General features: G+C 72.4%; 50 protein-coding genes and 2 pseudogenes (1 of these 52 only partly in view). 29 read left to right on the top strand and 23 right to left on the bottom strand.

The features are described from left to right. From AC0682_RS09645 to AC0682_RS09635, 3 genes are all read left to right on the top strand, one after another. On the top strand, nt 1–297 hold the 3' end of the coding sequence (locus AC0682_RS09645; RefSeq protein WP_478531982.1) for a hypothetical protein. The gene continues 324 nt to the left of window position 1, outside the view; only the last 297 of its 621 coding nucleotides appear in the window; the start codon falls outside the window, past its left edge; the stop codon is at nt 295–297. Nucleotides 298–411: 114 nt separating this feature from the next. Beyond that, nucleotides 412–636: a hypothetical protein gene (locus tag AC0682_RS09640; RefSeq protein WP_018487766.1), complete on the top strand. Its 225-nt coding sequence runs from the start codon at nt 412–414 to the stop codon at nt 634–636. 74 nt (nt 637–710) lie between these two features. Continuing rightward, the gene (locus tag AC0682_RS09635) at nt 711–1,619 is read left to right on the top strand and encodes an aminoglycoside phosphotransferase family protein (protein ID WP_478531981.1); all 909 of its coding nucleotides are present in this window, start codon (nt 711–713) and stop codon (nt 1,617–1,619) included. Nucleotides 1,620–1,637: 18 nt separating this feature from the next. On the opposite strand, the gene AC0682_RS09630 is transcribed toward AC0682_RS09635, so the two are convergent. From AC0682_RS09630 to AC0682_RS09620, 3 genes are all read right to left on the bottom strand, one after another. Continuing rightward, nucleotides 1,638–3,314, bottom strand: coding sequence for an ABC-F family ATP-binding cassette domain-containing protein (locus tag AC0682_RS09630; protein WP_478531980.1), 1,677 nt, complete (start codon nt 3,312–3,314; stop codon nt 1,638–1,640). Between the two features lie 303 nt (nt 3,315–3,617). Beyond that, the gene (mptB, locus tag AC0682_RS09625) at nt 3,618–5,105 is read right to left on the bottom strand and encodes a polyprenol phosphomannose-dependent alpha 1,6 mannosyltransferase MptB (RefSeq protein WP_478531979.1); all 1,488 of its coding nucleotides are present in this window, start codon (nt 5,103–5,105) and stop codon (nt 3,618–3,620) included. A 91-nt stretch (nt 5,106–5,196) separates the two neighbouring features. Continuing rightward, nucleotides 5,197–5,466: a hypothetical protein gene (locus AC0682_RS09620; RefSeq protein WP_478531978.1), complete on the bottom strand. Its 270-nt coding sequence runs from the start codon at nt 5,464–5,466 to the stop codon at nt 5,197–5,199. Between the two features lie 137 nt (nt 5,467–5,603). On the opposite strand from AC0682_RS09620, the gene AC0682_RS09615 reads away from it, so the two are divergent. From AC0682_RS09615 to AC0682_RS09600, 4 genes are all read left to right on the top strand, one after another. Next, nucleotides 5,604–6,431, top strand: a complete 828-nt coding sequence (locus AC0682_RS09615; protein ID WP_478531977.1) for a PP2C family protein-serine/threonine phosphatase — start codon at nt 5,604–5,606, stop codon at nt 6,429–6,431. A 170-nt stretch (nt 6,432–6,601) separates the two neighbouring features. Then, nucleotides 6,602–7,597, top strand: coding sequence for an MASE1 domain-containing protein (locus AC0682_RS09610; RefSeq protein WP_478531976.1), 996 nt, complete (start codon nt 6,602–6,604; stop codon nt 7,595–7,597). Nucleotides 7,598–7,890: 293 nt separating this feature from the next. Next, nucleotides 7,891–8,085, top strand: a complete 195-nt coding sequence (locus tag AC0682_RS09605; protein WP_478531974.1) for an antitoxin — start codon at nt 7,891–7,893, stop codon at nt 8,083–8,085. 234 nt (nt 8,086–8,319) lie between these two features. After that, nucleotides 8,320–9,936, top strand: a complete 1,617-nt coding sequence (locus tag AC0682_RS09600) for a sigma-70 family RNA polymerase sigma factor (RefSeq protein WP_478531973.1) — start codon at nt 8,320–8,322, stop codon at nt 9,934–9,936. A 123-nt stretch (nt 9,937–10,059) separates the two neighbouring features. On the opposite strand, the gene AC0682_RS09595 is transcribed toward AC0682_RS09600, so the two are convergent. Next, nucleotides 10,060–10,401, bottom strand: a complete 342-nt coding sequence (locus AC0682_RS09595; protein ID WP_478531972.1) for a hypothetical protein — start codon at nt 10,399–10,401, stop codon at nt 10,060–10,062. A 44-nt stretch (nt 10,402–10,445) separates the two neighbouring features. Beyond that, nucleotides 10,446–12,176, bottom strand: a complete 1,731-nt coding sequence (gene ctaD / locus AC0682_RS09590; RefSeq protein WP_478531971.1) for an aa3-type cytochrome oxidase subunit I — start codon at nt 12,174–12,176, stop codon at nt 10,446–10,448. 202 nt (nt 12,177–12,378) lie between these two features. Here ctaD and AC0682_RS09585 point away from each other — a divergent pair, with 202 nt between their 5' ends. The 4 genes from AC0682_RS09585 (at nt 12,379) to AC0682_RS09570 (ending at nt 14,728) form a co-directional block, all read left to right on the top strand. Further along, nucleotides 12,379–13,092: an NADPH-dependent F420 reductase gene (locus AC0682_RS09585; protein ID WP_478531970.1), complete on the top strand. Its 714-nt coding sequence runs from the start codon at nt 12,379–12,381 to the stop codon at nt 13,090–13,092. Nucleotides 13,093–13,308: 216 nt separating this feature from the next. Next, nucleotides 13,309–13,824: an SRPBCC family protein gene (locus AC0682_RS09580; protein ID WP_478531969.1), complete on the top strand. Its 516-nt coding sequence runs from the start codon at nt 13,309–13,311 to the stop codon at nt 13,822–13,824. Nucleotides 13,825–13,935: 111 nt separating this feature from the next. After that, nucleotides 13,936–14,427 (top strand): hypothetical protein, encoded by a 492-nt coding sequence (locus AC0682_RS09575; protein WP_478531968.1) that lies wholly within the window; start codon nt 13,936–13,938, stop codon nt 14,425–14,427. 73 nt (nt 14,428–14,500) lie between these two features. Next, nucleotides 14,501–14,728: a hypothetical protein gene (locus AC0682_RS09570; RefSeq protein ID WP_478531967.1), complete on the top strand. Its 228-nt coding sequence runs from the start codon at nt 14,501–14,503 to the stop codon at nt 14,726–14,728. Between the two features lie 25 nt (nt 14,729–14,753). Here AC0682_RS09570 and AC0682_RS09565 read toward each other — a convergent pair whose 3' ends face one another. Next, entirely contained in the window at nt 14,754–15,845 is a 1,092-nt protein-coding gene (locus tag AC0682_RS09565; RefSeq protein WP_478531966.1) for an enoyl-CoA hydratase/isomerase family protein, read from the bottom strand. A gap of 348 nt (nt 15,846–16,193) precedes the next feature. Here AC0682_RS09565 and AC0682_RS09560 point away from each other — a divergent pair, with 348 nt between their 5' ends. Then, the gene (locus AC0682_RS09560) at nt 16,194–18,338 is read left to right on the top strand and encodes a SpoIIE family protein phosphatase (protein ID WP_478531965.1); all 2,145 of its coding nucleotides are present in this window, start codon (nt 16,194–16,196) and stop codon (nt 18,336–18,338) included. A gap of 31 nt (nt 18,339–18,369) precedes the next feature. Here the strand turns inward: AC0682_RS09560 and AC0682_RS09555 are convergent. The 4 genes and pseudogenes from AC0682_RS09555 to AC0682_RS09540 all read right to left on the bottom strand — a co-directional run. Next, nucleotides 18,370–18,627 (bottom strand): annotated as a pseudogene (locus tag AC0682_RS09555) (LAETG motif-containing sortase-dependent surface protein); the annotation flags it as partial. Between the two features lie 241 nt (nt 18,628–18,868). Beyond that, nucleotides 18,869–19,357 carry an N-acetyltransferase family protein gene (locus tag AC0682_RS09550; RefSeq protein WP_478531963.1) on the bottom strand — a complete coding sequence of 163 codons (489 nt, stop codon included), beginning with the start codon at nt 19,355–19,357 and terminating at the stop codon, nt 18,869–18,871. 70 nt (nt 19,358–19,427) lie between these two features. Continuing rightward, nucleotides 19,428–20,561, bottom strand: a complete 1,134-nt coding sequence (locus AC0682_RS09545; protein WP_478531962.1) for a DUF6397 family protein — start codon at nt 20,559–20,561, stop codon at nt 19,428–19,430. Between the two features lie 140 nt (nt 20,562–20,701). Then, a complete protein-coding gene (locus AC0682_RS09540) occupies nt 20,702–21,115 on the bottom strand; it encodes a roadblock/LC7 domain-containing protein (protein WP_478531960.1) in 414 nt (137 codons plus the stop codon). A 142-nt stretch (nt 21,116–21,257) separates the two neighbouring features. Between AC0682_RS09540 and AC0682_RS09535 the strand changes: the two genes are divergently transcribed. Beyond that, the gene (locus AC0682_RS09535) at nt 21,258–21,689 is read left to right on the top strand and encodes a PPOX class F420-dependent oxidoreductase (protein WP_478531959.1); all 432 of its coding nucleotides are present in this window, start codon (nt 21,258–21,260) and stop codon (nt 21,687–21,689) included. Between the two features lie 71 nt (nt 21,690–21,760). Here AC0682_RS09535 and AC0682_RS09530 read toward each other — a convergent pair whose 3' ends face one another. Beyond that, nucleotides 21,761–22,321 carry a GTP-binding protein gene (locus AC0682_RS09530; RefSeq protein WP_478532061.1) on the bottom strand — a complete coding sequence of 187 codons (561 nt, stop codon included), beginning with the start codon at nt 22,319–22,321 and terminating at the stop codon, nt 21,761–21,763. A gap of 314 nt (nt 22,322–22,635) precedes the next feature. Between AC0682_RS09530 and AC0682_RS09525 the strand changes: the two genes are divergently transcribed. From AC0682_RS09525 to AC0682_RS09505, 5 genes are all read left to right on the top strand, one after another. Further along, nucleotides 22,636–23,001 carry an ArsR/SmtB family transcription factor gene (locus tag AC0682_RS09525; protein WP_018487739.1) on the top strand — a complete coding sequence of 122 codons (366 nt, stop codon included), beginning with the start codon at nt 22,636–22,638 and terminating at the stop codon, nt 22,999–23,001. Next, nucleotides 22,985–25,858 (top strand): HAD-IC family P-type ATPase, encoded by a 2,874-nt coding sequence (locus tag AC0682_RS09520; RefSeq protein WP_478531958.1) that lies wholly within the window; start codon nt 22,985–22,987, stop codon nt 25,856–25,858. Before AC0682_RS09525 ends, AC0682_RS09520 begins: the two co-directional genes overlap by 17 nt. Before the next feature lie 101 nt (nt 25,859–25,959). Continuing rightward, nucleotides 25,960–26,124, top strand: a complete 165-nt coding sequence (tatA, locus tag AC0682_RS09515) for a Sec-independent protein translocase subunit TatA (RefSeq protein WP_478531957.1) — start codon at nt 25,960–25,962, stop codon at nt 26,122–26,124. A gap of 207 nt (nt 26,125–26,331) precedes the next feature. Beyond that, complete coding sequence (locus AC0682_RS09510) at nt 26,332–26,907, top strand: TerD family protein (RefSeq protein WP_018487736.1); 576 nt, start codon at nt 26,332–26,334, stop codon at nt 26,905–26,907. 403 nt (nt 26,908–27,310) lie between these two features. Then, complete coding sequence (locus AC0682_RS09505) at nt 27,311–27,913, top strand: class I SAM-dependent methyltransferase (protein WP_478531956.1); 603 nt, start codon at nt 27,311–27,313, stop codon at nt 27,911–27,913. An 87-nt stretch (nt 27,914–28,000) separates the two neighbouring features. Here AC0682_RS09505 and AC0682_RS09500 read toward each other — a convergent pair whose 3' ends face one another. Both AC0682_RS09500 and AC0682_RS09495 read right to left on the bottom strand, forming a co-directional pair. Beyond that, the gene (locus AC0682_RS09500; protein WP_478531954.1) at nt 28,001–28,798 is read right to left on the bottom strand and encodes an alpha/beta fold hydrolase; all 798 of its coding nucleotides are present in this window, start codon (nt 28,796–28,798) and stop codon (nt 28,001–28,003) included. Nucleotides 28,799–28,840: 42 nt separating this feature from the next. After that, on the bottom strand, nt 28,841–29,749 hold the full coding sequence (locus tag AC0682_RS09495; protein ID WP_478531953.1) for an oxygenase MpaB family protein: 909 nt from the start codon (nt 29,747–29,749) through the stop codon (nt 28,841–28,843). Nucleotides 29,750–29,986: 237 nt separating this feature from the next. Here AC0682_RS09495 and AC0682_RS09490 point away from each other — a divergent pair, with 237 nt between their 5' ends. Continuing rightward, nucleotides 29,987–30,850 (top strand): hypothetical protein, encoded by an 864-nt coding sequence (locus AC0682_RS09490; RefSeq protein WP_478531952.1) that lies wholly within the window; start codon nt 29,987–29,989, stop codon nt 30,848–30,850. Between the two features lie 114 nt (nt 30,851–30,964). Here AC0682_RS09490 and AC0682_RS09485 read toward each other — a convergent pair whose 3' ends face one another. Both AC0682_RS09485 and AC0682_RS09480 read right to left on the bottom strand, forming a co-directional pair. Continuing rightward, nucleotides 30,965–31,147 carry a hypothetical protein gene (locus AC0682_RS09485; RefSeq protein WP_018487732.1) on the bottom strand — a complete coding sequence of 61 codons (183 nt, stop codon included), beginning with the start codon at nt 31,145–31,147 and terminating at the stop codon, nt 30,965–30,967. A 102-nt stretch (nt 31,148–31,249) separates the two neighbouring features. Next, nucleotides 31,250–32,335, bottom strand: coding sequence for an acyl-CoA desaturase (locus tag AC0682_RS09480; protein ID WP_478531951.1), 1,086 nt, complete (start codon nt 32,333–32,335; stop codon nt 31,250–31,252). A 265-nt stretch (nt 32,336–32,600) separates the two neighbouring features. On the opposite strand from AC0682_RS09480, the gene AC0682_RS09475 reads away from it, so the two are divergent. From AC0682_RS09475 to AC0682_RS09460, 4 genes are all read left to right on the top strand, one after another. Then, the gene (locus AC0682_RS09475) at nt 32,601–35,531 is read left to right on the top strand and encodes a DEAD/DEAH box helicase (protein ID WP_478531949.1); all 2,931 of its coding nucleotides are present in this window, start codon (nt 32,601–32,603) and stop codon (nt 35,529–35,531) included. Further along, nucleotides 35,528–36,862, top strand: coding sequence for an SWIM zinc finger family protein (locus AC0682_RS09470; protein WP_478531948.1), 1,335 nt, complete (start codon nt 35,528–35,530; stop codon nt 36,860–36,862). Before AC0682_RS09475 ends, AC0682_RS09470 begins: the two co-directional genes overlap by 4 nt. Before the next feature lie 151 nt (nt 36,863–37,013). Continuing rightward, nucleotides 37,014–37,595 (top strand): N-acetylmuramoyl-L-alanine amidase, encoded by a 582-nt coding sequence (locus AC0682_RS09465; RefSeq protein WP_478531947.1) that lies wholly within the window; start codon nt 37,014–37,016, stop codon nt 37,593–37,595. A gap of 533 nt (nt 37,596–38,128) precedes the next feature. Then, the gene (locus AC0682_RS09460; protein WP_478532060.1) at nt 38,129–38,893 is read left to right on the top strand and encodes a GNAT family N-acetyltransferase; all 765 of its coding nucleotides are present in this window, start codon (nt 38,129–38,131) and stop codon (nt 38,891–38,893) included. Nucleotides 38,894–38,940: 47 nt separating this feature from the next. Here the strand turns inward: AC0682_RS09460 and AC0682_RS09455 are convergent. Then, nucleotides 38,941–39,384 (bottom strand): annotated as a pseudogene (locus AC0682_RS09455) (transposase); the annotation flags it as partial. A gap of 145 nt (nt 39,385–39,529) precedes the next feature. Between AC0682_RS09455 and AC0682_RS09450 the strand changes: the two are divergent. The 6 genes from AC0682_RS09450 (at nt 39,530) to AC0682_RS09425 (ending at nt 47,378) form a co-directional block, all read left to right on the top strand. Beyond that, nucleotides 39,530–40,072, top strand: coding sequence for an SRPBCC family protein (locus tag AC0682_RS09450; RefSeq protein ID WP_478531946.1), 543 nt, complete (start codon nt 39,530–39,532; stop codon nt 40,070–40,072). Nucleotides 40,073–40,309: 237 nt separating this feature from the next. After that, nucleotides 40,310–41,689 carry a nitrate/nitrite transporter gene (locus AC0682_RS09445; protein WP_478531945.1) on the top strand — a complete coding sequence of 460 codons (1,380 nt, stop codon included), beginning with the start codon at nt 40,310–40,312 and terminating at the stop codon, nt 41,687–41,689. After that, nucleotides 41,679–43,793 carry a molybdopterin oxidoreductase family protein gene (locus tag AC0682_RS09440; protein ID WP_478531944.1) on the top strand — a complete coding sequence of 705 codons (2,115 nt, stop codon included), beginning with the start codon at nt 41,679–41,681 and terminating at the stop codon, nt 43,791–43,793. The genes AC0682_RS09445 and AC0682_RS09440 overlap by 11 nt, the downstream gene beginning before the upstream one ends. Then, complete coding sequence (locus tag AC0682_RS09435) at nt 43,790–45,151, top strand: FAD-dependent oxidoreductase (protein ID WP_478531943.1); 1,362 nt, start codon at nt 43,790–43,792, stop codon at nt 45,149–45,151. The genes AC0682_RS09440 and AC0682_RS09435 overlap by 4 nt, the downstream gene beginning before the upstream one ends. A gap of 95 nt (nt 45,152–45,246) precedes the next feature. Next, nucleotides 45,247–46,464, top strand: coding sequence for an NAD(P)/FAD-dependent oxidoreductase (locus AC0682_RS09430; RefSeq protein WP_478531942.1), 1,218 nt, complete (start codon nt 45,247–45,249; stop codon nt 46,462–46,464). Nucleotides 46,465–46,628: 164 nt separating this feature from the next. Further along, nucleotides 46,629–47,378 (top strand): VOC family protein, encoded by a 750-nt coding sequence (locus AC0682_RS09425; RefSeq protein ID WP_478531940.1) that lies wholly within the window; start codon nt 46,629–46,631, stop codon nt 47,376–47,378. Between the two features lie 436 nt (nt 47,379–47,814). Here the strand turns inward: AC0682_RS09425 and AC0682_RS09420 are convergent, their stop codons facing one another. The 7 genes from AC0682_RS09420 to AC0682_RS09390 form a co-directional block, all read right to left on the bottom strand. After that, nucleotides 47,815–48,033, bottom strand: coding sequence for a hypothetical protein (locus tag AC0682_RS09420; protein ID WP_478531939.1), 219 nt, complete (start codon nt 48,031–48,033; stop codon nt 47,815–47,817). Between the two features lie 223 nt (nt 48,034–48,256). Beyond that, on the bottom strand, nt 48,257–49,183 hold the full coding sequence (locus AC0682_RS09415; protein ID WP_478531938.1) for a TIGR03620 family F420-dependent LLM class oxidoreductase: 927 nt from the start codon (nt 49,181–49,183) through the stop codon (nt 48,257–48,259). Nucleotides 49,184–49,335: 152 nt separating this feature from the next. Then, a complete protein-coding gene (locus AC0682_RS09410; protein ID WP_478532059.1) occupies nt 49,336–51,375 on the bottom strand; it encodes a glycoside hydrolase family 6 protein in 2,040 nt (679 codons plus the stop codon). A gap of 532 nt (nt 51,376–51,907) precedes the next feature. Further along, nucleotides 51,908–52,063, bottom strand: a complete 156-nt coding sequence (locus AC0682_RS09405; RefSeq protein ID WP_478531936.1) for a DUF6131 family protein — start codon at nt 52,061–52,063, stop codon at nt 51,908–51,910. A gap of 175 nt (nt 52,064–52,238) precedes the next feature. Continuing rightward, nucleotides 52,239–53,891, bottom strand: coding sequence for an FAD-dependent oxidoreductase (locus AC0682_RS09400; protein ID WP_478531935.1), 1,653 nt, complete (start codon nt 53,889–53,891; stop codon nt 52,239–52,241). Nucleotides 53,892–53,947: 56 nt separating this feature from the next. Then, on the bottom strand, nt 53,948–54,880 hold the full coding sequence (locus AC0682_RS09395) for an AurF N-oxygenase family protein (RefSeq protein WP_478531933.1): 933 nt from the start codon (nt 54,878–54,880) through the stop codon (nt 53,948–53,950). A gap of 362 nt (nt 54,881–55,242) precedes the next feature. Further along, complete coding sequence (locus AC0682_RS09390; protein ID WP_478531932.1) at nt 55,243–56,397, bottom strand: AI-2E family transporter; 1,155 nt, start codon at nt 56,395–56,397, stop codon at nt 55,243–55,245. Between the last annotated feature and the right edge of the window lie 180 nt (nt 56,398–56,577).

Genomic DNA, 56,577 nt, shown 5'->3' with positions numbered 1-56,577 from the left:
GCCGTGCCCGCACCGCTCGTCCGGAGCCCGCTCTGGGCGGCCCTGTGCGATGGGCCCGCCCGAATGCTGCTGCCCGGCGTGCGCACCCTGGGCCGGGCGGGTCCGGGGCGGCGGGAGTGGTACGGGGCGCGGGGGCTGCGGCCGGTCGTGGCGGCCGACGCCGTGCTGGACGGGGTGGAGCTGGGGCCGCTCGCCCCGCTCGATCCGCCCGTCGCCTTCGGGTTCGGCTCCGCCCCGCGCACCCCGTCCCTGGTGCGCGTCACCACAACGGTGGAACTCTGCACCGCCGCGCCGTGAGCGGCCCTCGGCCCCGGGGAGGGGGCGGGAGCCTTCTGCGGGCTGCGGTCGGCCCGTCGGCGGAGGGGTCCGGCCGGGGATGCGCGGGGACGGGGCACGTCGCAGGGTGGAGCCATGGCTAATCCCCCGATCGTCATCCACCGGCCGACCCCCTCGGGCGGCCGCCGGGTGACCGTGCACTACGAAGGCCGGGACGAGATACTCGGGCTGGCCCACAGCGACCACGACGTGATCGTGTTCCTGAGCGAGGCCGGCCTCGAAGAAGCGGACCGGCTCCTCGACAACCCGGTCTGGGTGGAGTGGCGGGGCGGACGGGCCCACCACTACGAAGCGGCCTGAGAGACCGCCCCCGGTGGGGCCCCGTGCCGGAGATCGCGTTGCCGCACCGGACGTCCCGCGCCGATGATCGGCGGATGACTCCGCAACCTCCTGACGGCCGCGCCGGAATCGACGCGGACCTGGTGAAGCGTCTGATCTCCGCCCAGTTCCCGCGGTGGAGCGCCCTGCCCGTCGCTCCCGTGGAGGTCGACGGCTGGGACAACCGCACCTACCGCCTGGGCGACACGATGACCGTCCGGCTGCCCACGGCGGCCGGATACGCCCCCGCCGTGTCCAAGGAGAACCGCCGGCTGCCCCGGCTCGCGCCCGCGCTGCCGCTCCCCGTCCCGGTGGTCCTGGGCGAGGGAGAGCCGGGTGAGGGGTGTCCGTATCCCTGGTCGGTGCGGGGCTGGCTGCCGGGGGACACGGCCGCACCGGACCGGATCACCGACCTGGACCGGTTCGCCGTGCAGGTCGCCGGATTCCTCGGGGCCCTCCAGCGGTGCGACCCCACCGGCGGACCGGTCGCCGGAGCGCACAGCTGGTACCGGGGCGCCTCGCCCGCCCACTACGACGAGGAGACCCGGCGCTGTCTCACCCTGCTCAAGGACCACGTCGACACCGGCCGGGCGGCCGCCGTGTGGGGGGCCGCGCTGGCCGCGGAGTGGCACGGAACACCGGTCTGGTTCCACGGCGGCATCGCCCACGGCAACCTCCTGGTCGAGAACGGCGGGCTGAGCGCCGTCATCGACTTCGGCACCTCGGGCGTCGGGGATCCCGCCTGCGATCTGGTGATCGCCTGGACCATGTTCGCGGGCACCAGCCGTACGGCGTTCCGCGAGGCGGTCGGTGCCGACGACGCCACCTGGGCACGGGCCCGGGGGTGGGCCCTGTGGAAGGCGATGCTCGTGCTGTCGGAGACCCTGCACACCGACCGGGAGCGGGCCGAGGCGAACCGGTACGTGATCGGTGAGGTGCTCGCCGACCACGACCGGTACGCCTGAGGGCTGTCCCGGCGCGGGTCACATGGTGCCCTGCGCGGTCGGGTCCGGGCAGCCGAACCGTGCCCGGACCTCCTCCGCATCGCTCTCCCGCAGCTCGTCGTCGAGCACGATCCAGCGGGTGATGCCCACGGACTCCAGGAACGGCAGGTCGTGGCTGGCGATGAGGAGGGCGCCCTCGTAGGACTCCAGGGCGCTCGTCAGCTGCCGAACGCTCGCCACGTCGAGGTTGTTCGTCGGTTCGTCCAGCAGGAGCAGCTGCGGGGCGGGGGCGGCGAGCATCGTCGCCGCGAGCGCGGCCCGGAACCGTTCGCCGCCGGAGAGGGTGCCCGCCAGCTGCTCGGCACGGTCGCCCTTGAAGAGGAACCGGGCGAGCTGGGAGCGGATCCGGTTGTCCGTGGTGCCGGGGGCGGTGCGGGCGACGTTGGCGGCGACACTCAAGGCGTCGTCCAGGACGTCGAGCCGCTGCGGGAGGAACTTCAGCGGCACGGAAACGGTGGCCTCGCCCTCGCCCGGTGCCAGTTCCCCGGTGATGGTGCGCAGCAGGGTCGTCTTGCCCGCCCCGTTGCGGCCGACCAGGGCGACGCGTTCGGGGCCCCTGACCTGGAGGCTGCCCCCGCGCAGCTGTCCGTAGGGGAGGCTCAGCTCCCGTACGGTCAGGACGGTGCGGCCCGCGGGTACGGCGGTGTGGGGCAGGCTCACCTTGATCTCGACGTCCCGGCGGACGGCTTCGGCGGCCTCCTCCCTGCGTCCGCGGGCCTCCTCCAGCCGGTCCTCGTGCAGCCCGCGCAGCCGGTCGCCGGACTCCTGGGCCGAGCGTTTGCGCTCCCCCGCGACGATGCGCGGGGCCCGGCGCCGGTCGTCCAGCTTCCTGTCGTGGCTCCGGCGGCGGGCGATTTTGATCCGGGCCTCCTCCAGCTCGCGCTGCTGGCGCCGTACGTCGGCCTCGGCGGAGCGCAGCATCCGCCCAGCGGCCTCCTGCTGGGTGGCGAGGGCCTCCTGGTAGGCCGACCAGCCGCCGCCGTACCAGCTGACGGCGCCCGCGCGCAGCTCGGCGATGCGGTCGACCCGCTCCAGCAGGTCCCGGTCGTGGCTGACGACGATCAGGATGCCGGTGCGCCAGGAGTCGACGGCGTCGTAGAGCCTGCGGCGGGCGACGAGGTCCAGGTTGTTGGTCGGTTCGTCGAGGAGGAGGACGTCGGGGCGCTCCAGGAGCAGGGCGGCCAGCCGGAGCAGGACGGTCTCGCCGCCGGAGAGCTGCCCGACGGTGCGGTCCAGCTCGACGGCCCCCAGGCCCAGGGAGCCGAGGGTGGCGAGGGCGCGTTCCTCGACGTCCCAGTCGTCACCGACCGTCTCGAAGTGCTCCTCCCGTACGTCTCCGGCCTCGATGGCGCGCAGGGCGGCCCGCCGTTCGGCGATGCCGAGGGCGGCGTCGACCCGCAGCTCCGTGTCCAGGGTGATGTTCTGCGGCAGGTGGGCGAGGTTTCCTGCGACGGTGAGGGATCCCTTCGTGGGACGCAGCTGTCCGGCGAGGAGCCGCAGCAGGGTCGACTTGCCGGAGCCGTTGGTGCCGACCAGACCGGTGCGGCCCCCGGGGAAGGTGAGGGAGAGCCCGTCGAAGAGGTCCGTACCGTCGGGCCACCGGTAGGTGAGGTGGGAGGCGGCGACGGAGGCCGCGGGCGCGGTGGGGTGACTCATGGTGGTTCTCGCAGTCGGAAGCTCGGAGGAGAAGGGGCTTCGTATGCGAACAGCACGCGGCGACCCGGCCCGGGGGCGGGGAGTGGCGGGGAGCGGTCCTGCGAAGGAAAGGACGGGCTCGGCACCGAGGTCGCATCCACGCGGAGCCACGAGCGGCCGGTGTGCCGCATGTCGTGACTGTGTACGGGCCAGGGCCGTACCGCGTGATGATCGCGGACCTCAGATGCGCAACGTCCACCTCTATCGGAGACAACAGGACGTGATCACGATACCGAAGGCCCGCGCCGGTCGTCGAGCGATTATCTACGCCGTTCCCTGAGGGACCTCGGCGCTCTGCCGGGTCTGCGGGGTGTCCAGGGGGACGGCGCGGGGTCCGGGCACCCGGGCGGGCTCCGTGGCGGGCGGGATGCGGCGGACGGCGAGGGTGGCGACGAGCGCGGCGACCCCGGCGAGGGCGAATCCGAAGGGCGGGGTGCCTCCCGCGGGGTGGGTCTCGTAGACGAGCGCGGCCGACAGGACGGTGAGGACCGTGACGACCCGGCCGCGCTGCTGGGTGGCGGCGACGACCACGAGGCCCCACAGCAGGTACCAGGGCTGGACCATGGGCGAGAGCGCGACGAGCACCAGCAGGCCGAGGCCCAGGGCGTGGACCGGGGCCGGACGGCCCTTCATTGACCTCCGGGCGAGCACGAAGATCGAGGCGACCGCCGCCGCCAGGCCGAGGGTCTGCACGGCGGACTTGACGGGTTCGGGGTCGGTGCCCAGGAGCAGGCGGCCCAGTTCGCCCAGGCCCAGGCCGAGGTCGCTGACGAGGGAGAGCGCGGTGTGGATGTTACCGGCGACGCCCTGGGTCCTCAGCCAGCCGAAGCCGGTGCCGCTGACCAGCGTGGCCGATCCGGCGACCGCGCACGCGACGAGGCCGGGTGCGAGGAGTCCCTTGGCCCACCGTCGTAGCTGCGGCCCGGCCGCGGAGGCGTGCACCATGACGCCGATGAACAGCAGTGACACGGCGGCCGGGGACTTGACCATCATCGCCAGCCCGACAAGGGCGCTGCCGGCCACCCAGCGGCCGCGCAGCGCCAGGGCGCACCCGGCGAGCATGAGGCCGATCATCAGGCCGTCGTTGTGCATGCCCCCGACGACGTGCATCAGCAGGAGCGGGTTGAGCGCCCCCAGCCACAGGGCGCGGCTCTCGGCGGTGCCGTGCTCCCGGGCCAGCCGGCACAGGGCCCAGGCGGTGAGGCCCAGCGAGGCGAGGGCGATGAGCCGCATGGCGAGGACGGCGGGGACGATGGTGCCGCCGGTCGTCTTCGCCACAGCGGCGGAGAGCAGGAGGAAGAGCGGTCCGTACGGGGCCGGGGTGTCCCGCCAGTGGTGTCCGACGCTCGCCGCGGCGTCCCCGCCGATCCCCGCCGGGTCGAGGCTGGAGGGGCCGACGGTGTAGACGTCGAGGCCCTCGACGACCATGGCGCCCTGGGCGATGTAGCTGTAGACGTCGGCGCTGTAGAGCGGGGGTGCCAGCAGGAACGGCGCCGTCCACCAGGCGAGGGTGGTGAGCGTCTCGCGGAGGGTGGCGGCGGTTCTGCCGTACTGCCACCAGGCGACGACGAGCACGGTGAGTCCGGCGTAGGCGAGGACTGCCCCGGAGATCCGCACGGAGGAGCCGTGGTCGACCCAGAGCCCCCAGGGGTCGTGGACCGGCAGCTTTCCGGAGATCCAGCCCCCCGCGGCGGTCGCGACGGCGGCTGCCGTGCCCAGCCGACGGTATCCGACAGCGCTCAAAGCCCACATGACGGCAGAATCTATCGGACGACCTGCGCCTCCCGTCTCCCCAGGGCCGGAGTGAGGGCCGGTCGCCCGGAGGGGGCCGGGTCCGCGGTCGCTAGCGGACGTCGCCGCGCCAGTCCCATTGGTGGCCGTCGGGTGAACGGGGCCCGTACTCCGCGCGGCCACCTGGACCATAGGCGCCTATTTCGGTCATGAGTCCGGCTCCTTCGCGCAGGGCCTCGTCGCTCCAGCCGGTGACGTCCAGGAGCAGCCCGTCGAGCGGTCCGCCGACCAGCTCCCGGTAGTCGTGGCCCGGCCTCGGGCCGGGGTGCGGATCGTCGTGGTCGGTGCCGTACACCCGTCGCTGCCTCATCAGCTCGTCCATGCAGGCAGCATCGCACCGGCCACTGACAACGGCCCGGCATGCGGGGCCATCCGGCAGGGGCGGGGCCCCTCCGGCGAAGTCGCCGCGGCGGGGAGAGCGCCGTATGATTCAGGGACTCACGCACCGCGGAGCAGCCCATGAACCGGCGTCGGACTCCCCGCTCGGTGAGCGCCGAGGACCTGCTGACCACGTTGCAGAGCCTCACCGCCCGCGCCCGGCGGGAGCTGGAATTCCACCAGGCCAGAGTGGAACTCGCGCAGGCCCTTCAGCGCGACATGCTTCCGGCGACCCTGCCCGCTCTCCCCGGCCTGCGGTCCGCCGCCCGGTACGCGCCCGCGCGCGACGGCCTGGACATCGGCGGTGACTGGTACGACGGCTTCCCGATGGCGGACGGGGCCCTGGGTTTCGCGATCGGCGACGTCCAGGGGCACGACGTGGAGGCGGCGGCCTTCATGGGGCAGGTCCGGATCGCGATGCGGGCGATCGCGGGTACGGTCTCCGATCCGGGTGAGGTCCTGGGCCGGACCAACGACCTGCTCCTCTCGGTGGACTCCGGGCTCTTCGCGACCTGTACGTTCCTGCGGCTGGATCCGCGGACGTGGGAGCTGTACGGCGCCCGGGCCGGGCATGTGGCCAGCGTCTGGGCGACCGTGGACGGCCGGTCGGGGGTCACGGAGGACCCGGGGGGCCTGCCGCTGGGCATCCAGACGGGTGAGAGCTATCCGGTCACCCGGCGCACCCTGCACACCGAGGGCGCGATCGTGCTGCTCACCGACGGGGTCGTCGAGGGTCCCTCACTGCTGATCGAGGAGGGCCTCGACCGGGTGCGGCGGCTGGTAGAGGCCCACGCTGGGGCGAGCGCGGACGTGCTGGCCGACGGGGTCCTCGGGGCGGCGGAGCGGACGGGCCACGAGGACGACGCGGCGGTACTCGTCCTGCGCCACGCCCCGGCCCGGGGGCGGTAGCGGCCGGACGGCGACGGCGGGCACCCGGACTCCTTGTCGTCGGGCGCGGGGGCTCCCCGCCACCGGACGCCGGGACGTTCGACCGTCGGGGACGGGGACGGGGACGGCCGAGCCTTCCGGACGCGTGTCACCGGCCCTCTCGTCCGCGCGGTCGGTGTCTGATGAGCGGTGTGATCCGCAGTAAGGAAGCCAGACGTCGGGCCGTGTACGTGGCGCAGATCCTGGGCGTGACCGGCGCCTACTACCTGTCGGGTCGGCTCGGGCTGACGCGCCAGGTGGTGGTGGACGGTGCCGTGGTCACCCCGCTCTGGCCGCCCACCGGGATCTCGCTCGCAGCGCTGCTGTGCTTCGGGGTGCGGATCTGGCCGGGCATCGCCCTGGGCGCGCTCTTCACGGTCTCCGCCATCGGTGACGCGTTCACCGTGTCGCGCATGGGCATCGTCCTGGGCAACACGCTCGCGCCGCTGGTCGCCTACGCGCTGCTGCGCAAGATGGGGTTCCGCAGCGAGCTGGCCCGGCTGCGGGACGGGATCTACCTGGTCTTCCTCGGCGCGTTCGCCGGGATGCTGATCAGCGCGACCGCAGGCAGCGTGACGCTGCTGCTCGATGGCAAGGTTCCCTCGGGGCGCTTCTGGCTGGTCTGGGCGTCCTGGTGGGCCGGGGACGCCATGGGGGTCCTCGTGGTGACCCCCGTACTACTGGTGCTGCGCCGGGTGCGGCGGCCCCGGCTGGACGAGCGGTGGGCGGAGGCGTGCGTCCTGGCGGTCGTGGTGGTCCTGGCGGGGATGATTTCCACCAGGAGTTCGCTCTCCATGATCTATCTGGTGTTCCCGGTGATCATCTGGGCGGCGCTCCGGTTCCAGCTGCCCGGCAGCGCGCCGTGCGCCCTGGTCGTGTCGGTGCTGGCGATCACGGCGGGCACCGACTCCCTGGGGCCGTTCGCGGGCCACACCCTGATGGAGATCATGATCAACCTGACCGTGCTCAACGCATGTGTGGCGCTCACGGCGCTGCTGCTCGGGGCGGTCGTGGCCGAGCACCAGAACATCCGCCATGAGACGGAGCACGCGGTCGTGGAGCTGGAGGCGCTGGTGGAGCAGCTCACGCCCCTGCCGGGACGGCAGACGGCCCGTTACGACAACGGACCGCCGCACGCTCCCCGGTAGGGCAGCGGCCGACTCAGTAGGGCAGCGGCCGGCCGGACGGCGTGCGCAGGTCGAGCGGGGGCGGCCCGGACGGGGGCGGGGGTCGGCGGACGACGATACGGATGCGGCCCACGGCCACCACCTCCTCCAGGTGACCGGTATCTGCCCCGTGGGCGCGGCTTCACACTTCTCGCGCCCCGGCTTCCGCTCTTCTGCGTCCCCCGCATCCCCGGCTCCTCCGGTGCCGGGGATGCGGGCCGGGCCCCGGGCGGCGACCCTTGACGGGAGGGGGCGCATAGCCGAGGAGGCCAGGCATGTCCGCACTGGACAGGATCAAGAAGATGTTCAAGGGCCACGAGGACCAGGCCGGCAAGGGCATCGACAGGGCCGGAGACATGGCCGACGACCGGACCGAGGGCAAGTACAGCGGCCAGGTCGACTCCGCGCAGGACAGGCTCAAGCAGCAGTTCGGCGCGGAGCGCGACCAGGACGGGCCGCCGCGTACCTGAACCGCGCCCGGACCCCGCCCGGACCGCTGTCGGCGGCGATCGGCCGTCGCTGTCCGCTCGCACCCCGGTCCGTGCCACGGCTCGCGTCCCGTGGCACGGACCGGGGTGTGTCCGCGGCGCGGAGGGAACGCGGATTTCCGGGATGCTCATCGGATTCTTGTTATCGTCCGGCCCGCCCCGCATCTCCCGAGTGTGGGAAGTGACAGCACCGGACCCCGGAAGAGTGAACACAGCATGGGCAAGGATCACGGGACGGCCTTGATCGCGGCGGCGCGGAACGGCGACCAGGAGGCCAAGGACCAGCTCGTAGCGTCGTATCTGCCACTGCTCTACAACGTCGTCGGCCGGGCGTTGAACGGGCACGCGGACGTGGACGACGTGGTGCAGGAAGCCGTGCTGCGGATGCTGCGCAGTCTGCCCGAGCTGCGTGATCCGGGGCGGTTCCGTTCCTGGCTGGTGGCGATAGCCATGAACGAGATACGGCGGCACTGGCGCGAGGGCCGGGCGGGGTCGGTCTCCGCCGACCGGCTGGACGACACGTTCGACCTGGCGGACCCGCGTGCCGACTTCGTCGAGCTGACCATCCTGCGGCTCGGGCTGACCGGGCAGCGGCGCCAGGTGGCCGAGGCGACCCGGTGGCTGGAGGAGGACGACCGTGCGCTGCTGTCGCTGTGGTGGCTGGAGACGGCGGGGCAGCTCTCGCGGGCCGAGGTCGCGGCCGCCCTGGAGCTGACGCCGCAGCACACCGCCGTACGGGTACAGCGGATGAAGGCGCAGCTGGAGGCGGCCCGGGTCGTGGTCGGCGCGCTGGCGGCCGACCCGCCGTGTGTGCTGCTGGAGGACATGCTCACCGGCTGGGACGGGGTCCCGTCCGCCCTGTGGCGCAAGCGGCTGGCCAGGCACGCCCGCGAGTGCACGGTGTGCTCGGGCCATGGCTCGGGGCTGGTGCCGGCGGAGGGCCTGCTGGTGGGTCTGGCGCTGGTCCCGGTGGCCGGAGCCGTGGGAGGTGCGGTGGCCCCGGAGCTGCTGCCGACGGCCGCCCACCTGGGCGTGGCCCCGGCGGTCGGGGCGGGGCGGGCGGAGCGCAGGCGCGGCCAGGCGCGGCGGCGGCGACGCAATTCGGCCTTCGCCGCCGTGGTCGCCGTCGCCGCGCTGGGGACCGGTGGCGCGGCCGTGCACCTGTACACCGACGACGAGGACCGGGACGCGACGACGCTGAGCGCCGGGGTGCCGAGCAGCAGCGCGACGCTTCCCCCCGAAACCGCCGCGTCCACCCCCGCCTCGACGACCGCGCCCCCCTCCCCCTCGGCCTCCTCCGCCTCGCCCTCCCCTTCGGCCGACGCCTCGGCGCCGCCGAGCCCTGCGCGCAAGCCCGAGCCCGAGCCCTCGCCGACGAAGAGCGCCCGGCCCCCGGTCCCCAGCTCGGCCGCCCCGGGCCCGCAGTCCCCGCCGCCCGTACCCGCGCCTCCGGCGCCGGTGGGCGGCGAGCTCCTCCAGATCGTCAACGAGGAGCGGGCGAAGGAAGGGTGCGGCCCGGTCACCTCCAACGACTTGCTGGACACGGCGGCGCAGCGGCACTCCGCCGACATGACGTCCCGGGACTACTTCTCCCACACCTCCCCAGACGGCACCGACCCGGGCGACCGGATCACCGCGGCCGGCTACCGGTGGAGCACCTACGGCGAGAACATCGCCAAGGGCCAGCGGACGCCGGCCGAGGTGATGCAGGCGTGGATGAACAGCCCGGGACACCGCGCGAACATCCTGAACTGCGCCTTCAAGGAGATGGGCATAGGGAAGCAGGACTCCGGCGGCGGACCGGTGTGGACGCAGAAGTTCGGGACCCGCTGAGGGGCACCCGGCCGGGCGCGCTGCCCAGGCGCGACCGGCTCAAGGCCCGGGGCTCGGGCGGGCCGCCCGAGCCGGCCGGGGTCCGGTGCGACTCCAGGGGGCGGCACCGGGCCCCCGGCCGGTTCAGCGCAGCAGCAGGGTCATCGAGGTGACGACAGCGGTGACCGCGCCCATCACCACGGCCGTGAGAGCCACACAGCGGGCCCGGAGCCGCTCGTAGCGTGCCGTGTACTCCCCGCGCAGTTCGACCGCCCGGTCACGGACGCGGGCGAGCGAGTCGCGGGAGACGGCGACCCGTTCGGTGAGGTAGACGCGCTCCACGTCATCGCGCTGGGCTGTGGTGAGCCAGGGGAGCTGGTCGGTGAAGCGCCGCGCCTGCGCCCGCGCCCTCTCGACCTCGGCGTTCCACAGCAGGTACCCCTCCAGCTGGGCCAGGCCGCGGGTGCTGTCCTTGTCGGGGTTCACACGTCCTCCTCGCGTCGGGCTCTCCGGGTCGCGGCGGGCCGCGCTCACTCCTGCCGGTCCCCCGGTGCCACGGTGGCGGAGGCGTCGGGCCGGTTGGCGGCCTCGTCGATCTCCCGCAGCGCCGGGTGGTGCAGGTCGAAGGCCGGGGATTCGGAGCGGATCCGGGGCAGGGTCACGAAGTTGTGGCGCGGGGGCGGGCAGGAGGTCGCCCACTCCAGCGAACGGCCATAACCCCACGGATCGTCCTCCCGGATCTTCTCGCCGTACTTCGCGGTCTTCCAGACGTTGTAGAAGAACGGCAGGAGGGACAGGCCGAGGATGAACGAGGCAATAGTGGAGACGGTGTTCAGCGCGGTGAAACCGTCGGCCGCCAGATAGTCGGCGTAACGGCGGGGCATTCCTTCGGCACCGAGCCAGTGCTGCACCAGGAAGGTGCCGTGGAAGCCGACGAAAAGGGTCCAGAATGTGACCTTCCCGAGCCGCTCGTCCAGCATCTTGCCGGTGAACTTCGGCCACCAGAAGTGGAATCCGGCGAACATCGCGAAGACCACGGTTCCGAACACCACGTAATGGAAGTGCGCGACGACGAAGTACGAGTCCGAGACGTGGAAGTCCATCGGAGGGGAGGCGAGAATGATTCCGGTCAGACCGCCGAAGAGGAAGGTCACCAGGAATCCGATCGACCAGAGCATCGGGGTTTCGAGGGAGATCGACCCCTTCCACATCGTGCCGATCCAGTTGAAGAACTTCACCCCCGTCGGCACCGCGATGAGGAACGTCATGAAGGAGAAGAACGGCAGCAGCACCGCTCCCGTGACGAACATGTGGTGTGCCCATACCATCGCCGAGAGTCCGGCGATGGCGATGGTCGCGGCGACCAGGCCGATATAGCCGAAGACCGGTTTGCGGCTGAAGACCGGGAAGATCTCGGTGACGATGCCGAAGAACGGCAGGGCGATGATGTACACCTCTGGGTGTCCGAAGAACCAGAAGAGGTGCTGCCACAGAAGCGTGCCGCCGTTGGCCGGGTCGAAGATGTGAGCTCCGAACTTCCGGTCCGCCTCCAGAGCGAGCAGGGCGGCGGCCAGGACCGGGAAGGCCAGCAGGACCAGGACACCGGTCAGCAGGACGTTCCAGGTGAAGATCGGCATGCGGAACATCGTCATGCCGGGTGCGCGCATGCAGATGATCGTGGTGATGAAGTTGACCGAGCCGAGGATCGTGCCGAAGCCCGAGAAGGCCAGACCCATGATCCACATGTCGGCGCCGATGCCCGGCGAGCGGACCGCGTCGTTCAGCGGCGCGTAGGCGAACCAGCCGAAGTCGGCGGCGCCCTGCGGCGTGAGGAACCCGGCGACCACGATGAGCGAGCCGAAGAGGTACAGCCAGTACGCGAACATGTTCAGCCGCGGGAACGCCACATCGGGCGCCCCGATCTGCAGCGGCATGATCCAGTTGGCGAACCCGGCGAACAGCGGCGTCGCGAACATCAGCAGCATGATCGTGCCGTGCATCGTGAACGCTTGATTGAATTGTTCGTTCGAAATCAACTGGGTTCCGGGCCGCGCCAGTTCGGCGCGCATCACCAGGGCCAGCAGCCCGCCCGCGCAGAAGAAGGCGAAGGAGGTGACCAGGTAGAGCGTGCCGATCGTCTTGTGGTCCGTACTGGTCATCCACTTGACGACGACGTTGCCCGGCTCCTTCCGCCGTACCGGCAGTTCGTCCCCCTCTGCGGCATCGGTATCCACCGGTTGCGAGATGCCCCTCGTCGTCACTGCGACGCTCCTTCGGTCAACGGCCCGTATGGACTCGGCGACCAGGATGGACCCGTGGCGATCGGTCCGGTGGGACATCCTTCCCCGTCCCCTGCGAGCGCCCGGCAAGGGCACTCAAATGGCCCACAGCTCCCTTCACACGCGTGGACCTGACGTCACCCGGCCGCGTCGGCCGGGAATAGCTCGTCAGGCAGCGGAGTTGATGGAGCGGCAGAACCACTGCTCCCCACTCAGCACGTATCGGAAGGTCGGATCCATGAAGATCGGCATTGTCGGCGCGGGCAACATCGGCGGAAATCTCACCAGGCGGCTGACGGCACTCGGGCATGACGTCTCGGTAGCCAATTCCCGCGGCCCCGAGACCCTCACCGCCCTCGCCGAGGAGACCGGAGCTACTCCGGTGGCCGTCTCCGAGGCGGCACGGGGCGCACGTGTCGTCGTCGTGACCGTCCCGCTGAAGGCCGTGCCCGACCTGCCTCCGGGGCTCCTCGACGGGGCGGCCGAGGGTGTCGCGGTCATCGACACCGGCAACTACTACCCGCAGCAGCGGGACGGCCGGATCGCCGCCATCGAGGACGGGTTGCCGGAGAGCCGGTGGACCGAGCAGCAGCTCGGCCACCCGGTCATCAAGGCGTTCAACGGGACCTACGCACAGGACATCCTGGACCGGGGCCGCCCGGCGGGCAGCCCCGGTCGGCAGGCGCTGCCGGTGGCCGGGGACGACCCGGTGGCCAAGCAGGCCGTCCGCGACCTGATCGACGAGCTCGGCTTCGACACCGTCGACGCGGGTGGCCTGGACGAGTCGTGGCGCCAGCAGCCCGGGACGCCCGTCTACGGCCACCAGGGCGATGCCGACGCCGTCGCGAAGGCCCTGGCGGAGGCGTCGCCGGAACGCACGGCGGAGTGGCGCGCCTGATACGCGCCGGGGGCGCTTGCGGGGAGGGGCGGCCGGCACGCGCCGGAGGGCCCGGACGCGGGACGCCGGAGGCCGGAGGCGGTGCGACGGATCACCGCCCGCCCACCACACTTAACTTACCTACTCATGGGTAAGGTGTGGCCCCGGGATGTCGGCGCCACGGTCCGTCCGGCCCCGGAGGGTCTTTCACGACAGCCGTGGAGAAGGAGACGTGCCATGCCCCGCACCATGTCCGTGGCGGACAGCATCGTCGTCGACGCCCCACCGGCGTACGTGTACGAACGTCTCAGCGACCCCACCTCGATGGGTCGTTGGAGCCCCGAGAACCGGGGGGCGACCGTCCGGGGAGAGCGGCGCGGCGCGTACGTCGGCATGGTCTTCGAGGGCCGCAACAGGCGCGGTGCCATGGGCTGGACGACCCGCTGCACCGTGACGGCGGCCGATCCGGGCGAGCGCTTCGCCTTCCGGGTCCACGCGATCGGCCTCCGGCGCCCTCGCCTCCCCGGCCCCATCGCCACCTGGGAGTACCGCTTCGAAGCCGTCGCCGGTGGGACCCGTGTGACCGAGACGTGGACCGACGACCGGCGCTCCTGGCCCAACCTCCTGGCGGGCGCCTTCGATCGGGTCGCGACGGGCGGGAAGACGTTCGCCCAGTTCCAGCGCGGCAACATCAGGACCACGCTCGAGCGCCTCAGGGCCGCCGTGGAGAGGGACTTCCGGGGAGCCGCCTGAACCCCTCCGAGCACCTGGTCCGTTGTGCCCTCGGGAGTGTCGGACCCCCGGTGCACACGTGGGGTACGTGGGCCGGTTCCGAACGCTGGGGACGTAGGGACAGGGAGAAGCATGGGCAGTGCGGAGGCCGCCGGGTTCGAGCCCGCCACCGGGGACGGGCCGCCGCTCGACGGGAGTCGCGAGGCACGTGCCGCTTCGGTACGGACCGCCTTCGAGGGGCTGCTGCAGATCCGCCGTCTGACGGGTGGCGGCGGTGAACGGCCCGATGCGGAGGCCTCGCCGGCACCGTGGGAGCTGCACCGCCCGGTACGGGCCGTGGCGTTGGCCCTGGAGAGTTCTGGGGCCACGCCGTCCGCCGTCGACGCGTCGGGGCACCGGGTCTGCGCCGGGTACCGGGTGCGTACGGGCGAAACGCCCCGGTCGGCACGGGTCGACTGGGCCGGGCCGCCGGGCAGCGGCGCCGCACACCAGGAGGAAGAGGCGCTGGCCCGGTGCGCCGAGGTGCTGCGACGGCTCGGCTGGACCGTGCTGCTCTACCGGGGGCCGCGCAGACGGCGGTATCTGGAGGTTGAGCCACCGGCGGGAGTTCCCGGGGCGCGATAGCGGGCTCGAGGGGCGTTGTCAGACCCATGGGAGATGCTTGACGGTCCGACACCTCTGATCAGGAGACGCCGAGATGGACCAAGACGAACTCGCCGCGGCGCAGGCGTACGTCCGCCTGCTGGAGGCCACCCGGGCCGCGCTCTCGGACCCCGAGGACGCACCCCTGTACCTGCCGCTGCTCACCTCGCCGATGCAGGAGGCCGACCGGGCCCTGCGAGGAGCGGGGCTGACGGGGAACGAGGACAGGCTGTTCGCTCTGGTGCGGGCATTGCAGCCGAGCCTGGCGGGCGGCGACCGATAGCAGCGCCTCCGTCCCGGGTACGGTCTCAGGCGGTCCCGGTGACCGTGGCAGTGGCACCGGAAGCGGGGCCCAGCTCCGGATCGTCCGGTCCGAGGGGGGCGAAGAAGCGGGCGACCGTGCTGTCGTCCACCTCGGAGAGGGTGGTCGGCTTCCACTGCGGGCTGCCGTCCTTGTCGATGATGCGGGCACGGACGCCCTCGACGAAGTCCGGCTCCTCACGGATCCGGGCGGAGACGCGGAACTCCTGGTCGAGGGCGGCCTCCAGGCTTCCGAGCCGGGCCGCCCGGCGTACGGCTGCCAGGGTGACCTTGAGCGCCAGGGGTGACCTTTCCCCGAGTTCCGCGACCACCTCCTCCGTCGCCGCGGTGGCCCTGTCCCGGAGCCGTCGGACGATCTCCTCCACGCTGTCCGCGGCGTAGCAGGCGTCGATCCAGTCGCGCTGCGCGGCCAGCTCTCCGGCGGATGGCTCCTCGGCGAACCCCCGGACCGCCCGCGCCACCTCCTCGGCGGTCGCCGACGCGGCCACGGCCTCCGTGAGTTCCGGCAGGCGCCGGGCCGGTACGTAGTGATCGGCGAGGCCGCACATCAGGGCGTCGGCCGCTCCGACCGAGCGTCCGGTGAGCGCCAGATGGGTCCCCAGCTCGCCGGGGGCGGCGGCCAGCAGGTGGGTGCCGCCGACGTCGGGCACGAACCCGATGCCGGTCTCCGGCATGGCCACCCGGGAACGCTCCGTGAGGATCCGGAGCGAGCCGTGGGCCGAGACCCCGACTCCCCCGCCCATCACGATGCCGTCCATCAGCGCGACGTACGGCTTGGGGAACCGGGCGATGCGGGCGTTGAGGCGGTACTCGTCGCGCCAGAAGTCCAGCGAGGCCCGGCCTCCGGCGCGGGTGTCGTCGTGGAGGGCCCGGATGTCGCCGCCCGCACACAGGCCGCGCTCTCCCGCCCCGGTCAGGACGACCGAGGTGACCGCCTCGTCCTGCTCGGCGGCCGTGAGCGCCTCGTCAACGAGCCGCACCATGGTGTGGGTGAGGGCGTTGATGGCCCGGGGGCGGTTGAGGGTGATGCGCAGGGAGCGTCCCCGGGTCTCCAGCAGGACGGGACGGTCGTCGATCATGTGTGCGCTCCGCTCTCTGGGCACGGTGGAGACCTGGCCGGACCGCCGCTCGCCGCCGACCAGTCCTTACCGCCATTCTGCGACGGCCCGGGCGCCTGCCGGGCAGGGGGGCGGCCCACGGGCGCGCGCACGGGCCGCTCGGAGGCGGGACCCGGGCCCGTCGTGGGCCCAGCAGGGTTCCGTCGTGAAGCGGACAGGGGTCGTCGTGGACCGGACGGGGGTCCGGCACCTGCTCCGGGCAGGAACTTCGGTGGTGCGCCGCTGTGGCACTCCGGTCCGAGCGGCTCGACAATTGAGGCCTACGGGGCGCGTCGCCGCGCACCCCGCCGGACGACCTCCGGAGCATGCATGACCGACCACGAACGGCGGCAGAACACCGAAGCCGCTCCGCTCCGCCGGATCGACCGGAGGGGCAACGGTGAGATCGGGCCGACGGAACGCCTCGCCATGAACCGGACGGGCAGCTTCGACTGGGACCTCGACGCCCGGACCCTGGACATCGACGAGGCGGGTCTCGCCGTGCTGGGCATGGACCCCGAGACGTACGACTCGCGTCCCGGAGCGCTGGTGGAGCGGCTGGAACCGGCGGAGCGGGCCCGGCTGGACGTCACGATCGACGAGGCCATCACGGGTGGCAGCAATTCGTACAACGTCCACTTCCGGGTCCCGTTGGAGGACGGGACGACCCAGTGGACCCACGTCCAGGCCCGCATCCTGCGGTCGAAGGACGGCAAGGCCCACCGGATCGTCGGGGTGGTCCGCGACGCGACGGCCGAAGTCACCCATTCGGCCTTCGTCCTCGATCTGGAAAAGCGCCGGCAGCGCCAGACCAGCATCGTGGAGCGCACCACCAGCGCGATGTCACGCGCGGTGACGGTGGACGATGTGACGGCCGCGCTCACCGGCCCCGGCGGGCTGGCGCGGCTGGGGGCGGACGGGCTGGCCCTGGGACTGGTGGAGAACTCCTCGCTGAACATCGTGGCGCTGAGCGGAGAGTCGCTGGAGGCGCTCGACGGCCTCGGCTCCGGGGATCTGGAGCGCAATCTTCCGCTGGCCGACGCGATCCGCAGCGGGCGGCCCCGGTTCATCACCTCGCTGGCGGCGCTGGCCCGCCGCTATCCGGTACTGGAGCCGCATCTGGGGAGGCTCAGGTTCCGGGCCGCGGCCTATCTGCCCCTGGTCGCACAGGCCCGGTCGCTCGGCGGGCTGGCCCTCTTCTACCGGGAACGCACGGTCTTCAGCGCCGACGAACGGATCCTGTGCCTGGGCCTCGCGGCCATCGTGGCGCAGTCGCTCCAGCGGGCGATGCTCTTCGACGAGGAACGGGAGTTCGCCACACAGCTCCAGTCCGCGATGCTCCCGCCCCGGATACAGGACATCGAGGGCGGCGAGATCGCGGTGCGCTACCACGCCGCGTGGAGCGGACGACAGGTCGGCGGAGACTGGTACGACGTGATCGCGCTGCCCAAGAACCGTTACGGGCTGGTCGTCGGGGACGTCCAGGGGCACGACACCCACGCGGCGGCGATCATGGGCCAGTTGCGCATCGCCCTGCGCGCGTACGCCGCCGAGGGGCACCCTCCGGCGACCGTGCTGGCGCGGGCCTCGCGCTTCCTCTCCGAGCTGGACACCGACCGCTTCGCGACCTGCACCTATGCACAGGTCGATCTGGCGACGGGGGCGGCGCGGGTGGTGCGGGCCGGCCACCTCGGGCCGCTGATCCGGCATACCGACGGGCGGGTCGGCACCCCGCAGGTGCGCGGGGGTCTGCCGCTGGGTATCTCCACGGAGTTCCAGGACGAGGAGTACCCGGAGACCCGGCTCGATCTGGTGCCCGGCGAGACGTTCGTGCTGTACACGGACGGTCTGGTGGAGGAGCCGGGCGCCGACCTGGACACCGGGGTGCAGGCCCTGCGGAACGAGGTGAGCGCCGGGCCCGCGGGGGCCGAGGCGCTCGCCGACCACCTCTCGGACCGGCTCTGGGAGCGGTGGGGTTCAGGGGACGACGTGGCGCTCCTGGTGTTGCGGCGCAGCCCCGATGTGGGATCCTCGCACGCGCCCAGGCTGCACCAGTACATCCATCAGGCGGACCCGGAGGGGCTGTCGGAGGCCCGGGCGATCGTGCGTCAGGCCTTCGCCGACTGGGACATGGCCGAGTTCGCGGACGACGCCGAACTGGTCACCGGTGAACTGCTGGTGAACGTGCTCCTGCACACCGAGGGCGGGGCGGTTCTGAGCCTGGAGGTGCTGCCCGAGCCGGTGCGGCGGATCCGGCTCTCGGTGCAGGACCGCTCCAGCGCCTGGCCCCGACGGCGTACGCCGGGCGAGACCTCGACGTCGGGGCGGGGGCTGCTCCTGCTGGACGCGGTCGCCACCCGGTGGGGCATCGAACCCCGGGGCGAGGGCAAGGCCGTGTGGTGCGAGATCGGTCCCGCTCCCCCGCCGGCCACCGCGCCCGCGTCGGCCACCGCGGAGCAGGCCCCGCCCGCTTGACAGCGATGAGGGGCGTGCCGCCACCCCCTCGTCAGCCGTGCTGCACCGCGAGAGCGGCGCCACCGATGACCGGGGCGGCGGACGACGAACCGGTCTCGGCCAGGTCCGGCGAGCTGGAGTTCGGGGCGGACTCCGAGGGCTCACCGCTCGGGGTGGCGCTGGGCTCGGGCGCCCCTGTGCCCGGGGTCTTGGACGGTGTCGACTGGGCCGGAGTGGGCTCCGACGGGGTCGGCTCGGTCGGGACAGGACTGGGCCCGGTCGCGGTCGCGGACAGGACTGGGCCCGGTCGCGGTCGGCGTGGTCATGGATACGTCGTCCAGTTCCCATCCGCCCGGATGGCGAAGGGGCGCACAGTACTGCCATCGCCCCAGAAGGGCACACGCACCCCGCGCGACAGCCCTGGGACGAACGCCTGTCATACCTCCGGCACTTCGCACAGGGCGGGCAGCCCCTTCGCGCCACTGCCTCATGACGAGGCGTCAGATGACCGCCGGGGGTACCGCGTGGCCGGTGTCGGCGGACGGGTGAGACTAGAGGGCCTTGTGCATGATGTGCAGGCCGACATAGCCCTCGGTGGGGTGGTCGAATGCCTCGGGCAGAGTGCCGATCACCTCGAAGCCGACGGACTCGTACAGCTTGACCGCACGGGTGTTGGTCTCGACCACCGCGTTGAACTGCATCGCCCGGAAGCCCGACGCACGGGCCCAGTCGACCGAGTACTCGCACAGGGCGCGCCCGACCCCCTTACCGGAGTGCGCGGGATCGACCAGGTAGGTGGCACTGGCCACGTGGGAGCCGTTGCCCATGTGGTTCCTGTTCATCTTCGCCGTACCGAGGACGACTCCCGCGTCGTCCACCGCGACGACCACGCGGCTCGGCGCGGCGACGTACCACCAGTCCTGCGCCTCCTCCTTCCCCAGGTCGGACGGGTAGGTGAGAGTCTCGCCCGCGGCGATGATCGTGTGGAAGAACGGCCATATCGCGGGCCAGTCCTCTGGGGTCGCTTCTCGGATCAGCATGCGGACATGATGCAGGGCCCGAACGACCTTCCGCGAACCACTTCCCACCCCTTCCCCCGGCAGCGAACGGCTATCCGTCCTTCCTCCGACGCCATCCCAGCCTGGCCAGCAGCCGTTTCCTGCCCTGCGCCCGCACACGGGAGGGTGCCTCCACAGCCGGGGAGTGCGGGTGCGGAGCCGTCGGCCGCAGGGCGGGGGCGGGGGCCGGAGGTGGTTCGGGGGCCCGCTTCGGGGCTGACTTCGGGATTGGGTTCCGGATCGGCTCCGGGCAGGGCTCCGGAGCCGCCTTCGGGAAGGATGTCGGGGCGAGTCGCCGCGGGGAGGGTGTCCACGCCCCGGGGTCGTCGCCCGGTCGTGGGGCCGGCCTGGCGTCACGGGCCTGTTCCAGACTCAGCGTCAGGCTGATCCGCCGCCACAGGATCTCGTCGGGGTCGTCCGCCAGCGTCAACGCTCCCATCGCCTCCCGGGCCGACGCCGAGCCCGGCCGCCCGAAGACCGCCTCCGGCCTGACCTGTACGAGATGGGCGCGTTCGTAGGGGTCGTCCACCACCTCCGCCAGGTGGGCGGGATCCAGTGCGGACGCCTCCACCGCGGCGCGGGCCCACGGGTCCTCGGTGCGCTTCAGCAGTCGCTCGATGCGCTGGGCCCGCCAGTTGCGCGCCCTCCGGTCGCCGCCCGCCTCCAGTCTCGTGCGCATCTCCGGCGGCATCCGGCGGGCGAGCAGTTCGGGCTCCGACACCGCGAACGAGGCCAGCTCGTCGGCGAGATAGAGCCAGACCACCGCCCGGTACCGGTTCAGATAGAACGTGACCGGTGAGAAGCAGCCCGCCCGGGCCAGCCGGGTGAAGCGGGCGGGGACGATACCGAGCAGCGCGGCGCCCTCCGCGGTGCCGACCGTACGCACCCGCTCCACCAACCCGTCCGGGTACCCCGGCTCTCCGCGCAGCCGCGCGATCTCCCGCTCACGCACCCTCGGCCGTCCGCCGCCGGGCATCTCCGTGACGGCGACCAGCCCCAGATGCACGGCAAGCTCGAACTCGTCGCGCCGAAGCCCCAGTTCCTGGGCGGCGCGACCTGCGGCCACCGTGGCCGCCGCCGTGCCTGACGAGGCGTGCGCCACCCTGCCCCGGACCTCAGGTGTGTCCCTCTCCCGCGTGTCGTGCGCGCCCTCGGCGCAGGCGCGTACCGCTCCCCTGACCGTCATGGCCGACCTCCCCGTGAACCTCGAATACTCTCCGTAATCACGGTAGCTCCGCGAGGCCGCTTCCGGTCCGACCTGTGGATAACTCCTCCCGGCTGGACGAAATCGCAGGTCCAAGGGGCGAAGACGTGCCAGGAGGGGAGTCAGGAAGATCCGATGCCCTCCGGGCCGCCCTGGCGGGCCGCTACGCCGAGGTGCTCACCGACCCGATTGACCAGCAGGGTCATCTCATAGGCCACCTGTCCCACATCGGCTTCGGCCTCGGTCAGCACGGACAGGCAGCTGCCGTCGCCCGCGGCGGTCACGAAGAGCAGGGCCTCGTCGAATTCGACCATCGTCTGGCGGGCCCGCCCGGCCCGGAAGTGCCGTCCCGAACCGCGTGCCAGGCTGTGCAGTCCGGAGGAGACCGCGGCCAGGTGTTCGGCGTCCTCCCGGGCCAGTTGGGTGCTGGCCCCGGTCACCAGGCCGTCGTTCGACAGCACGAGCGCGTGCCGTATGTGCCGCACGCGCGTGGTGAGATCGTCAAGGAGCCAGTCGAGTTCCCGGTCAAGCGCCATCTGTGCGTCCTCCCCGTGCCTTCGTTCCCCGTTCCCCCCGCTGTGCGCGTAAGCCTTGCGCACGGCTTCCGTACGGGCAAGCGCCCCCTGCCGCCCGGGGCGCCGCTTCGCGCCACGGCGGCGGTGGGGCCAGGATGAGCGCATGGCACATCACATGACCGATGAGGAATGGCGGGCGTTCCTCTCCGAGGGCACCCGCACCGCGAAGGTCTCGACCGTACGGGCCGACGGCAGCCCGCATGTCGCGCCCGTCTGGTTTCTGCTCGACGGCGGCGACTCACTGGTCTTCAACACCGGCAAGAAGAGCGTGAAGGGCCGCAATCTGGCCCGCGACGGACGGGTCTCCCTCTGCGTCGACGATGACCGCCCGCCGTACGCGTTCGCCGTGGTGCAGGGGCGTGCGGAGCTGAGTGAGGACCCCGACGAGCTGCTGCGGTGGGCGACGCGGATCGCCGAACGCTACGTCGGGGCTCAGGCCGCCGAGGAGTTCGGCCGACGCAACGGCGTACCCGGTGAGCTGGTGGTACGGGTGCGGATCGACAAGGTGATCGCCCTGGCCGACATGGCCGGCTGAGCGGCCACGCGCCGCCGGTCAGCCCTCCTTCAGCCCGGCCAGTCGGCCCATCAGCCCGGCCAGTCGGTCGGTCAGCTCACGGAGTCGAGGAGACGGGCGGTGTGCACACGTCCGGCGTAGTCGACCGTACGGATCAGGACGTCCTTCCCGGAGTCGGGGTCGCGCGCGTCGCACAGCACCACGGGGGTGCCCGGGTCCAGGTCGAGGGCGTGCGAGACCTCGTGGACCGTGTAGGCGCGGGCCCCGGGGAAGCGGTTGACGGCGACGACGAACGGTATGCGTCGGCGCTCGAAGTGGTCGACGGCGGCGAAGCAGCCCTCCAGCCGCCGGGTGTCGGCCAGGACGACCGCTGCCAGCGCGCCCTCGGACAGTTCGTCCCACAGGAACCGGAAACGGTCCTGGCCGGGTGTGCCGAACAGGTACAGCGACAGACCGGCGTGGAGGGTAAGACGACCGAAATCCATCGCCACGGTCGAGACGGTCTTCCGTGCCACCCCTTCCGTGGCGTCCACCCCCCGTCCGGCCTCGCTGAGCGGTTCCTCGGTCCGCAGGGGCCGGATGTCGCTGACCGCACCGACCAGGGTCGTCTTCCCGGCTCCGAAGCCGCCCGCCACCAGGATCTTCAGCACCATCGTGGCGCCCCCGTCCCCGTAGGCGCTGTACGTACGGCGAGCGCTGTGGACATGCCGTACGTCGTGGGCGTTCTCGCCGTGCTCAGAGGACATCGACCACTTCTCCCGCGAGTGAGCCGCACACCTCGGCGAAGCTCGGTTCAGCCGTTCGGACATCGCTGCCGGGACAGCATGGCAACCCGCCGTACGATCCGAAACGGTTGTTCGTTCTTGACCGATGCGGATCCCGCCCGCCCACTCCTGCCGCATATCGTCCCGGTGCGGCGTGGCCTCTACACTGGTTTCTTTCGGTCGCGGCAAGGGAGAGAGCAAAGGTGTCGACAGGTACCGGCGGCGGTTTCCAGGATCCGCCCGCCGAGGTGCTGGCGGAGGCCGCGGCCGCGTTCGGACTTCTGGCGACACCGGCCAGGCTGCACATCGTGTGGGCCCTGGCCCAGGGCGAGAGCGATGTGACCGGTCTGGCCGAGCGGGTGGGCGGCACGCTCCCCTCGGTCAGCCAGCATCTGACCAAGCTCAAGCTCGCCGGTCTCGTGCGTTCGCGCCGCGAGGGCCGCCGACAGGTGTATCTGGTGGACGATCCCGGTGTGGTGACGGTGGTCCGGCTGATGGTCGGCCAGCTCGCCGAGCGCGCCGGACACCCGGCACAGGAGCCCGTCCGCCTGCGTGAACTCGGTGCCTGAGGGCAGCGCAGCCGCGGGACCCGGCCCGGCCGATCCCGGCGCGTCGGCCTCCGTGACACCGTTCCCGGGCATCGCCCCTCCAGCACCGGGGTCCGTGCCGGAGTCCGTGCCGGGAGCGGCCGTCGGAGCGGACACCGGCGTCCTCGGTCCGCACGCCGGTGCCGGGCCCGGGGCCCCTCTGGTGAAAACCTCCCTGGAGATACTGCGCTCGCTGGACAGCGGACCACGCGGCCTGGTGGAGGCGCGGGCCGAGGAGCGGCTCGCGCGGTTCGGTGAGAACGTGCTGCCCGCCTGGCGGCCGGTTCCCTGGCCCCGGCGCTTCGTCCGCAGTCTCCGGGACCCCTTCACCTCAGTACTGCTCTGCCTCGGTCTGGTCTCGGCCGTGGTCTCCGCTTGGGGCACGGCCTGCGTGATCCTGGCCCTGGTCGCGGTCAGCTGTCTGCTGCGCTCGGCCGAGGAACACCGCGCCGACCGTTCGGCGGCGGCTCTGCGGGATCTGGTGGCGACCACGGCGACCGTGGTGCGCCGGGTCACGCCGGACGCGCCACCCGTGGAACGGGAAGTCCCGGTGGCCGATCTGGTGCCCGGAGACGTGATCCGGCTGGGCCCGGGGGACCTCGTGCCCGCCGATGTGCAGGTGCTGCGCGCGGGCGGGCTCACGGTGCACCAGTCGGCCCTGACCGGCGAGTCGGCGCCGGTGGCGAAGCACCCCCTCGACGCGCCGGACCCCGCCCTCGCCGGGGCCGGACCCTTCGCCCAGCCGCAGCTGTGCTTCCAGGGCAGCAGTGTGACGTCCGGCAGCGGTACGGCGGTGATCGTGGCCACCGGAGGGGCCACCCGGTTCGCCGCCGCGCACGACGGCCGGGCCCGGCAGCGGGGCCCCAGCGCCTTCGACCGGTCGGTGCAGGGGATCTCCTGGACGCTGATCCGGTTCATGCTGCTCACCCCGCCCCTGGTGCTGATGGCCAATGCGGCGCTGCGGGGCCGGGGGCTGGAGACCCTGCCCTTCGCCGTCGCGGTGGCGGTGGGGCTGACACCCGAGATGCTGCCGGTCATCGTCACGACGGCGCTCGCCCGGGGTGCGTCGCGGCTCGCCCGTACCAGCGGGGTCATCGTCAAGCGGCTGCCCGCCCTGCACGACCTGGGCGCGGTCGACGTGCTCTGCCTGGACAAGACGGGGACGCTGACCGAGGACCGTCCCGTCGTGGCGGCGGCGGTCGACGGTGCGGACCGGCCCGACCCCGAGGTACTGCGATGGGCGGCCCTCAGCGCGCTGTGCACCCTCCAGCTGGCGGAGCTGCCTGCGCCGGACGCCCTCGACGAAGCGGTGCTGGACGCCGCCGAGGAGACCGAGGGGTGGGGGGTGTGGGCCGCGTACGAGGGGGTGGCCGCGCTGCCCTTCGATCCGGTGCGGCGGGTGGCGACCGCGGTGGTCCGGCGGCCGGACCGGCTCGGTGTCCACACCCTGGTGACCAAGGGGGCCGTGGAGGCAGTGCTGGAGCGGTGCGCCCTGGACGGGGACGAGCGCGAGCGGCTGCTCGCCGTGGCGGACGGGAAGGCGGCATCAGGGCTGAGGCTGCTGGCCGTGGCCCGCGCCGACCGGCCCGCCCGGCCGGGTGCGTACACCCCTGCGGACGAGCGCGGGCTGACCTTCGTGGGCCTGGTCGCCCTGCGGGACGTTCCCGCGCCGAGCGCGGCCGAGGCCCTGGGCGTGCTGGCCCGGCGCGGAGTGACGGTCAAGGTGCTGACCGGCGACCACCCGGGGACGGCCGCCCGCGCCTGCGCGGACCTGGGCCTGCGTACAGGGACGGGCGCGGGCACCGGGACCGGCCCTGACACCGGTGCACGGTCGGGCGTGGATGCGGCCGCTGCGATCGCGTACGGCGGCGTGGTGACCGCCGAGCTGGTGGACACGCTGTCGGACGCCGAGCTGGCGCGGGTCGCGGACCGAGCGAGCGTGTTCGCGCGCTGCACCCCCGAGCACAAGGCCCGGATCGTCTCGGCTCTCCGTGCGGCCGGGCACACCACCGGCTTCCTCGGCGACGGTGTCAACGATCTGCCCGCCCTGCACGCGGCCGACGTCGGCATCTGTCCCCGCAGCGCGGTCGACGTGGCGCGCGAGGCTGCGGACGTCGTACTGGCGGAGAAAGACCTCACCGCGATCGACCGGGCGGTACTGGCGGGACGGCACAGCAGCGCGAACATCGCCACCTACCTGCGCATCACGCTCTCCTCCAACCTGGGCAACGTCATCGCCATGCTGACGGCCGGGCTGATGCTGCCCTTCCTGCCCATGCTCCCGGCGCAGGTGCTGGTGCAGAACCTCTGCTTCGACGCGGCGCAGCTCGCCTTCGCGTTCGACCGCCCGGCGAAGTCCGCCCTGCGCCGGCCCGCAGTCCTGCGCTCACGCGACTTCCTCCGTTTCATCACCGGGTTCGGGCTGCTGAACGCCGCCGCCGACCTCGCCACCTTCGGCGTGCTGGCCCTCGCCCTGCACAACGCTGCCGGGGACGGCGAGGCGGCGTTCCACGCCGGTTGGTTCACCGAGAACCTGCTGACCCAGGCGCTCGTGATGGTCCTGCTGCGGACAGGGCGCAGCGCAGTCGAGCGGCGGGCCGGGGGGCCGTTGCGGGCGGCGGCGGCCGGGCTCGCGGTGGTGGGTGTCCTGCTCCCGTTGACCCCGGTGGGACCGCTGCTGGGGATGAGCGCCCTGCCGCCGCTCTACTACCTGTTGCTCGCCTCGGTGCTGGGGCTGTACGCGGTGGGGCTCACAGCGGCCCGGAGGCGTTACGAGCGACGGCATCCGGCCGACGAGAAAAGCGGGCGGGGCCTGGGGCAGGCCGACGCGGGCCGCTGAGGCGAGCGCCGGGGGCGGCCGTCCGGCCCCCGCATGACAGTTGTACAGTTGCGCAAAGCGGAAACTGTTGTCGCGCGGATCGAGAGAAGGGCGGGACCAGAATGTTGCGCAACGGCCTGGAGCCCTGGCACCTGTTGATCGTGGCCGTCGTGGTGGTCGCGCTCTTCGGTTCGAAGAAGCTGCCGGACACGGCTCGCGCCCTGGGAAAGTCGATGCGCATCCTCAAGAGCGAGGCGAAGGCCATGAGGGACGACGAAGCCCGTTGACGCAACCCCGGGCCGGCCTCGCGGGCCGGGCATCCGGCCGCCGTTCATTTCACGACTTGCGCAATCCGGGAACCGCGCAGGCCGCGCGGAACGTTCGTACCAATAGCGGCCGCATGTAGTGACAGCGACACCCTGTGGATCGCAGGATCATCCGATCCAACACACGTGCGGACCGACGGAACACAGACAGAGCACTGGAGGAAATTCATGGGTGTGAGCCTGGCGAAGGGCGGCAACGTCTCCCTGTCGAAGGAGGCCCCCGGCCTGACGGCCGTGACGGTCGGCCTCGGCTGGGACGTCCGGACCACGACCGGAGCCGATCACGACCTGGATGCCAGTGCGCTGCTGTGCTCTGCGGCGGGCAAGGTCCTCTCCGACTCCCACTTCGTCTTCTACAACAACCTCAACAGCCCCGACGGCTCCGTCCGCCACACCGGTGACAACCTCACGGGCGAGGGCGAGGGCGACGACGAGTCGATCGAGGTCGACCTGGCCTCGGTCCCCGCCGAGGTCGCGAAGATCGTGTTCCCGGTCTCCATCCATGACGCGCAGAGCCGGGGCCAGAGCTTCGGCCAGGTGCGCAACGCGTTCATCCGCGTGGTCAACCGGGCCAACGGCGTGGAGCTGGCCCGCTACGACCTGAGCGAGGACGCCTCCACCGAGACCGCGATGGTCTTCGGCGAGCTGTACCGGCACGGCGCGGAGTGGAAGTTCCGGGCCGTCGGCCAGGGATACGCCTCGGGGCTGGCCGGTATCGCGTCGGACTACGGCGTCAACGTCTGAGCAGCGGCGCGGATGTGAAGCCCGGACGCCTGGACCGCAACCGGTCCGGGCGCCGGGCTTCCGGGCTTCCGGGCTTCCGGGCTTCCGGGCTTCCGGGCTTCCGGGCTTCCGGGCTTCCGGGCTTCCGGGCTTCCGGGCTTCCGGGCTTCCGGGCAAATGATCCGCCCGCCTCGGGGGGCAGACTTCGCTGAAGTCCGCCCCGGTGGCTCCCCCCCCTGGCAGCAGGCGCCCGGCAACGGTCGCCCGGCGGAGGCTGCCGGGCCGGGCCGTCCGGTGGACGGGTCCAGCTACGGGACGAGCGGCGGGTGTGCCCCATGGCGGGCACCGCGTCCCGAGGGAGCCCGCCTTCCGATAGCAGCTTCTCGGCGTTCCCTCCCGGCGTCGACTGCGCGATCATGTCCGCATGGCCGACGACCACCACACCCATGTCCTGGACTTCTTCACTCCGCGCGCGGCCGACTGGGACAGCCGGTTCCCCGATGACGGCCCGGCCTATGCCAGCGCCGCCGGTCAGCTCGGGCTGCGTCCGGGGGACGCCGTACTCGACGCGGGCTGCGGAACCGGGCGCGCGCTTCCGGCCCTGCGCGCGGCCGTCGGACCACGGGGGACGGTGCTCGGCGCCGATCTCACCCCCGCGATGCTGGAGCGGGCGGCACAGGCGGGGCGGGGGGAGAGCGGCACGCTCCTCCGCGCCGACGTCGCGCGGCTCCCGCTGCGCGACGGGGTGCTGGACGCGGTGTTCGGCGCCGGGCTGATCTCGCATCTGGCCCGCCCCGAGGCCGATGCTGCGGAGCTGGCCCGGGTGGTGCGGCCGGGCGGGGTGCTGGCCCTGTTCCACCCGATCGGCCGTGCCGCCCTGGCCGCGCGGCACGGACGTACCGTCACGGAGGACGACCTGCGGGCCGAGCCCAGGCTGCGGGCCCTGCTGGAGGGCTCCGGTTGGCGGCTGGACTCGTACGTCGACGAGGACGACCGCTTCCTCGCCCTCGCCGTACGTCAGCCCTGACGCACGCACCGCCTACCACGGACCCGCACCGGGCAGCTCCGTGTCACGCATGCTCGCGCGGTTGTCCGAGGCAGCGAAACCGCGGCCTCATACGGCGCCGACGACGGCCGCCAGCACGGCGGGGCGGTCGAACATGACGTTGTGCCCGGCGCCGGACGCCTGGACCACGCGCACCCCCGAGGCCGTCAGCTCGGCTGCACCGGGGAGTTCGCCGCTCAGAGCCCCCTGGATGTAGCTGCGGTCTGCCGGGGAGTCCAGCAGCATCCGCCGGACGGTCGGGTCGGTGCCCCGCACCAGTCCGGTCGCCGAACGGTGCAGGGCCAGCGGGTCCGCCAGGCGCATGGTCGCCGCCCAGGTGGGGCCGGACCGCCGCAGGATCCTGGCGAAGCCGCCGCCCCGGACGAACTCCTCCTCCGTGTACGCGGCGATCGAACTGCTGCCGGCGGTGGGTGGCGGGGCGGGGTCGAGGTCCGCCTCCGCGAGGACCGGGCCCGAGACGAGGTCGGGGCGCCGGTGGGCGAGCACCACAAAGACCGCGCCGCCCATGCTGTGCCCGACGACCCGGGCGCCGCTCACCGCAGCCGTGTCCAGGGCGGCGGCGAGTGCGCCGGCGAGGTCCTCCAGCGTGTAGCCGAAGTCGGCGGGAGGGTCGCTGATGCCGTGTCCGGGGAGGTCGACGAAGAGCGAGCGGCGACCCGACAGGGCCGGGTGGGCCGCCACATGCGCGTGGTAGACCGTCGACATCGCTCCCAGGCCGTGCACATAGACCGTGACCGGCTGCGCGGCGCCGTCTCCTCCCCCGCTACCGGCCGCCTCGGTCCACCTGACCAGACCGCCCCGCCCGTCGAACTCGGCCTCGACCCCGGGTGTCCCCGCTCTCCTCACCTGCCCTCGACCCACAACTCACGCGCCCCCGTCCGGCGCGGATCACTCGGCGGGGGCCTCCGACGGCCGCCGGTGGCCGGGAACCGGGCAGCCGCGGACGCCCGGGGTGGGGAACGTACCGAGTGCGGCGACCTCGTAGCCGTCCGGGTAGCCCTTGATCTCCGGGTTCTGGCGCGCGTAGTGCGGCTTGCGCCGGGGCGGGAGGAGACGGACGGCCCGCGCGCGGAGGCGCAGGGCGCCCCGGGTCAGCCCGCGGGCCACGGGCCCCGGGCGCTCGTATCGGAACGCCCGCAGCAGCGAGTCGTCCAGGAGGGCGAGGCTGGCGCCCCGGACCAGCGGGGCGAGCGGCGCCGGGTACCAGGAGCCCATGAGCGCCAGGGTCGCGTCGGAGACCCGGCGGGCCCCTTCGTCCCAGCCGAAGTGCTCGTGTTCGTAGGTGTCCAGGGTGCGCTCGAAGTCCTCGTAGCTCTGTGGAAGGTCCTTGATCCCCATCCGGGCGCCGAGGGTGCGGTAGTAGGCGGCGAAGGCCCGCAGCTCGTGGTCGGAGAGGCGGCGCCAGCCGAACTCGTCCACCCAGCGCTTCGGAGTGACGACGAAGGTGCACAGGACATAGCGCATGTCGTCGTTGCTGATGTCGTAGCTGCGGTGCATCTGGTTGATCCGGCGGACGGCCGTACGGCCCTCCTCGGTGTCGAAACCGTGCTCCACCACGGTGTCCAGGAGCAGGGCGGTGTCGTCGTACCTCTTCTGCGTACGCTCGGTCAACTCTGCTGTCTGGTCCAGGAGTCGGCCGATGCTGGGCACGGCATAGGTGCGGTAGAGGGCCAGTTCGAGAGCACGGGTGACGTCCCAGGGGAACTCGTAGGTGACGGTGAGACGGTAGATCTCCAGGAAGTCCCGCTCCGGATCCAGTCGCTGAATCTCTTTCAGCCGGTCGTACCGCTGAACCATGGTCTTCCCCTCGCTCGTCGGAAGCTCCGATTCTAGGGGGAGCACCTCGCACGCCCCGGCCCTTCCCGGCCCCGGCGAACCGGCCGGACGAAGCGGTCGAGGGAGCGGCTCGGAGGCGGTCGAGGGGCCGGCCGATCCGGATTCTCACCGCCTGCCAGGGCCTCGACGGCGAGGTTACCGAGTAGCTAAGGTGCGCCGGACGGGCGAGCGACGAGAGTTGGGGACGAGGAGGACACTGTGGCCGGTGCGGACGCCGACGACGCGCTGCTGGTGCTGACCGCGGTACTGCTCACTCCTGCCCGGTTCCCCGGGGTACTGGGCGACGACTACGTGGCCGCGTGCGGGGCGCTCGCCCTCGAACCGTACGAGGAGGGGTACGGCCTCGTCCTCGGGCAGGACGGCCGTGGGGCCCGCTGGACCGTGGTCGTCGACGACGTCCCGCTGGTGGCCGTGGCCATCGCGGCGTGGGACTGCGGCATGGCGTACGACCTCTCCCCCGATGAGCGCTCCGTGGTGTGCGCGCTGCCCGGCTGGCCGCTCGCCCTGGCCGTCGCCGCACCCGGGGTGCCCGCCCCGCACGACCCGGAGACGGACGGCGCGGGCCCCGCCCCACTCACTCCCCCGGACGCGGGCTCCTGGGGCCCCGCGCAGCGGCGGCTCGGAGCGGACGAGATCGCGCAGCGGTGGACGCTGTGGCGGGAGCGGATCGACGATGCGGAGCTCGTCCGGCCGGTCGGCGAGGGGGCGGCCGAGGGGTCCCGGGACGGAGAGGCGGAGAGCGAGGCGGGCAGGGACGCGAAGAGCGGTTCCGCTGCGAGCGGGCCGCGGCATCCCGGCGTGCGACGGGCCCTGGCGGAGGCCCTCGCCTATACGGAGACTCCGCCGCCGCCCGGCCGGATCCGCTCCGTCTTCGCCTCCGCCGACACTCGCACCCTCCGGGTCGACGGCCCGGGGTGGTCGATGGTCGCCCGGACCGACGACATGGCGCTGATCCTTCTGGACGAGAAGCCGGGCGAGATCTTCCCCGTCGGCCGCGGGCCCGCGCTGCCCGGCCTGCTCAGGGCCCTGGAGGCACTGGCCCCACATCCGGCCCGACCCTGACCGGGTGCCGGGCTCCCGCTGTGGGCGGGGGACGCGGCGACCGACCGCATGCGCCCAGGTTCTCGATCACCGGGGCGGGCGGTAGGTGGCCGGACGGGTGGATGAGGGCCGGGCTCAGCGGCCGATCTGCTTGTTGTTGATCCTGCGGAGTCTGCGTCGCTGGGACGGGTCCAGCAGCAGGTAGCCGGCGACGGGGACGCCGATCACCACCAGCAGCGCCCACCAGAATCCGATCAGGGGCCACAGGACGGCCGCAGCCACCACCCCCGCGACAGCGACCTTCGCACCGTTCGACATGGTCCACGCCTCCTTCGCGGCACGACGCCGCTCCTGTTCAGTCAACGCACCCACGCGCTCTTACGTTCCCCCTGCCTCCCTCATCCACCCCGCCGACGTCCCTCAGCGGAGCGGCGCGCCCACCTCGTGCATATGGGCCAGCGCCTGGCGGTAGGACTCGACGAGTCCGGTCTCGGTGTACGGCATGCCGATGGATCGGCAGTACGACCTGACCAGGGGCTGGGCCAGCCGCAGGTGGGGGCGGGGCATGCTCGGGAACAGGTGGTGCTCGATCTGATAGTTCAGACCACCGAGGAACCAGTCGGTGAGGAACGAGCCGCGCACGTTGCGTGAGGTCAGCACCTGGCGCTGCAGATGACCCCAGCGGTCCCCGTCCGGGTCGGGCATCTCCATACCCTTGTGGTTCGGGGCGAAGGCCAGGCCCAGGTGGAGACCGAACAGGGCGTGGAGCAGCACGGCGAAGACGACTGCCTTGCCCGGGGACAGGGTGGTCGACAGCAGGGTCGCGTACAGCGCGAGATGTCCGGCCATCAGCAGGGCCGCCACCGCGCGCTCCCCGGCGGGCTGGCGGCGCAGGAACTGGAACCCGTAGACCTTCAGGGCTATGCCTTCGAGCAGCAGCATCGGGAAGAACAGCCACGCCTGGTTGCGGGCCAGCCAGCGGGCGAATCCTTCACGCCCCAGGGCTTGCTTCTGGGTCCAGACCAGGGCGCCGACGCCGACGTCGGGGTCCTTGTCGACGTGATTGGGATGGGCGTGGTGGCGTACGTGCTTGTCGTTCCACCAGGCCTCGTTCATGCCGAGGAGCAGATTGGCGTGGATCAGGCCGATCAGTCTGCTCGCCCGGCGGTCCCCGGATATCTGGGCGTGGCCCGCGTCATGAGCGAGGAATGCGGTCCGGGTCCACAGAAGGGCCAGCGGAAGAGTGAGGAAGAGGCTCCACCAGGTGTCGCCCAGCGAGACGAGCGCGGTGATCACAACGCCCAGGGCCACCGTATTGGTCACGATGCCGATCAGATAGCGACCGGTGCGCCGCTCGAGGAGGCCCTGCCCCCTCACGGCACGCAGCAGGGGGGCGAAGTCGCTGCCGGCACCCGGTGGTCCGGTCCGGTCCGCACTGCTGCCACCGGCGGGGTCCGCCCGGCTCCCATCGGCGGGATCCACAACGATGGCTGTCGCTTGGGGCATGGTGCCTCCGGTCTCCGAAACCTGCGCTGACCTCATAGAACGTACGGATCGGAGACCGTCGGCAACCATGGCGCCACCACCCCGATCGATCTGGGGCAGACCCCCGCACTCCGGGGTGGTGCCACCTGCACCATGCCCACCGGCCAGCCCCCGCAAGCAGGGTGGAGTGAGGCAGGTCACATCAAATGGCCACGCACTGTGGCCGCGGATGAAGTACCCTCGGCGACTCGGCTCACTAGTCAAGTTTGAGGAATCTGACATTCCTGTGCACCTGCACCCCGCGGCAACGCCTTCCGAGACTTCCGAACTGTCCCGCTGCTCCGTGGTCTTCCTCCCCGCGGATCCGCCCCGTACCGGCCTGATCGCCTTCTGGACCCCAGGCGACGGCACCCCTCCCGGCCCGCCCGGGGCCGCCGCGGAACTCACCGTGACCGGGGCCGACCTCCGGCGCCGTACCGTCCCCGCCCTGCACCTTCCCGTACGGGAGGCCCTCCCGGTGCTGACCCGGGCGCGGGCCGACGGGCAGGCCTCCCCCTCGGCCGCGTTCTGGGGCGCGGCCGCCCTGCTCGGTCTGCAGTTCGTGGCCCGCGGCCTTCTGCTGCCCGGGCTGAGCCCCACCGACCGGGACGCCTGGCGGGTGGGGCCGCTCGGCGCCGGGGATCTGGAGCGGATCCGGGAACTCGCCGCTTCGATGCCGCCCACAGCCCACGCCACCCCGCTGGAGACCGGCGCGGCAGAGGAGGAGCCGCTGCTCCTGCCCGAACCCGAACGGCTGCTCCGGGCGTTCCTGGACGCCGTGGCGGACGAGCTCCCCCGGACGCCCGCCGCCGCCTTCGCCACGGCGGGTCCCGCGTTCGCCGACCCGGAACCGCGGCACCTGCCCCAGGCGCGGACCTGGGCGGCCGATGTGGCGGCCGGTCATGATGCGGGGGTGCGGCTCTCGTTGCGGGTCGAGGTCACCGGAACCACAGGCACGACCGCGGACGCCGACACCGAGAACTCCTCTCCTGACGACGCGGCGCCTTCCTTCCGTACCGTGTTGCAGATCCACAGCGTCAGCGACCCCTCCCTGGTCGCGGATGCGGCCAAGGTCTGGGCGGGTTCCACCCGGTGCGCATCGGCGTTCGGGCCGCGGGCCCGGATGGACACCCTCCTCGCACTGCGCCGCGCCGCCCGCGCGTGGCCGCCGCTGGCCCCGCTGCTCTCCGCCGCCGTGCCGGACTCGGTGGAGCCGGCCGACGAGGAGATCGCCGAGCTGCTGGGGCCCGCCTCGCGCGCCCTGGCCGCAACGGGGGTCCAGGTGCACTGGCCCAAGGAACTGGCGAGGAAACTCACCGCCCGCGCGGTGATCGGCCCGGCCGACCGGGACGGCGCCGGTCCCAGCGACGGGGAGGACGGCAACGGGCGGCGGGGGCACGCTCCCGCGGACACCCCCTCGCCCCTCTCCGCCGACGCGCTGCTCGCGTTCGACTGGCGGTTCGCCCTCGGTGACCAGCAGCTGAGCCGCGCGGAGCTGGACCGGCTCGCGGAGTCCAGCAGGCCGATCGTGCGGCTGCGCGACCAGTGGGTCCTCATCGACCCCGAGGAGGCACGCCGGGCCCGGGAGACCAAGGACCGCAAGGTCACCCCCATCGACGCCCTGGGCGCGGCGCTGACCGGCTCCACCGAGGTGGACGGGCGCCGCGTGGAGGTGGTCGCGACGGGCTGGCTGGAAAGGCTCCGCGAGCGGCTGGCCGACCCGGAGTCCACCGGAGCACGGCCGATCGGGCAGCCCGAGGCGCTGACCGCGACACTGCGCGACTACCAACTACGCGGTCTCGATTGGCTGAACACCATGACCTCACTCGGTCTCGGCGCCTGTCTCGCCGACGACATGGGGCTGGGCAAGACGATCACGCTCATCGCCCTGCATCTGCACCGGCAGGACGAGCGGGACACGGCCGGTCCGACGCTGGTCGTCTGCCCGACCTCCCTGATGGGCAACTGGCAGCGGGAGATCGAGAAGTTCGCTCCGGGCACTCCCGTACGCCGCTTCCACGGCGCCTCGCGCTCCCTGGAGGGGGTGGTGGACGGCGAGTTCGTGCTGACGACGTACGGCACGATGCGGCTCGACGCCCCCAGGCTGGCCGCCCTCCCCTGGGGGCTGGTCGTCACCGACGAGGCCCAGCACGTCAAGAACCCGCACTCGGCGACGGCCAGGGAACTACGCACCATCGGCGCCCGGGCCCGGGTCGCGCTCACCGGCACCCCGGTGGAGAACAACCTCTCCGAGCTGTGGGCGATCCTGGACTGGACGACGCCGGGGCTGCTGGGTCGGCTCGGTACCTTCCGTACCCGGTACGCGTCCGCCGTGGAGGGCGGCGTCGACCCGGCGGCGGCCGAGCGGCTGGCGGCGCTGGTGCGGCCGTTCCTGCTGCGCCGCCGCAAGAGCGATCCGGGAATCGCCCCGGAGCTGCCCCCGAAGACGGAGACCGACCGGGCGGTCTCGCTGACGGCCGAACAGGCCGGGCTGTACGAGGCGGTGGTCCGCGAGACCCTGGCCGAGATCGCCGGGGCGGACGGGTTCGAGCGGCGGGGGCTCGTGATGAAGCTGCTGACGGCGCTGAAGCAGATCTGCAACCACCCGGCGCAGTACCTCAAGGAGGAGCGGCCCCGGATCGCGGACCGGTCGGGGAAGGTGGAGCTGCTGGACGAACTGGTGGACACGATCGTGACCGAAGAGGGTTCCGTACTGGTCTTCACGCAGTACGTCCGGATGGCGCGGCTGCTGGAGGAGCATCTCGCCGCACGCGGGGTGCCCACGCAGTTCCTGCACGGCGGTACGCCGGTGGCGCGGCGCGAGGAGATGGTGGCCCGTTTCCAGGCGGGCGAGGCCCCGGTGTTCCTCCTCTCCCTCAAGGCGGCGGGGACCGGGCTCAATCTCACCCGGGCCGGCCATGTCGTGCACTTCGACCGCTGGTGGAACCCCGCGGTGGAGGCGCAGGCGACGGACCGTGCGTACCGGATCGGGCAGACCCAGCCCGTGCAGGTGCACCGGCTGATCGCCGAGGGCACGATCGAGGACCGGATCGCGGAGATGCTGACCCGCAAGCAGGGGCTCGCGGACGCGGTGCTCGGCTCCGGGGAGGCGGCACTGACCGAACTGACCGATGCGGAACTGGCCGACCTGGTCGAGCTGCGAGGGGGCGCACGATGAGCGACGCGTACGAGCCGGACACGGTGGACGCCGAGAGCGCGGCCGAGCGGGCCGAGGTCACGTTCACGGCCCTGCCTCCCGCGCGCGGCCGGGGGTTCGCCACCTCCTGGTGGGGCCGGGCGTGGCTGAAGGCGCTGGAGGACACGGCCCTGGACGGCGAGCAGCTCACGAAGGGGCGTCGGCTGGCCCGGGAGGGCGCGGTCGGGGCGGTCTCCGTACGGCCCGGCCGGATCACCGCTGTCGTCCGGGACCGGGACGGTACGGCCCACCGGAGCGATGTGCTGCTCCAGGAACTGGGCCCGGAGGCGTGGAACCGGTTCCTGGACATGGCGGTGGACCGGGCCGGGCACATCGCGGCGCTGCTGGACCGGGAGATGCCGCCCCATCTGGTGGAGGACGCGGCGAGTGCCGGGGTGGAGCTACTGCCCGGGATCGGCGACCTGGAACCGGAGTGCACCTGCGGGACCTGGGACCACTGCCCGCACTCGGGCGCCCTCTGCTACCAGGTGGCGCGGCTGCTGGACGAGGACCCGTTCGTCCTGCTGCTGATGCGAGGGCGCGCGGAGCGCCGACTGCTGGACGAACTCCAGGTCCGCAGCGCCGCGCGTGCGGTGCGGAACGCGGAGGGCGGCGAGGCGCCGGAGGGCGTGGAGCAGGAGGGGTACGGGGTGTCGGCCGGGGAGGCGTTCGGCGCGGAATCCATCCTGCCGCCGCTCCCCCTGCCGCCGCCGGTGCCCGAGGAACCGGGGCTGCCGCCGTCGCTGGACACGGAGGCGGACCCTCCGGACGGTCTCGATCCAGCGGCGCTGGAGATGCTGGCCGCCGACAGCGCCGTACGGGCCCGGCGGATGCTGCTGGAAGCACTGGCGCCGGGGCACGAACGGCAGCCCGTTCCGGCCGGGCTGACGCCGGGGCAGGACGCGGTGCGGCTGGCCGCCGATGCCCGTCCGGAACCGCGGATCGCGGGACGGCTGGCCGAGCGGGCCGGCCGGTCGCGGGCCGAGCTGGAGTCGGCGGTGCGCGCGTGGCGGTACGGAGGGGCGGCCGGACTGGCGGTGCTGGACGAGGAGTGGGCCCCGGAGCCGGACTCCCTCGCCCAGGCCCGTGCCCGGCTCGCGGCGGCCTGGGACGAGGATGAGCGGCCCCGGCTGCGAGGAGTGGGGGCCCGCTGGACCGTGGCGGGCGCCGATGTCCAGCTCCGGTACGGACGCGACGGCCGGTGGTGGCCCTACCGCAGGGAACGCGGCCGCTGGGTGCCCGCGGGGCCGGCCGACGACGATCCGGCGACCGCGCTGGCGGGAGTGCTGGGCGGGGCGTCGACGGAGGCCTGACGCCGGTGGGGGCGCAGGCGTGAGGGGAAGCGGCTTGCAGGGAACCGAAGCCTCCTCTCGTACGTCATCAGCGGAAGGCGGCTTCGGCGGCCTCTCTTCTCACGCTCATGCGTCCGCCAGGAAGGGGACCCGGCCCCTTGACAGGAGTGGGATGCACCGCAGAAGGCTCCTTCAGGGGACCGTCGTCACCGCGGCGGCGGCACTGGCCCCGGCGTCGGCACGGGCCGTGACCCCCGTGGCCGACGCCCCGGACTACCCGGCGGCGCTCTGGGCACCGGCCCACGCGGCGAACCTCACCGTTCCCGACCGCTCCCGCGAGCGCCGGATCGACCGTGTCGTCATCCATGTCGCGCAGCAGTTGTTCACCCCGACGCTCGGCATCTTCCGCGATCCCGCCAAGCAGGTCTCGGCCCACTACGTGGTGCGCTCCGGTGACGGCCATGTCGCCCAGTGCGTACGGGAGAAGGACATCGCCTGGCACGCGGGCGACTGGGAGGTCAACACGCGCAGCATCGGCATCGAGCACGAGGGGTGGGTGGACCGTCCGGAATTCTTCACCGACGCGATGTACCGCCGCTCGGCCCTCCTCACCGCGGACATCTGCGCGCGGCACGGCATCCCCAGGGACCGTGCGCACATCATCGGCCACCACGAGGTGCCGGGCAGCGACCACACCGACCCGGGCGCCCACTGGGACTGGGACCGCTACCTCCGTCTCGTCGACCTGCCCTGATCCGCCGTTTGATCCCCCCGCGCAGCCGGGTTGTCCGTGAACTCATGGGAGCGTACGCGACGGACGGGGAGCATCTGCTCGCCGTCTGCTGTGTGGGTGCGGGCCGCACCACGCCACGTCCCTGACCGAGCAGGTCAAAGACGCGGCAGGCCATCGACAGCCGCCGACGGCAATCCGGGTCGACCAGCTGTCTGCCCACGTAGCCCGGATGGCCGGCCACGCCGCGGCGGGCCACGCACCCAGCCGATGGTGCGGAGGGAGGCACCACCGTCACGATGTACGACGAGTCGAAGGCGTACCACGCGCGAGGTATGGCGAGACCCGCCCGGTGACGGGCGATCCCTCGTGCTTCGTAGGGGCGTCGCACACCAGCGCGTACGTGGAGCCCAGCTGTGGCCGTGGCGCCCGCCACGACGACAGCACCGGGCGCTGCCGACGGACGCCCCAAAGTCGCATGCGATCTTCGCTCGGTCATGCTGGGATCAATCGCTATGAATGATCATTTCCTCAATGAAGCCCACCTGATGGACAGGATGGAACGGAACCTGGCGGAACATGCCTGTCACCTGCACCGGAGTATGACCGGTGCGACCGTCACAGAGGCTGATGACCTCCTGGTCGCGGACAGCGGCCTGGACGACGACACTTTCAACATCGTTGCCGCGGCCCGCTTCACTGCCGACGACGCTGCGGCCCATATCGCCGAGACGGCTGGGACGCTGGCCCGCACCGGCCGTCGCTTCTCCTGGTGGGTGGGGCCCGCCTCAACACCACGGGACCTCACCACCCGCCTGACGGCGGCCGGTCTGCCGGCGTCCGAACGTGAGACGGCGATGTGGGCCGAGCTGGACGACACCCTGCCACCGCCGACTGTCCAGGAACTGGACATCCAGCGGGTGGCCACTCCCGAACAGCTCACCGACTACGCCGTGGTTCTCGCCGCGAACTGGGACCCGCCTGCTGAAACAGTCCGCCGCTTCTTCGCCAAGGCCGCTCCACAGGCACTCGCCGCGCAGTGCCAGGCCCGGTATCTGGTCGGCTACGTGGAGAGCCGTCCGGTCTGCTCCGCTGAAGTGTTCCACCACGCGGGAGTCGCCGGCATCTACAACATCTCCACCTTGGCCGCCCACCGCCGACGCGGCTACGGCGGTGCCATCACACTCGCGGCCCTCCGCACGGCCCGCGACCGAGACCACCGCATCGCGGTCTTGCAGGCGTCAGCCGAGGGTGAGCCCGTCTACCGCCGCCTGGGGTTCCGCTCCTGCGGCCAGTTCACCGAACATGCCATCACCCCCTGACCCGCCAGACCCAAGGGCCCTCCGCCCGCCCTTCCTGACGGTGCTGGTCACAGGCCCCCGTTGGTGGCCGCTACGAGGACAGTGGCCTCGTAGCGGCCCGCGAGCCTGTCGTGTCTCGTGGCCGCGACGCGGTTCCTTTTGAGGCGATTAACGCCGCACTCGACGGCATGCCGAGCCTTGCAGTCCTCGGCGTCGGACGTGGGCGGCGCGCCACCACGCGAGCCGAGCCCCTTGCGGTTGCGGATCTGGTCGCCCTTGTCTGGAATGGTGCAGTGGATGCCGCGGCGGCGCAGGCAGGCGCGGTTCCTGCGGGAGGCGTACGCCTTGTCGGCCCGCACGCGATCGGGGCGGACGCGTGGCCGGCCCGGCCCGGTGCGGGGCAGACGGGCCTTCTCCAGCACAGGTCCGAACTGCGGAGAGTCGCCGCGCTGCCCGGCCGTCACCACGATCGACATGGGGTTCTGTCCCTGCTCGACGGCCAGGTGCAGCTCAATACGCCTCCTAGTCCCCGCCCGGACAAGCCGTCCTGACCTGGACCGTCGCCCCGCGGGCGGCCCGCCGCCCCTATTCGGGAACTTGACGGATCAGCGGGCATCGCGTTGACCCCTGTACGCCGTGATCGGCAGGATCGCCGGTATGGCGAACTCCATCATCGAAAAGTCCCCACTGTTCGAACTGCGTGCCGACAAACGAGTTTCCGCGTCCCCTGAAAAGGTCTACGCGGTCGTCAGCGACCTTCCGCGCCAGGCCGAATGGAGCCCCGAGTGCCGGGGCGGCGAGTGGATTTCGGGAGAGCCTTCCACCGTCGGCGCCATCTTCCGCGGAGAGAATCTGCGCAGCGAGGACGTGGTGTCCTGGGCTCCGCTGATCCGCGGCACCTGGTACACCGAGGCGAGGATCGTCGCAGCCGAGCCGGGGCGGACCTTCCAGTGGGTGATGCTCACGCACACCCAGGAGGACCAGGAGAGCCTGTGGGGCTTCGACATCGAGGCCGACGGGGACGGCAGCGTCCTCACCCACCATTTCCGTATGGGCAAGGCGACCGCGGGAATTCATAAGATCGTCAAGGACATGAACGAGCAGGAGCGCGCGCAGTTCATTACCGACTGGACGGCCAAGCTCGAACAGGACCTGGACGAGACGCTCGACCGCATCAAGATCGTCATCGAAAAGCAGTGATTCGCCTTCGCCCGCTGCTCGCTCCCTCGCCGCATTTTCCTGCGCGGCCGGCCGGCAGTGCGAGAAATCTCGTTCCGTGAACGACGCGGAACAAGAAAGCGGGTGTCCGTTCTTCCTCCGTGAAGGAAACAACGGAAGGCGCCCGGGCACGCCGTCCGACAACTGCTGCGTCACCGCCGTTGCCGGTGTGCCCGGACGCGCCCCGGCACACCCCTCCGATACAGGAGTCCCACAGACATGAAGACCCGACGGTCCGCTTCCGGACGGTGGATCCAGGACTGGGAGCCGGAGAACGAGAAGTTCTGGGAGCTCTCCGGCAAGAAGATCGCACGCCGCAATCTGGTCATGTCCGTCCTGTCCGAGCACATCGGCTTCTCCGTGTGGAGCCTGTGGTCGGTGCTCGTCCTGTTCATGTCGCCCGAGATCGGTCTGGGCTTCGCCCCGGACGAGAAGTTCCTGCTGGTGGTCGTCCCTACCCTGGTCGGCGCGGTGCTGCGGCTGCCGTACAGCCATGCCGTGACCCGCTTCGGGGGCCGCAACTGGACGGTGTTCGCCTCCGTCGTGCTGCTGGTGCCGACAGTCCTGGCGTTCATCTTCATCCAGCGCCCGGGAACCCCGCTCTGGGTGTTCCTGCTGATCGGTGCCACCGCGGGTGTGGGAGGGGCCAACTTCGCCTCCTCCATGACCAACATCACCATCTTCTACCCGCAGCGGCACCAGGGCTGGGCCCTGGGCGTGAACGCGGGCGGCGGCAATCTCGGTGTCGCCGTGATCCAGGTCCTGGGTCTGCTGGTCATCGCCACGGCCGGGAACACCCATCCGTCGTACGTGATCGCCTTCTACCTGCCGCTCATCGTGATCGTGTCGGTGCTGGCGGCGCTGCGGATGGACAACGTCGAGGCCGTGCGCGCGGAGCCGGGCGCGCTGCGCGAGGCCGCCGCCAGCCGTCACACCTGGTGGATCTCCGTCCTCTACATCGGCACCTTCGGTTCGTTCATCGGGTACGGCTTCGCCTTCGGCCTCGTGCTCCAGAGCGAGTTCGGCTCCACCCCGCTGGAGGCCGCCTCCGTCACCTTCCTCGGTCCGCTCCTCGGCTCCCTGGCCCGTCCGTTCGGCGGGAAGGTGGCCGACCGGTGGGGTGGAGCCCGTACCACGGTGTGGACCTTCGCCGGACTGGCCGCGGGCACCTGTGTGCTGCTGATCGCGTCCCGGGCCGGGTCCTTCGCCCTGTTCGTCGCCGGGTTCACCTTCCTGTTCGTCCTGAGCGGCTTCGGCAACGGCTCGACGTACAAGATGATCCCTGCCGTCTTCGCCCGGGAGGCGGAGGAGGCCATCACCTCCGGCTCGGGCGCTCCCCAGGCCTTCGCCCGGGCCCGGCGGGTCTCGGGTGCGGTCATCGGGATCGCCGGAGCCGTCGGCGCGCTCGGCGGGGTCGCGGTGAACCTCGCCTTCCGGTCCTCGTACCAGGGCGGGGGCGGCGGCGACATGGCGTTCCTCTGCTTCCTCGGCTTCTACGCGCTGTGCGTGCTGATCCTGCTGCGGGTCTACCTGCGGCGTGAGCACACCGAGCAGACCGCCCCCAGCCCGGCCCGGCCCCGGACCTCCCATGTCCGGTGACCGCACGCGGGGCCCCGAGGCGCCCGCCACCACCACCGCCACCCACTGCGTCTACTGCGCCCTCCAGTGCGGGACCCTGCTGCACCGCGGCGGTACGGGCGTCGAGGTGGAGCCGTCCCCCGACTTCCCGGTCAACCAGGGCGGGCTGTGCCAGAAAGGGTGGACGGCACCCACCGTGCTCACCGCTCCCGACCGGCTGCGCAGCCCCCTGGTCCGGGGGCCCGGCGGCGAACTCACCCCGGCGAGCTGGGACGATGCCCTGGATCTGATCGTCGAGCGGCTGGAGCGGGTGCGCGAGACGTACGGCCCCGACGGCGTCGGCGTCTTCGGCGGCGGCGGGCTGACCAACGAGAAGGCGTACGCCCTGGGGAAGTTCGCCCGGATCGCGCTCGGCACCAGCCAGATCGACTACAACGGCCGTTTCTGCATGTCCTCGGCGGCGGCCGCCGGCAACGCGGCCTTCGGCCTGGACCGGGGGCTGCCGTTCCCCGTCACCGATCTCGGCGAGGCGGACGTGGTCATGCTGGCCGGGGCCAACCCGGCCGAGACCATGCCCCCGCTGATGCGCCATCTGGTCCGCCCCCGGCTGATCGTCATCGACCCCCGCCGCACCCGTACCGCCGAGCAGGCCGCGCTGCACCTCCAGCCCGCCCCCGGCACCGATCTCGCCCTGGCGCTCGGCCTGTTGCACATCGCGGTGGCCGAGAAGCACCTGGATGAGGAGTACCTCGACACCCGCACCACGGGGTTCGACGAAGCCTGGCGGTGCGCCCTGCCCTGGTGGCCCGAGCGGGTCGAGCAGGTGACCGGCGTCCCGGTCGAGGACCAGGAGCGGGCCGTACGGATGCTGGCCGGGGCCGACCGGCGCTACCTCCTCAGCGGGCGCGGGGTCGAGCAGCACAGCAAGGGGACGGACACCACCGCCGCCTTCATCAACCTGGCCCTCGCCTTGGGCATGCCCGGCCGGGAGGGCAGCGGCTACGGCTGTCTCACCGGCCAGGGCAACGGACAGGGCGGGCGCGAGCACGGCCAGAAGGCCGACCAGCTGCCCGGCTACCGCATGATCACCGACCCGGAGGCCCGCGCCCATGTCGCCGGGGTCTGGGGGGTCGACCCGGACTCCCTGCCCGGCCCCGGGCGCAGCGCCTACGAACTCCTCGACGCTCTGGGCACCGCCGACGGGCCCCGGGCCCTGCTGGTCTTCGGCTCCAACCCGGTGGTCTCGGCTCCCAACGCCGGTCACATAGAGCGCCGCCTGGCCTCGCTCGACCTGCTGGTGGTGGCCGACATGGTGCCCTCCGAGACCACCGAACTCGCGGACGTGGTCCTGCCCATCGCCCAGTGGGCCGAGGAGGAAGGGACGATGACCAGCCTGGAGGGGCGGGTGCTGCGCCGCCGGGCCGCCCTCACCCCGCCCCCCGGCGTGCGCACCGATCTGGAGGTCTTGAACGGCCTGGCCGTACGGCTGGGGCAGCCCGCCGAGCGGTTCCCCACAGCGCCGCGCCCCGTCTTCGACGAGCTGCGCCGGGCCTCCAGCGGCGGCCGGGCTGACTACGCGGGCATCACCTACGAGCGGCTGGACGCCGGTGAGGCACTGTACTGGCCCTGCCCGGAGAGCCCCGGCAGCGATCATCCGGGCACGCCCCGGCTCTTCCTCGACCGGTTCGCCCACGCGGACGGGCGGGCACGGCTGGCCGCCGTGGAGCACCGGGACGCGGCCGAGATCCCCGACGCCCACTACCCGCTGCACGCCACCACCGGCCGGGTGCTGGCGCAGTACCAGTCGGGGGCCCAGACCCGCCGGGTGCCCGCGCTCATGGCCGCCGCACCGGAGGCGCACGTCGAGATCCATCCCGGCACCGCCGCCCGGTACGGGCTGGCCGAGGGCGGCCTCGCCAAGGTGACCTCCGCGCACGGCTCCACGATCGCCCGGGTGCGGCTGGCGCGGACCCTGCGCACCGACACCGTCTTCCTGCCGTTCCACTTCCCTGGCGACGGCCGGGCCAACCTGCTGACCGGTCCGGCCCTGGACCCGACCAGCCGGATGCCCGAGTACAAGGTGTGTGCCGTACGGATCGAGCCCTGGCGGGAGCTGACGGCATGAGTCCCGCGATCACTGTCATCGGTTACGGCCCCGCCGCGCACCGCCTGGTCCAGCGGCTGCACCACCACGGTCACCGCGGACCCGTCACCGTGTTCGGCGCCGAGCCTCGACCGGCGTACAACCGGGCGCAGTTGCTCTCCGTGCTCGACGGGACGCTGCCCTCCGGGGCGCTGGCTCTCGGACCTCTGCCGCCGGGCGTCGAGGTCAGGACGGGCAGCCGGATCACGGCGGTGGACCCGGACCGCCGTCTCGTGCGCGACGGTGACGGGGGCGTGCACCCCTACGAGGTCCTGGTGCTGGCCACCGGGTCCCGGCCGGTCCTGCCGTCGCTCTCCGGTGCCGTGGACCGGCGCACTCCGGTCATCCGGGTCCCGCACACGCTCCCGGGGGCCGAACCGGTGGGCCGGGGGCCGGTCGTCGTGGTCGGAGGCGGGCTTCGGGGCACGGAGACCGCGTACGCGCTGGGCCGCGCCGGACACGATGTCACCCTCGTGCACCCCGGCGCCCATCCGATGCACCGGCTGCTCGACGACCGTGCGGGGGCCCTGGTGACGGCCCTGCTCGGGCAGGCCGGGGTGGTGGTGGAGGCCGGACGGCGGGCCGTCGCCGTGGAGCCCGACAAGATCGTCCTGGACGACGGGCGGCTGCTGGCCGCCGGGACCCTGCTGCTCTGCACCGGCGCCGAGCCCGACACGGTCCTCGCCCGCACCGCCCGGCTGGCCGTCGCCGACGGCATCGTCGTGGACGACCGGCTCCGCACCAGCGACCCGCACGTCTACGCCCTGGGCGACTGTGTCCGGGCCCCCGGCCGCCACGCCACTCTCACCTCCGCGTGGGACCAGGCCGATGCCCTGGCCCGGACGCTCAGCGGCGGCGACGGGCGCCACGAGCCCGCCCGGCAGGTCGTCCGGCCCCGGCTGCCCGCGCTGGCCGCGATGGGCCCGCTCCAGGCGTTGGAGGACCCGGGCGACGACGAGCAGATCGTGCTGTCCGACCCGGCCGGCGGCCGCTACGGGCGCCTCGTGCTGCGCGAGGGCCGGGTGCGGGCCGGGGTGCTGGTGGGGCTGCCCCGGGCCGTCGCCACCGTCGGCCGGCTCCACGCCGAGGACCGCCCCGCGCCCCCGGACCGGTTCGCCCTGCTGCTGGGCAACGACGAGGAGTACGCCAACTCCGCCGAACTCCCGGACACGGCCGTCGTGTGCCAGTGCAACAACGTCACGAAAAGGGATCTCCACGAGGCCTGCCGGCAGGGCGCCCGGGACCTCGCCGCCATCGCCGCCGCGACCCGCGCCACCACGGGCTGCGGCAGCTGTGCGGCGGTGGTCCGCCGGATCTGCGAAACCGTCGCCGCGTCATGAGCCGTCCGTTCGTGAGCCGCTCTGCCTCCAGCCGCCCCGCCGTCCCTGCCCTGCCCGCCCTGCCACTCCTGCCTGTCGTGAAGGGAGCCTGACGCATGACACGCGTTCTGGTCGTCGTCGGCCATGGGATGGCCGGGAACCGGCTGATCGAGGAGGTCCGGGCCGGTGACCCGGCGGGCCGGTGGCGGATCGTGGTCGCGGCGGAGGAGCCGCGCCCCGCCTACGACCGCATCTCCCTCTCCTCGTACCTGGACGGGAAGACCGCCGCCGACCTCGACATCACCACGCCCCGGCTGCGCACCGATCCGCTGGTGGATCTGCGGCTGCACACCCGCGTGGTCGGCCTCGACCGGGACGCCAGGACGGTGGCCTGCGCCGATGGGGAGGTCCTGCCGTACGACGCGCTCGTCCTGGCCACCGGCTCCCGTCCGTTCGTGCCGCCGGTGCCGGGCAAGGCGCTGACCGGCTGCTTCACCTACCGCACCATCGAGGACCTGGACGCGCTCCGTGAAGCCGTGCGCCCCGGGGAGCCCGCCGTCGTCATCGGCGGCGGACTGCTGGGGCTGGAGGCCGCGCGGGTGCTGCGGCTGCTCGGCGGGGTGCCGCACGTCGTGGAGATGGCACCGCATCTGATGCCCCTCCAGGTCGACGAGGGCGGCGGGCGGGTGCTCGCCCGGCTCGTGGGCGAGCTGGGGGTGGACGTGCACTGCGGGAGCGGCCTCGCCTCGGTCGACGCGGGTCCTGACGGCCGGGTGGGGTCGGTGACCCTGTCGGACGGGACCGTGCTGCCCGCCTCCACGGTCGTGTTCGCCGCCGGGGTGCGCCCCCGCGACGAACTGGCGGAACCGGCCGGGCTGGAGCGCGGCGGGCGCGGCGGGTTTCTCGTGGACGAGCGGTGCCGTACGGCCGACGAGCACGTGTGGGCGGTGGGCGAGTGCGCCGCGGTGCTCGGCACCTGCTACGGCCTCGCCGCGCCCGGCTACCGGATGGCGGAGACCGTCGCGCGGCAGCTGCTCGGCTCCGCCTCGGCCGTCTTCCCGGGTGCGGACACCTCGACGAAGCTCAAGCTTCTGGGCGTGGACGTGGCCGGCTTCGGGGACGTCCACGCCAGGACAGAGGGGGCCATGGAGTTCGTCCGCGAGGACCGCGCCGCCGGCACGTACGGCAAGCTGGTCCTCGCCCGGGACGGCCGGACCCTGCTCGGCGGGGTCCTCGCCGGGGACGCCGGAGGCTACGCCGTGCTCCGCACGCTGCTCGGCCGCGAACTCACCGCCCCGCCGGAACTCCTGCTGGCCGGGGGCGAGATCCTGTGAGGCGACGACGCACCCTCCCCTTCCGGGGCGCTCCCGCGCGGCGGAAACCCTGATGCGAGCGGCGGACGTCACCCCTTAGGCTGCGCCCGCCTGACACCGGCGGCGGCGACCGCTGCGGCCGGACCGGCCGGATCGGCCGTCAGGGGATCGGAGACATACGGGGTATGACCAGTCAGCTGTTCGCGATCTGCTTCCGCTCGCCCCGGCCACCGGAGCCGGCCCGCTTCTGGTCGGAGGTGCTGGGCCGGCGGTCCGCGGAGGGTACGGGCGGGGGGCCGGGCGGGGACGTGACGCTCCTGCCGCCCGACGGCACCGGGTTCCGGATCCGCTTCGTGCCCGACCAGGAGCCGAAGACCGGCGAGAACCGGGCGCACTTCGACCTGACGAGCACGTCCCCCCAGGACCAGCGGGCGACGGTCGCACGGGCGCTGGAGCACGGCGGGAGCCACATCGACGTGGGGCAGACCCCGGACGACGGCCATGTGGTGCTCGCGGACCCGGACGGCAACGAGTTCTGCGTCATCGAGGCGGGCAACAAGTTCCTCGCCGACACCGGCTTCATCGGGGCGCTGGCCTGCGACGGTACGCGGGAGGTCGGCTACTTCTGGAGCCGGGCCCTGGGGTGGCCCCTGGTCTGGGACCAGGACGAGGAGACCGCGATCCAGTCGCCGGAGGGCGGTACGAAGATCACCTGGGGCGGGCCGCCGGTGGCGCCGAAGACAGGCAGGAACAGGGTCTTCTTCGAACTGGCTCTCCCGGACGGTGCCGACCTGGAGGCGGAGTGCGAGCGGCTGGTCGCGCTCGGCGCGACGCGCCCCGACAGCGGCGCGGGCGACAGCGACGACGCAGGAGTGCTGATGCTCGATCCCGACGGCAACGAGTTCTCGGTCCGGGAGTCTCAGCCCCACCTCTGACGGCTCGAGCCCGTGCACGGCAGCGCCCCGGAGCCCGAGGGCGACGCTGTCGTCTGGAGCGCTTGCAGTTCGGCGCCCAGTCTGCGCGCGGCATCCTGCGGCGCTGCGCCTGCGGCCATGACGGCATCCTCCCGTCCGGGCCGCGGCTGCCGCCCCGGCCTGGCTCTCTGCGTACCGGAACAGGCATGTTCCAGCAGGTCAGAACCCTAAGGGCTCGCAGAAGAATCAGTTGCGTGTTGTCTGTCTTGACATCGCAGCTCAGGCCGGGTGCTCGACAGCATGTTGATTCTCTGCGAGCCCTTAGGGACAGCGGGAATCCGGAGACAATAGGGGCAAGCGTGCGAAGGGTGACGCGGTGCCGTACCCGGCCGTCAGGAGGTCTTGAGCCGGTCCTGCTCGTCGGGCCCCAGGATGACGTCGCCGTCGAGCGTGACGATCACGGCGGACATGACGAGGGCCGCCGGGTGCGCATGGCCGCCGTGCCCGGGCAGTGCGTCGCGGCGAGGCCCAGGCCCGTGAACAGCACCGGCCGTGGTCGGCGTCCCGGTTCCCGTCCCGCGGAACCGTCCAGGAACACGCAGACGGCGACCGCGGCCATCGTGACCAGGAGGCTGAGCACGGTGGTGCCGGACTCGTCTTCGAGCGGTCCGGGCATACGCCGAACGGCCGCCCGAGGGGTGGCGCGCAGCGCGGTGCGGGGAGTGCGGAGGCGTGTCCGTGGCTCCGCCTCGCGTACTCGGTCGGTATCTGTCGGCCCAGCGCCGACCGCCCTGATCCACCGATCATTTTCGACCGACCGGTGTTGAGGATTCGCCCCCCTACGCGTGCGGTCGTCCGCACCACCGCCCGACGCCCCCTGCCCGTTCGTCCCACGCCTCCTACCGGCCGCTCCGACGGTCGCCCCGCAGTTCGTCGCCGAACGCTGCGGCCAGTTCGCGCCATTGCGCCCGGGGCAGCCCGGCGCCGCCCTCGTCGGCGGTGAGCACCTGGAGGGCGACATGGTCGGCGCCGGCGTCGAAGTACTCCCCGGTCCGGGCCTTCACCTGCTCGGCACTGCCCAGGGCGAAGAGGGAGTCCAGGAGGCGGACGCTGCCACCGTCCTCGAAGTCGCTCTCCGCGAACCCGAGGCGCAGCAGGTTGGCGGTGTAGTTGGGCAGCCGGAGGTACACGGCCAGCATCTCCCGGGCGGTGGCGCGGGCCCGGTCGCGGTCGGTGTCGAGGACGACCGTCAGCTCCGGGGCGAGCAGGGCGTCGGGGCCGAGCGTCTCGCGGGCCTCGGCCGTGTGGTCGGTGGTGACGAGATACGGGTGGGCGCCCAGCGCCCGGTCGGCGGCCAGTGCCAGCATCTTCGGGCCGAGCGCGGCGAGGACCCGCTCCCCGGGCTCCACGGACGGGGTCGCCGCGTCGAGCGCGTCGAGGTAGCCGACCATCGCGCTGTACGGCTTCGCGTACTGCGGCACCAACGGGCCGTGGCTGACACCCAGGCCGAGGACGAAGCGCCCGCGCGCGGCCTCGTCGAGAGCGGCCATCCGGGCCGCCACCTCCTCGGCGGAGTGGCTCCAGGTGTTCAGGATGCCGGTGGCGACCGTCACCGTACGGGTGGTGGCGACGACGGCGGCGGCGTCCTCGGGCGAGGGACTGCCGCCGATCCAGACCGTGCCGTAGCCCAGCTCTTCCAGCTCGGCCACCGCCTCCGCGATCGCCTTCCTGCCCGCGTCGTCCGTGCGCGATCCGTGCAGGGCGCTGCTCCAGATGCCGATCCGGCCGAACGCCCCGTGCGCTGCCTCATGGGTCCGAGAAGTCATGGTGTGGTCAACAGCGGCCCGGGGCCGGTATTCCCGGCGGCGCGGCCCGCCCCGCTCGTGTGCGTACGCCGTCGGCCGTCCTTCCCTCACCGGGCGGCGGGGGAAGGACGGCCGGGAAGGCACCGGATGACGGGGCCGACCGGGGGGCAGGGTCAGGGGGCGGTGCCCCAGGCGAGGATGGAGCCCACGTAGGCGCCGATCCTCGAGGCGTCGGCGTAGGCGGTGTTGGTGGCGCGGCTGTAGTCGTCGGCTTCCTGGAAGGGCGACCAGTCGCTCTTGTTGATCCTCAGCTGGATCTCACCGGTGGAGGCACCCGGTGCGAGGGTGCCACCGGAGAATCCGGCCTCCAGGTAGTGGCTGGCTCCGGGGGCCGGCGCGCTCGCCGGACGCACGGTGTGCGTCACGGTGCCGCAACCGCGCACCGCGTAGTCGCAGGAGGTCGAGAAGGTGCTCGCACCGGCCTCGGGGGTGAACCAGTAGCGGATGGTGACCTGGGACAGATCCACGGCGTTCGTCCCGGTGTTGACCACCTGGAGGGACATACGGATCTGGTTGTCCGTCGGGGAGCTGTCGGTGTTGCGGTACTGGATCTTGAGAGCGCCCGTGCCACTGGAGCCGCCGTCGGTGGTGACCTGCACGGCCGCCGAAGCCGCCGACACATTGCCCGCCGCGTCCTTCGCCCTGACCGTGTAGGTGTAGGCACTCGACGCGCTGAGGCCGGAGTCGGTGAACGTCGTCGACGCGGTGGATCCGACGACCACACCGCCGCGGAGGATGTCGTACCCGGTGACCGCCCTGTTGTCCGTGGAGGCGGTCCAGGCCAGCGTCACGCTGCTGCTGGACTTGGCCGTCACCCGCAGGCCGGTGGGCACGGTGGGCGCCTCGGTGTCGCCGCCTCCGCCGAGGGGCGGGTTGGCGTTGCGCAGGAGTTCCTGGAACTGGCTGGAGAACCAGTGCCCCGCGACCGGCGCGTTCGGCAGGGCGCCCGTGAGGTTGAAGCCGTTGCGGCCGTTACCCGTGTACGTCGGGTCGCACATCCGGTCGAAGCCCTTGCCCTCGTCGTTGTCGATGGGCATGCTGCTGCCGTCGGACTCCCCCGGCGGCTTGGCCCAGACATAGGCGTCGATGCCGGGTTCCGGGGCGGTCGTGGGACGTTCGCCGATACCCGCACCGCTCTGGTTGCACCAGTTGCCCGTGTGGATGCGGCGGTCGGTCCGGCTGCCGTCCACATAGGCGTCCACGCTGGTCAGAGGGCCGGGACCGGCAGGCCGGTTCGGGCCTCCCCAGCCGTTGCGCGCGGTGTCGATGAGCATGCCGATGTCGGACGCGAAGCCTTGGCGGACCAGCTCGGTACGGAGCGCCTGGGCGAAGGAGAGTTCATCGGCGTAGTAGTTCCAGTCGACCCAGGAGGACTGGCGCACCGTGGTGCCGTTCACCGAGTCCGTCACCTTGAAGTGCGGCTCCTTGAGAGCCGAGTAGTTGGCCGTGTTCACGATGAAGCCGTGTACGTCCGCGACCGACGCCCCCTCGAGGGTGGCCGCCTTCTTGAACTGCTGAGCCGCGGGGACGAAGTTGGTGTCCCAGCCGAGCCAGCCGTGGTGGGCCGCGTCCACGTAGTTGTAGACGTTGGGGATGGCCCCGAGCCTGTGCAGGGCGTACCCGATGCCCTTCTCGTAGTTCCCGTTCGCCTTCATGACGGCGCACTCCGGCGTCGAGCCGTCGGTACCGCCCGCGTTGGTGACGAGGTTGGGCAGCGAGTCCGGTTCGATGAGCGTGACGATCCGCAGGTCCGCATAGGCGGGATCGCCGAGGATCTCCGCGATCGGATCGATGTAGTCGCTCTTGTACCGGCCGAGTTCGGTGGGACCGAGTTCACCGTTGGAGGCGAGGGCGGAGCAGTCCCGGCCGGGGAGGTTGTAGATCACGACCTGGAAGAGGTCGGCGCCCTGGCTCAGCGCCGTGTCGAGGTGGGCGCGCAGACCCCGGGCTCCGGGCGTACCGCCTATCGCGGCTATGCGGTCCATCCAGACGAACGACGGCTCGTCGGCGATGGCATCGCCGCCCGGCTCAGCGGCGGCCTTGGCGGACCAGTCGACGTTCACGTAAGGGGTGGCCCCGATGTAGGGATTGTCGACCCGCGGAGCGGCGGCCGACGCCTGGCCGGGTAAGGCGATCGCCAGGGAGGCACCCATCACCAAAGCGGACAGTGCGGCCACCATGCGGCTGCGGGATGCGTGCGGGGCGGTGCTTCTGATTCTCATTGCGGCTCCGTGCTCCTCTCGTTCGTCCGCCGCCCGACGGCGGACGTGCTCAGGGATGAGGCGTGCGAGGTGGTACGGGAACTCACTGTGGGAGCGCTCCCACGTTGCCGCTACGACGAGTTCATGTCAAGTCATCCGACGCGTTCACCCGGACCAAGGAGGGCACAGCAACCATGGAAGCGCTCCCACATTTGCGGGAATCCGCAGGTGACTGGACCGGTCGGAGCAGTAGACGAGGCGGCGTCGCCCGCGAGGACGTGCCGGGCGCCAGACGAGGTGGCGCAGGAGTGGACTGCGCTGTCGCCGCCGCAGGTGGCCTCGATGGCGCCGCTCGAACGGCACTCTGGAGAGAGGCCGCAGGCCCGGCCGTCGTCACAACCCACGTGGATCGAGAAGTCGTCGGTGACCGGGCAGGGGCCACGCACAACCGGGCGTCGGGCCGCAAGGGCCCTCTCCCGGCGGGCTACCAGTAGTGGCGCCGTCCGCCCACCGCACGGCCCGTCGCGCCCAGGGCCCAGAGCACCAGGCCGATGGCCACGAGAACGATGCCGATGGTCCAGAGAACGGAAATACCGGCCACCAGGCCGATCACCAGCAGAATGACACCGAGGACAATCATGGAGTCCTCCCAACAAGAGTGGCTATATCCGAGTATGCGCCTCATAAAGGTTCTGTGCCGGTCGGCCCGGCGCATACCGAGCGGGTCCGCCGATCCGGACGCGCACGCGGGTCGCCCGAGGGCCCACCGGTTCACCGGCCGGTGGGCCCTCGGCGCTGATCCGGCTGCGGGCGGGTCAGCTCGGCGTCTTCCAGCGGTAGCGGCCCTTCGCCGCCGCCACCAGGGCGGGGACCGTGCCGAGCTTGACGCGCGGGCGGCCGTGCTCGCGGCCACGGGCCACCTCCGCCCGGTCGATGGCGGCCAGCCCCCGGGCGTCGACGACGTTCCGGCCGCGGCTGCGGGCGAGGCGGCGGAAGGCCGAGGACGGGTGGGCCGGGGCGGCGAGGCCGCCCGCCGTGGCGTCGGCCAGCAGGGTGCCGACGGTCTCGGCCGCGCAGGTGCGGTTGGCGCCGATACCGCCCGAGGGACCGCGCTTGATCCAGCCGACGACGTACGTCCCCGTCATGCCGCTCACCCGGCCGGCCTCGTGCGGCACGGTCCCGGACGCCTCGTCGAAGGGCAGGCCCGGCACGGGCACGCCCCGGTAGCCGATCGCCCGCAGCAGCAGGCCCGCCGGGATGTCCCGCTCGGACCCGCCCGCCGTGACGCGTACGGCCGTGACGGCGTCCTCCCCGACCGCCGCCACCGGGGCGGAGTGGAAGCGGAAGACGATGCGCCGGCCCGGTGCGGGAGGCCGCGACCAGTCCACGGCCCTGCGCTCCACGTCCCGCAGGAGGGCGGCCTTCGTGCCCGGGGCCGCCGCGTCGATCGCGGCGCCGATCCTGGGGTCGTGGTCGTCGACGACGAGGCCGACGCCCGGCAGGTACGTGAGGGCGAGCAGTTCGGAGACGGTGCACGCCGCGTCCTCGGGGCCGCGCCGCCCCAGCAGCACCACCTCCCGCACCCGGGACCCCCGCAGCGCCGCGAGGGCGTGGTCGGCGATGTCGGTGGCGGCCAGCGCCTCGGGGTCGGAGACGAGGATGCGCGCCACGTCGAGGGCGACGTTGCCGTTGCCGACGACGACCACGCGCTCGGCCGCCAGGGAGACCGACTCGGGCACCACCTCCGGGTGGGCGTTGTACCAGGCGACGAACGAGGTGGCGGCGGCGGAACCGGGCAGCTCCTCGCCGGGGATGCCGAGTCTGCGGTCGGTGGAGGCGCCGACCGCGTAGATCACCGCGTCGTGGTGGGCCGCCAGCTCCTGGGCGGTGATGTCCTTGCCGACCTCGACGCCCAGGTGCATCCGTACCCGGGGGTGGGAGTGGAACCGTGCGAAGGTCTCGCCGACCTTCTTCGTGGCGGGGTGGTCGGGCGCCACACCGTAGCGGACCAGGCCGCCGGCCACCGGCAGCCGGTCGATGAGGGTGACCTCCGCGTTGGTGTGCAGGAGGAGGTCCTCGGCTGCGTACATGCCGGCCGGTCCGGTGCCGACGACCGCGACCCGGATCGGGGCGAAGTCGGCGGGCAGGCTGCGCTCGAAGGAGGGCTCGCCCCAGGCGTGGAAGTTGGGCCCGGCGGGGGCGGGTTCGGGCTTCCGGTCCGCGAAGTACGCGGCGTTGATGGCGGCGTACTCCTTCTGCGCCCCGAAGAGGCTGTCCACCGGGAAGATCGCGTCGACCGGGCAGGCGTCGGCGCAGGCCCCGCAGTCGATGCAGGTCTGCGGGTCGACATACAGCATCTCCGTGGACCCGAACGCCCGCTCCTCGGGGGTGGGATGGATGCAGTTGACGGGGCAGACGGCGACGCAGGTGGCATCGGAGCAGCAGGTCTGGGTGATGGCGTAGGTCATCTCGTCGTCTCGGGTCGTGGTGAGGGAGCGGATCGGCCGGGGCCCCGCGGCCGGGGTCAGATCAGCGAGGCGCGCCGGTAGAAGAACATCGCGGGTTTCGTCAGCAGCCGGGCCGAGGCCAGGAACTCCATCAGCCCCGAACAGCTCGACCGCATCAGTGACTTGTGGTGCTCGTTCACCCGGGCCTCGGCGCGGGCCCGGGCGGGGTCGAGCCCGGCGTTGGCGTAGACGTCCCGGTTCACCATGCTGGTGACGATGTAGTACGAGGCGATCGCCACCACGATCGCGTTGAACTGCCGCCGGACCGCGCCCGCGTCCCTCAGTCGCCTGCGCGTCTCGTCGCGGGCGAACTTCATGTGCCGCGACTCCTCGACGACATGGATGTTGTTGATGGTGCGGACGAAGGGCGCGACCCGCTCGTCCCGCATCCAGTCGCGCTGCATCACGTCGAGGACCTCCTCGGCCACGAGGATCGCCGCGTAGGCCGCCTCACCGAATGCGAGGGTCTTGAAGGCGCGGCCCAGCTCCACCACGGGGCGGCGCGGCCGGTAGGCGGGGGCGCCGAGCTTGGCCGCGCCCCGGGCGAACATGATCGAGTGGCGGCACTCGTCGGCTATCTCGGTCAGGGCCCACTGGAACCGGGGGTCGGTGGGGTCCTTGGCGTACATGTCGCGCAGCACCATCTGCTGGAGGATCATCTCGAACCAGATACCGGTGCTGGCGACGGAGGCCGCTTCCTGGCGGGTGAGCGCCTTGCGCTGGGCGTCGGTCAGCTCCTTCCAGTACTCGGTGCCGTACAGGGTGGACCACTCGGGGCTGGCGCCGTGGTGGTCCGGGTCGAGCGGGGTCTCCCAGTCGACCTCGGCGGCGGGGTCGTAGGAGAGTTTGGCGGCCGAGTCGAGCAGGCGTCGGGCGACGTCCTGCTCGGCGAGCGGGCCCCGGCCCCGGTCCTGCTCCTGGTTCTCCGGCCGAACGGTGCTGCTTGACATGGTGCGGCTCCTTGACTCGGGAGGTCGGCCCGGCGCCGCCCGGTCCGTCCAACCCATCGCCTGTCGCGTCCGATGGGTTGGGCGGCTGCCGGGCGCCGCCCTGCTGGTCGCTGGCCACGTACCGCTTGTTAGACGCGGCGTCTAGCAAGCTTATTAGACGCAAGGTATAGCAAGAGCGGGGCGCAGGCCTAGACCCGTGCGCCACATCTGCACGGCCTGTCCACGACCCGGCGCACCGGGGCCTGTTGGGGGGACAGCACGAAGCCGGCCCGCCTCGTCGGGGTCGAGGCGGGCCGGCCGGGTCAAAGCCGTGCGGCCAGGGGGCGTGAGGGTGGTCGCGCACCGCCCGGCCCCGTGCCGCGTCAGGCGGGAACAGGGGCGTCGGCGTCCGGCCCGCCCGAAGCGGGTCCTTGCTCGGGGTCCGGCCCCCGGTCCACCCGCCCCGGCTCCTCCCCCGGTTCGCTGAGCTGCTCGCGCAGGTAGTTCCAGATCACCGCGACCAGCGCCGCCACCGGGACCGCGAGCAGGCTGCCCACCACCCCGGCCAGACTGCCGCCGAGCGTCACCGCCAGCAGGACCACCGCGGCGTGCAGCCCGAGGCCGCGGCTCTGGATCATGGGCTGGAAGACATTGCCCTCCAGTTGCTGCACCGCGATGATGATCGCCAGCACGATCAGCGCGTCGGTGAGGCCGTTGGAGACCAGAGCGATCAGCACCGCGACGAAACCGGCGAAGACCGCACCGACGATCGGGACGAACGCGGAGACGAAGGTCAGCACCGCCAGCGGGAGCACCAGCGGCACGTCCAGGATCCACAGGCCTATCCCGATGAAGACGGCGTCGAGCAGCCCCACGAAGGCCTGGGAGCGCACGAACGATCCGAGCGTGTTCCAGCAGCGCTCGGCCACCACGGGGACGTCGGTGGCGAGTCGGCCGGGGAGCTGACGGCCGAGCCACGGGAGGAACCGCGGGCCGTCCTTGAGGAAGAAGAACATCAGGAAGAGGGCGAGCACGGCGGTGATCAGGCCGCTGAACACGGTGCTCACTCCGGTGACCGCCGTGGTGACGACGCTGCCGGCGCTGTTCTCGATGCGGTCGACCGCGGCGTCGAAGGCGCCCGTGATCTGGGCGTCACTGATGTTCAGCGGCGGGCCTGCGGCCCACGCGCGCAGTCTGCCGATCCCCTCGACGACCCCGTCGGCGAGCTGGCCGGACTGGGAGGCCACCGGGATCGCGATCAGCGCCAGCACACCGGTGGCGACGAGGAGGAACGCCGCGGTCACCAGGGCCGCGGCCGGGGCGGGCCGCCAGCCGGCCCGGCGCAGGAAACGGGCGAACGGCCAGGTCAGGGTGGTGAGAAGGAGACCCACTATCAGCGGCCACACCACCGGCCAGGTCCGGCCCAGCAGCCACAGGGCGACGGTGGCCATCAACAGGACCAGCAGCAGCTCGGCCGAGACGCGGGCCGATCTGCGGAGCGCGGCCGCGGTTTTCTCGGAACTCAACGTGGCAGACATGAGGTCACCCTACGAGGGTCCCGGCCACTGCCCCGCCAGCGGCGGGGACGGTCCCCCGCGCCTGGTGGCACAGGGCCCGGAACAGGTTCGTGGGGGGGGGGGGGGGGGGGGGCGGTCCCCCCCACTGCCCCCCCCCCCCCCCCCCCCCCGCCGACCCCTCATGTTGTGGTCTTTTTTTTT

It is taken from the genome of Streptomyces sp. NPDC043746, assembly GCF_056436485.1.
This window is presented reverse-complemented; position numbering and strand designations above follow the sequence as displayed.

Coding starts and splice junctions, on each gene's coding strand:
- AC0682_RS09640 (WP_018487766.1), top strand. CDS start 412: ATGGCTAATCCCCCGATCGTCATCCACCGGCCGACCCCCTCGGGCGGC.
- AC0682_RS09635 (WP_478531981.1), top strand. CDS start 711: ATGACTCCGCAACCTCCTGACGGCCGCGCCGGAATCGACGCGGACCTG.
- AC0682_RS09630 (WP_478531980.1), bottom strand. CDS start 3,314: ATGAGTCACCCCACCGCGCCCGCGGCCTCCGTCGCCGCCTCCCACCTC.
- mptB (WP_478531979.1), bottom strand. CDS start 5,105: ATGTGGGCTTTGAGCGCTGTCGGATACCGTCGGCTGGGCACGGCAGCC.
- AC0682_RS09620 (WP_478531978.1), bottom strand. CDS start 5,466: ATGGACGAGCTGATGAGGCAGCGACGGGTGTACGGCACCGACCACGAC.
- AC0682_RS09615 (WP_478531977.1), top strand. CDS start 5,604: ATGAACCGGCGTCGGACTCCCCGCTCGGTGAGCGCCGAGGACCTGCTG.
- AC0682_RS09605 (WP_478531974.1), top strand. CDS start 7,891: ATGTCCGCACTGGACAGGATCAAGAAGATGTTCAAGGGCCACGAGGAC.
- AC0682_RS09600 (WP_478531973.1), top strand. CDS start 8,320: ATGGGCAAGGATCACGGGACGGCCTTGATCGCGGCGGCGCGGAACGGC.
- AC0682_RS09585 (WP_478531970.1), top strand. CDS start 12,379: ATGGAGCGGCAGAACCACTGCTCCCCACTCAGCACGTATCGGAAGGTC.
- AC0682_RS09580 (WP_478531969.1), top strand. CDS start 13,309: ATGCCCCGCACCATGTCCGTGGCGGACAGCATCGTCGTCGACGCCCCA.
- AC0682_RS09575 (WP_478531968.1), top strand. CDS start 13,936: ATGGGCAGTGCGGAGGCCGCCGGGTTCGAGCCCGCCACCGGGGACGGG.
- AC0682_RS09570 (WP_478531967.1), top strand. CDS start 14,501: ATGGACCAAGACGAACTCGCCGCGGCGCAGGCGTACGTCCGCCTGCTG.
- AC0682_RS09565 (WP_478531966.1), bottom strand. CDS start 15,845: ATGATCGACGACCGTCCCGTCCTGCTGGAGACCCGGGGACGCTCCCTG.
- AC0682_RS09560 (WP_478531965.1), top strand. CDS start 16,194: ATGACCGACCACGAACGGCGGCAGAACACCGAAGCCGCTCCGCTCCGC.
- AC0682_RS09550 (WP_478531963.1), bottom strand. CDS start 19,357: ATGCTGATCCGAGAAGCGACCCCAGAGGACTGGCCCGCGATATGGCCG.
- AC0682_RS09545 (WP_478531962.1), bottom strand. CDS start 20,561: ATGACGGTCAGGGGAGCGGTACGCGCCTGCGCCGAGGGCGCGCACGAC.
- AC0682_RS09540 (WP_478531960.1), bottom strand. CDS start 21,115: ATGGCGCTTGACCGGGAACTCGACTGGCTCCTTGACGATCTCACCACG.
- AC0682_RS09535 (WP_478531959.1), top strand. CDS start 21,258: ATGGCACATCACATGACCGATGAGGAATGGCGGGCGTTCCTCTCCGAG.
- AC0682_RS09530 (WP_478532061.1), bottom strand. CDS start 22,321: ATGGTGCTGAAGATCCTGGTGGCGGGCGGCTTCGGAGCCGGGAAGACG.
- tatA (WP_478531957.1), top strand. CDS start 25,960: ATGTTGCGCAACGGCCTGGAGCCCTGGCACCTGTTGATCGTGGCCGTC.
- AC0682_RS09510 (WP_018487736.1), top strand. CDS start 26,332: ATGGGTGTGAGCCTGGCGAAGGGCGGCAACGTCTCCCTGTCGAAGGAG.
- AC0682_RS09505 (WP_478531956.1), top strand. CDS start 27,311: ATGGCCGACGACCACCACACCCATGTCCTGGACTTCTTCACTCCGCGC.
- AC0682_RS09495 (WP_478531953.1), bottom strand. CDS start 29,749: ATGGTTCAGCGGTACGACCGGCTGAAAGAGATTCAGCGACTGGATCCG.
- AC0682_RS09485 (WP_018487732.1), bottom strand. CDS start 31,147: ATGTCGAACGGTGCGAAGGTCGCTGTCGCGGGGGTGGTGGCTGCGGCC.
- AC0682_RS09480 (WP_478531951.1), bottom strand. CDS start 32,335: ATGCCCCAAGCGACAGCCATCGTTGTGGATCCCGCCGATGGGAGCCGG.
- AC0682_RS09470 (WP_478531948.1), top strand. CDS start 35,528: ATGAGCGACGCGTACGAGCCGGACACGGTGGACGCCGAGAGCGCGGCC.
- AC0682_RS09465 (WP_478531947.1), top strand. CDS start 37,014: ATGCACCGCAGAAGGCTCCTTCAGGGGACCGTCGTCACCGCGGCGGCG.
- AC0682_RS09460 (WP_478532060.1), top strand. CDS start 38,129: ATGGAACGGAACCTGGCGGAACATGCCTGTCACCTGCACCGGAGTATG.
- AC0682_RS09450 (WP_478531946.1), top strand. CDS start 39,530: ATGGCGAACTCCATCATCGAAAAGTCCCCACTGTTCGAACTGCGTGCC.
- AC0682_RS09445 (WP_478531945.1), top strand. CDS start 40,310: ATGAAGACCCGACGGTCCGCTTCCGGACGGTGGATCCAGGACTGGGAG.
- AC0682_RS09440 (WP_478531944.1), top strand. CDS start 41,679: ATGTCCGGTGACCGCACGCGGGGCCCCGAGGCGCCCGCCACCACCACC.
- AC0682_RS09435 (WP_478531943.1), top strand. CDS start 43,790: ATGAGTCCCGCGATCACTGTCATCGGTTACGGCCCCGCCGCGCACCGC.
- AC0682_RS09430 (WP_478531942.1), top strand. CDS start 45,247: ATGACACGCGTTCTGGTCGTCGTCGGCCATGGGATGGCCGGGAACCGG.
- AC0682_RS09425 (WP_478531940.1), top strand. CDS start 46,629: ATGACCAGTCAGCTGTTCGCGATCTGCTTCCGCTCGCCCCGGCCACCG.
- AC0682_RS09420 (WP_478531939.1), bottom strand. CDS start 48,033: ATGCCCGGACCGCTCGAAGACGAGTCCGGCACCACCGTGCTCAGCCTC.
- AC0682_RS09415 (WP_478531938.1), bottom strand. CDS start 49,183: ATGACTTCTCGGACCCATGAGGCAGCGCACGGGGCGTTCGGCCGGATC.
- AC0682_RS09410 (WP_478532059.1), bottom strand. CDS start 51,375: ATGGGTGCCTCCCTGGCGATCGCCTTACCCGGCCAGGCGTCGGCCGCC.
- AC0682_RS09405 (WP_478531936.1), bottom strand. CDS start 52,063: ATGATTGTCCTCGGTGTCATTCTGCTGGTGATCGGCCTGGTGGCCGGT.
- AC0682_RS09400 (WP_478531935.1), bottom strand. CDS start 53,891: ATGACCTACGCCATCACCCAGACCTGCTGCTCCGATGCCACCTGCGTC.
- AC0682_RS09395 (WP_478531933.1), bottom strand. CDS start 54,880: ATGTCAAGCAGCACCGTTCGGCCGGAGAACCAGGAGCAGGACCGGGGC.
- AC0682_RS09390 (WP_478531932.1), bottom strand. CDS start 56,397: ATGTCTGCCACGTTGAGTTCCGAGAAAACCGCGGCCGCGCTCCGCAGA.